At 76.0% G+C, this 57,671-nt stretch carries 50 protein-coding genes (1 of these 50 running past the window's edge); 35 read left to right on the forward strand and 15 right to left on the reverse strand.

What is annotated here, in order from left to right:
• On the reverse strand, positions 1 to 1,200 hold a 1,200-nt coding region (locus tag MN205_RS00070), incomplete at its 3' end, for a methyl-accepting chemotaxis protein (protein WP_242123077.1).
• Positions 1,201 to 1,292: 92 nt separating this feature from the next.
• Between MN205_RS00070 and arfB the strand changes: the two genes are divergently transcribed.
• On the forward strand, positions 1,293 to 1,715 hold the full coding sequence (gene arfB / locus MN205_RS00075; protein ID WP_242733274.1) for an alternative ribosome rescue aminoacyl-tRNA hydrolase ArfB: 423 nt from the start codon (positions 1,293 to 1,295) through the stop codon (positions 1,713 to 1,715).
• Positions 1,716 to 1,797: 82 nt separating this feature from the next.
• Positions 1,798 to 2,544: a sulfite exporter TauE/SafE family protein gene (locus MN205_RS00080; protein ID WP_242123080.1), complete on the forward strand. Its 747-nt coding sequence runs from the start codon at positions 1,798 to 1,800 to the stop codon at positions 2,542 to 2,544.
• 34 nt (positions 2,545 to 2,578) lie between these two features.
• On the opposite strand, the gene MN205_RS00085 is transcribed toward MN205_RS00080, so the two are convergent.
• A complete protein-coding gene (locus MN205_RS00085) occupies positions 2,579 to 3,670 on the reverse strand; it encodes an alkene reductase (RefSeq protein ID WP_242123082.1) in 1,092 nt (363 codons plus the stop codon).
• Between the two features lie 134 nt (positions 3,671 to 3,804).
• On the opposite strand from MN205_RS00085, the gene MN205_RS00090 reads away from it, so the two are divergent.
• From MN205_RS00090 to MN205_RS00100, 3 genes are read left to right on the forward strand one after another with little or no spacing between them, the layout of a single operon-like run.
• Positions 3,805 to 4,167, forward strand: coding sequence for a hypothetical protein (locus MN205_RS00090; protein ID WP_242123084.1), 363 nt, complete (start codon positions 3,805 to 3,807; stop codon positions 4,165 to 4,167).
• Positions 4,164 to 4,601 carry a hypothetical protein gene (locus tag MN205_RS00095; RefSeq protein ID WP_242123085.1) on the forward strand — a complete coding sequence of 146 codons (438 nt, stop codon included), beginning with the start codon at positions 4,164 to 4,166 and terminating at the stop codon, positions 4,599 to 4,601. The genes MN205_RS00090 and MN205_RS00095 overlap by 4 nt, the downstream gene beginning before the upstream one ends.
• Positions 4,598 to 5,788 (forward strand): MFS transporter, encoded by a 1,191-nt coding sequence (locus tag MN205_RS00100; RefSeq protein ID WP_242123087.1) that lies wholly within the window; start codon positions 4,598 to 4,600, stop codon positions 5,786 to 5,788. The genes MN205_RS00095 and MN205_RS00100 overlap by 4 nt, the downstream gene beginning before the upstream one ends.
• Positions 5,789 to 5,827: 39 nt before the next feature.
• Here MN205_RS00100 and MN205_RS00105 read toward each other — a convergent pair whose 3' ends face one another.
• Entirely contained in the window at positions 5,828 to 6,205 is a 378-nt protein-coding gene (locus MN205_RS00105) for an ATP-binding protein (protein ID WP_242123089.1), read from the reverse strand.
• 171 nt (positions 6,206 to 6,376) lie between these two features.
• Positions 6,377 to 6,994 (reverse strand): TMEM165/GDT1 family protein, encoded by a 618-nt coding sequence (locus tag MN205_RS00110; protein WP_242123091.1) that lies wholly within the window; start codon positions 6,992 to 6,994, stop codon positions 6,377 to 6,379.
• A gap of 464 nt (positions 6,995 to 7,458) precedes the next feature.
• On the opposite strand from MN205_RS00110, the gene MN205_RS00115 reads away from it, so the two are divergent.
• The 3 genes from MN205_RS00115 (at position 7,459) to MN205_RS00125 (ending at position 10,901) form a co-directional block, all read left to right on the forward strand.
• On the forward strand, positions 7,459 to 8,247 hold the full coding sequence (locus tag MN205_RS00115) for a TSUP family transporter (RefSeq protein ID WP_242123093.1): 789 nt from the start codon (positions 7,459 to 7,461) through the stop codon (positions 8,245 to 8,247).
• A 97-nt stretch (positions 8,248 to 8,344) separates the two neighbouring features.
• The gene (locus MN205_RS00120) at positions 8,345 to 10,513 is read left to right on the forward strand and encodes a SpoIIE family protein phosphatase (RefSeq protein WP_242123095.1); all 2,169 of its coding nucleotides are present in this window, start codon (positions 8,345 to 8,347) and stop codon (positions 10,511 to 10,513) included.
• Between the two features lie 193 nt (positions 10,514 to 10,706).
• Positions 10,707 to 10,901, forward strand: coding sequence for a hypothetical protein (locus MN205_RS00125; protein WP_242123229.1), 195 nt, complete (start codon positions 10,707 to 10,709; stop codon positions 10,899 to 10,901).
• 9 nt (positions 10,902 to 10,910) lie between these two features.
• Here MN205_RS00125 and MN205_RS00130 read toward each other — a convergent pair whose 3' ends face one another.
• Complete coding sequence (locus MN205_RS00130; RefSeq protein ID WP_242123097.1) at positions 10,911 to 11,564, reverse strand: YitT family protein; 654 nt, start codon at positions 11,562 to 11,564, stop codon at positions 10,911 to 10,913.
• 286 nt (positions 11,565 to 11,850) lie between these two features.
• On the opposite strand from MN205_RS00130, the gene gndA reads away from it, so the two are divergent.
• From gndA to MN205_RS00155, 5 genes are all read left to right on the forward strand, one after another.
• Positions 11,851 to 13,257, forward strand: coding sequence for an NADP-dependent phosphogluconate dehydrogenase (gene gndA, locus MN205_RS00135; RefSeq protein ID WP_242733303.1), 1,407 nt, complete (start codon positions 11,851 to 11,853; stop codon positions 13,255 to 13,257).
• 38 nt (positions 13,258 to 13,295) lie between these two features.
• Complete coding sequence (locus MN205_RS00140; protein WP_242123102.1) at positions 13,296 to 14,720, forward strand: glucose-6-phosphate dehydrogenase; 1,425 nt, start codon at positions 13,296 to 13,298, stop codon at positions 14,718 to 14,720.
• A 207-nt stretch (positions 14,721 to 14,927) separates the two neighbouring features.
• Complete coding sequence (locus MN205_RS00145; protein WP_242123104.1) at positions 14,928 to 15,185, forward strand: hypothetical protein; 258 nt, start codon at positions 14,928 to 14,930, stop codon at positions 15,183 to 15,185.
• A gap of 68 nt (positions 15,186 to 15,253) precedes the next feature.
• Entirely contained in the window at positions 15,254 to 16,321 is a 1,068-nt protein-coding gene (locus MN205_RS00150) for a Gfo/Idh/MocA family protein (protein ID WP_242123106.1), read from the forward strand.
• Positions 16,318 to 17,073, forward strand: a complete 756-nt coding sequence (locus tag MN205_RS00155; RefSeq protein WP_242123108.1) for a ThuA domain-containing protein — start codon at positions 16,318 to 16,320, stop codon at positions 17,071 to 17,073. Before MN205_RS00150 ends, MN205_RS00155 begins: the two co-directional genes overlap by 4 nt.
• A 19-nt stretch (positions 17,074 to 17,092) precedes the next feature.
• On the opposite strand, the gene MN205_RS00160 is transcribed toward MN205_RS00155, so the two are convergent.
• The gene (locus tag MN205_RS00160; protein WP_242123110.1) at positions 17,093 to 18,070 is read right to left on the reverse strand and encodes an epimerase; all 978 of its coding nucleotides are present in this window, start codon (positions 18,068 to 18,070) and stop codon (positions 17,093 to 17,095) included.
• Positions 18,071 to 18,284: 214 nt separating this feature from the next.
• On the opposite strand from MN205_RS00160, the gene MN205_RS00165 reads away from it, so the two are divergent.
• Complete coding sequence (locus MN205_RS00165) at positions 18,285 to 21,104, forward strand: SpoIIE family protein phosphatase (protein ID WP_242123112.1); 2,820 nt, start codon at positions 18,285 to 18,287, stop codon at positions 21,102 to 21,104.
• On the opposite strand, the gene MN205_RS00170 is transcribed toward MN205_RS00165, so the two are convergent.
• Genes MN205_RS00170 through MN205_RS00180 form a run of 3 tightly spaced genes read right to left on the reverse strand, consistent with a single transcriptional unit; the run spans position 21,055 to position 22,103 of the window.
• Positions 21,055 to 21,270, reverse strand: a complete 216-nt coding sequence (locus tag MN205_RS00170; RefSeq protein ID WP_242123114.1) for a hypothetical protein — start codon at positions 21,268 to 21,270, stop codon at positions 21,055 to 21,057. The two genes, MN205_RS00165 and MN205_RS00170, sit on opposite strands and share 50 nt — an antisense overlap.
• Positions 21,260 to 21,550: a thioredoxin family protein gene (locus tag MN205_RS00175; protein WP_242123116.1), complete on the reverse strand. Its 291-nt coding sequence runs from the start codon at positions 21,548 to 21,550 to the stop codon at positions 21,260 to 21,262. The genes MN205_RS00170 and MN205_RS00175 overlap by 11 nt, the downstream gene beginning before the upstream one ends.
• A gap of 43 nt (positions 21,551 to 21,593) precedes the next feature.
• On the reverse strand, positions 21,594 to 22,103 hold the full coding sequence (locus MN205_RS00180; protein WP_242123119.1) for an SSI family serine proteinase inhibitor: 510 nt from the start codon (positions 22,101 to 22,103) through the stop codon (positions 21,594 to 21,596).
• Between the two features lie 268 nt (positions 22,104 to 22,371).
• Between MN205_RS00180 and MN205_RS00185 the strand changes: the two genes are divergently transcribed.
• From MN205_RS00185 to MN205_RS00200, 4 genes are all read left to right on the forward strand, one after another.
• The gene (locus MN205_RS00185) at positions 22,372 to 24,780 is read left to right on the forward strand and encodes an ABC transporter ATP-binding protein (RefSeq protein WP_242123120.1); all 2,409 of its coding nucleotides are present in this window, start codon (positions 22,372 to 22,374) and stop codon (positions 24,778 to 24,780) included.
• Positions 24,780 to 25,553, forward strand: a complete 774-nt coding sequence (locus tag MN205_RS00190) for an energy-coupling factor transporter transmembrane protein EcfT (RefSeq protein ID WP_242123123.1) — start codon at positions 24,780 to 24,782, stop codon at positions 25,551 to 25,553. The genes MN205_RS00185 and MN205_RS00190 overlap by 1 nt, the downstream gene beginning before the upstream one ends.
• Positions 25,554 to 25,713: 160 nt before the next feature.
• Positions 25,714 to 27,810, forward strand: a complete 2,097-nt coding sequence (locus MN205_RS00195) for an AAA family ATPase (RefSeq protein WP_242123125.1) — start codon at positions 25,714 to 25,716, stop codon at positions 27,808 to 27,810.
• Positions 27,807 to 28,130, forward strand: coding sequence for a rhodanese-like domain-containing protein (locus tag MN205_RS00200; protein ID WP_242123126.1), 324 nt, complete (start codon positions 27,807 to 27,809; stop codon positions 28,128 to 28,130). The genes MN205_RS00195 and MN205_RS00200 overlap by 4 nt, the downstream gene beginning before the upstream one ends.
• Before the next feature lie 204 nt (positions 28,131 to 28,334).
• Here the strand turns inward: MN205_RS00200 and MN205_RS00205 are convergent, their stop codons facing one another.
• Positions 28,335 to 29,282, reverse strand: coding sequence for a glucosyl-3-phosphoglycerate synthase (locus MN205_RS00205; protein WP_242123129.1), 948 nt, complete (start codon positions 29,280 to 29,282; stop codon positions 28,335 to 28,337).
• 237 nt (positions 29,283 to 29,519) lie between these two features.
• Between MN205_RS00205 and MN205_RS00210 the strand changes: the two genes are divergently transcribed.
• From MN205_RS00210 to MN205_RS00230, 5 genes are all read left to right on the forward strand, one after another.
• Positions 29,520 to 29,969 (forward strand): ATP-binding protein, encoded by a 450-nt coding sequence (locus MN205_RS00210; protein WP_242123131.1) that lies wholly within the window; start codon positions 29,520 to 29,522, stop codon positions 29,967 to 29,969.
• A gap of 105 nt (positions 29,970 to 30,074) precedes the next feature.
• A complete protein-coding gene (locus tag MN205_RS00215) occupies positions 30,075 to 32,321 on the forward strand; it encodes a SpoIIE family protein phosphatase (RefSeq protein WP_242123132.1) in 2,247 nt (748 codons plus the stop codon).
• A gap of 10 nt (positions 32,322 to 32,331) precedes the next feature.
• The gene (locus MN205_RS00220) at positions 32,332 to 33,126 is read left to right on the forward strand and encodes a glycosyltransferase (protein WP_242123135.1); all 795 of its coding nucleotides are present in this window, start codon (positions 32,332 to 32,334) and stop codon (positions 33,124 to 33,126) included.
• The gene (locus MN205_RS00225) at positions 33,119 to 34,633 is read left to right on the forward strand and encodes a hypothetical protein (protein WP_242123136.1); all 1,515 of its coding nucleotides are present in this window, start codon (positions 33,119 to 33,121) and stop codon (positions 34,631 to 34,633) included. The genes MN205_RS00220 and MN205_RS00225 overlap by 8 nt, the downstream gene beginning before the upstream one ends.
• Positions 34,634 to 34,664: 31 nt before the next feature.
• On the forward strand, positions 34,665 to 37,280 hold the full coding sequence (locus tag MN205_RS00230; RefSeq protein ID WP_242123138.1) for an RNA helicase: 2,616 nt from the start codon (positions 34,665 to 34,667) through the stop codon (positions 37,278 to 37,280).
• Between the two features lie 55 nt (positions 37,281 to 37,335).
• Here MN205_RS00230 and MN205_RS21325 read toward each other — a convergent pair whose 3' ends face one another.
• The 3 genes from MN205_RS21325 to MN205_RS00245 form a co-directional block, all read right to left on the reverse strand.
• The gene (locus MN205_RS21325; RefSeq protein WP_242123140.1) at positions 37,336 to 38,709 is read right to left on the reverse strand and encodes an MFS transporter; all 1,374 of its coding nucleotides are present in this window, start codon (positions 38,707 to 38,709) and stop codon (positions 37,336 to 37,338) included.
• A gap of 35 nt (positions 38,710 to 38,744) precedes the next feature.
• Positions 38,745 to 39,647 carry a BadF/BadG/BcrA/BcrD ATPase family protein gene (locus MN205_RS00240; protein WP_242123142.1) on the reverse strand — a complete coding sequence of 301 codons (903 nt, stop codon included), beginning with the start codon at positions 39,645 to 39,647 and terminating at the stop codon, positions 38,745 to 38,747.
• Positions 39,648 to 39,723: 76 nt separating this feature from the next.
• Positions 39,724 to 40,878 carry an ROK family transcriptional regulator gene (locus MN205_RS00245; RefSeq protein ID WP_242123144.1) on the reverse strand — a complete coding sequence of 385 codons (1,155 nt, stop codon included), beginning with the start codon at positions 40,876 to 40,878 and terminating at the stop codon, positions 39,724 to 39,726.
• Positions 40,879 to 41,182: 304 nt separating this feature from the next.
• On the opposite strand from MN205_RS00245, the gene MN205_RS00250 reads away from it, so the two are divergent.
• The 7 genes from MN205_RS00250 (at position 41,183) to MN205_RS00280 (ending at position 49,536) form a co-directional block, all read left to right on the forward strand.
• Entirely contained in the window at positions 41,183 to 42,454 is a 1,272-nt protein-coding gene (locus MN205_RS00250) for an extracellular solute-binding protein (RefSeq protein WP_242123145.1), read from the forward strand.
• Complete coding sequence (locus MN205_RS00255; protein WP_305037135.1) at positions 42,451 to 43,398, forward strand: carbohydrate ABC transporter permease; 948 nt, start codon at positions 42,451 to 42,453, stop codon at positions 43,396 to 43,398. The genes MN205_RS00250 and MN205_RS00255 overlap by 4 nt, the downstream gene beginning before the upstream one ends.
• Before the next feature lie 121 nt (positions 43,399 to 43,519).
• Positions 43,520 to 44,332 (forward strand): carbohydrate ABC transporter permease, encoded by an 813-nt coding sequence (locus MN205_RS00260; protein ID WP_242123149.1) that lies wholly within the window; start codon positions 43,520 to 43,522, stop codon positions 44,330 to 44,332.
• Position 44,333: 1 nt separating this feature from the next.
• Positions 44,334 to 46,073: a hypothetical protein gene (locus MN205_RS00265; RefSeq protein ID WP_242123150.1), complete on the forward strand. Its 1,740-nt coding sequence runs from the start codon at positions 44,334 to 44,336 to the stop codon at positions 46,071 to 46,073.
• Complete coding sequence (locus tag MN205_RS00270; protein ID WP_242123152.1) at positions 46,070 to 47,209, forward strand: SIS domain-containing protein; 1,140 nt, start codon at positions 46,070 to 46,072, stop codon at positions 47,207 to 47,209. The genes MN205_RS00265 and MN205_RS00270 overlap by 4 nt, the downstream gene beginning before the upstream one ends.
• Complete coding sequence (locus MN205_RS00275; RefSeq protein WP_242123155.1) at positions 47,206 to 47,979, forward strand: glucosamine-6-phosphate deaminase; 774 nt, start codon at positions 47,206 to 47,208, stop codon at positions 47,977 to 47,979. The genes MN205_RS00270 and MN205_RS00275 overlap by 4 nt, the downstream gene beginning before the upstream one ends.
• Positions 47,980 to 48,030: 51 nt before the next feature.
• Positions 48,031 to 49,536 (forward strand): alpha-N-arabinofuranosidase, encoded by a 1,506-nt coding sequence (locus MN205_RS00280; RefSeq protein WP_242123157.1) that lies wholly within the window; start codon positions 48,031 to 48,033, stop codon positions 49,534 to 49,536.
• Positions 49,537 to 49,572: 36 nt separating this feature from the next.
• On the opposite strand, the gene trmB is transcribed toward MN205_RS00280, so the two are convergent.
• Complete coding sequence (gene trmB / locus MN205_RS00285) at positions 49,573 to 50,280, reverse strand: tRNA (guanosine(46)-N7)-methyltransferase TrmB (protein ID WP_242123159.1); 708 nt, start codon at positions 50,278 to 50,280, stop codon at positions 49,573 to 49,575.
• Between the two features lie 200 nt (positions 50,281 to 50,480).
• Between trmB and MN205_RS00290 the strand changes: the two genes are divergently transcribed.
• Genes MN205_RS00290 through MN205_RS00310 form a run of 5 tightly spaced genes read left to right on the forward strand, consistent with a single transcriptional unit; the run spans position 50,481 to position 56,984 of the window.
• Positions 50,481 to 51,491 (forward strand): substrate-binding domain-containing protein, encoded by a 1,011-nt coding sequence (locus MN205_RS00290; RefSeq protein WP_255817342.1) that lies wholly within the window; start codon positions 50,481 to 50,483, stop codon positions 51,489 to 51,491.
• A gap of 60 nt (positions 51,492 to 51,551) precedes the next feature.
• A complete protein-coding gene (locus MN205_RS00295) occupies positions 51,552 to 52,913 on the forward strand; it encodes an ABC transporter substrate-binding protein (protein ID WP_242123162.1) in 1,362 nt (453 codons plus the stop codon).
• Between the two features lie 14 nt (positions 52,914 to 52,927).
• Positions 52,928 to 53,878: a carbohydrate ABC transporter permease gene (locus tag MN205_RS00300; protein WP_242123165.1), complete on the forward strand. Its 951-nt coding sequence runs from the start codon at positions 52,928 to 52,930 to the stop codon at positions 53,876 to 53,878.
• Complete coding sequence (locus MN205_RS00305) at positions 53,875 to 54,783, forward strand: carbohydrate ABC transporter permease (protein ID WP_242123167.1); 909 nt, start codon at positions 53,875 to 53,877, stop codon at positions 54,781 to 54,783. Before MN205_RS00300 ends, MN205_RS00305 begins: the two co-directional genes overlap by 4 nt.
• Positions 54,780 to 56,984 carry a beta-galactosidase gene (locus MN205_RS00310; RefSeq protein ID WP_242123169.1) on the forward strand — a complete coding sequence of 735 codons (2,205 nt, stop codon included), beginning with the start codon at positions 54,780 to 54,782 and terminating at the stop codon, positions 56,982 to 56,984. Before MN205_RS00305 ends, MN205_RS00310 begins: the two co-directional genes overlap by 4 nt.
• A gap of 37 nt (positions 56,985 to 57,021) precedes the next feature.
• On the opposite strand, the gene MN205_RS00315 is transcribed toward MN205_RS00310, so the two are convergent.
• A protein-coding gene (locus MN205_RS00315; protein ID WP_242123171.1) for an acyltransferase crosses the window boundary here: on the reverse strand, positions 57,022 to 57,671 show its 3' portion. 574 nt of this gene lie beyond the right edge of the window; only the last 650 of its 1,224 coding nucleotides appear in the window; its start codon lies beyond the right edge, outside the window — the gene reads right to left on this strand; it ends in the stop codon at positions 57,022 to 57,024.

The following is a 57,671-nucleotide window of genomic DNA, read 5'->3' on the forward strand; positions in this document are numbered from 1 at the left end:
GAAGCCCTTGCCCATCTCGCCGGCGCGGGCGGCCTCGATGGTGGCGTTCAGCGCCAGCAGGTTGGTCTGCTCGGCGATGGAGGTGATGAGCTTGACCACGTCGCCGATCTCGCGGGAGGAGGCGCTCAGGCGCTCCAGGATGGCGGAGGCCTCGCTGGCGTTGGCGACGGCGGCGGAGGCGACCTGGGAGGCCTCGGCGGTGGAGGAGGCGATCTCGCGGATCGCCGCGGACATCTCGTCGCCGGCGGCGGCCACGGTGGAGATGGAGGCGGAGATCTGCTCGGTGGCGGCGGAGACGACCTGCGACTGCGAGGCGGACTGCACCGCGCCGGAGGAGAGCTGGGTGGCCACCGCGGAGAGCTCCTCGCTGGAGCCGGCCAGGGTGCTCGAGGCGCCGGCGATGCGGCGCATCGTGGTGGTCAGGGTGTCCATGGTGGTGTCCACGGCGCCGGCCAGCTCGCCGACCTCGTCCTTGGCGGTGTGGTCCACGCGCTGGTCCAGGCGCCCGGCGGCCAGGCCCTGCACCACGTTCAGGGTGCGCGCCAGGGGGCGTGCCACGGAGCGGGAGATGGCCACCGCGATCGCGATCGCCAACGCCACCGCCGCAGCACCCGCGACCAGGAACAGCGCGACGGCGGCGCGGTAGTCCGCGGCACCCTGCTCAGCGATCTCCTGCGCCCGCTGCGCCTCCGCCTCGGCGATCGCGTTGCGCACGGAGTCCATCTCCTTGAACAACGGCGCGGTGGTCTCGGTGCGCAGCGCCCTGAAGCCGTCCCTGTCACCGGCCTCGGCGAGGACGAACAGCGGCTCGCGCAGCTGCCGGTACTCGGCGGTGAGCGCCTCGTACGCCTCCCGGTCGGCGGCGGAGGCGGCCGGCCCGCTGGCCTGGTACGCGGCCCACTTCTCGTCGAAGACCTCGTCGTGGGTGGCGATCTCGGCCCGGACGGCGGCGATCTGGTCCTGGCCGGTCACCATCACGAGGTTCGCCAGGTCCAGGCGCAGCTGCATCATCGCGCCGTGGACCTGCTCGATGGTCTTCACGGACGTCAGGCCGTCGTCCGCCATGGTGGCGAGCGTGCGCTGGGAGGAGCCCAGCTTGGAGATGCCGACGCCGACGATCGCGGCGAGCAGCAGGCAGACGACGCCGAAACCGGCGAACAGCTTGGACGCGACCTTCATGTCGCCGAGTCGAGTGAGCACACCCCTCCATCGACGCCGCCCGGGCCCGGCTTGACACCTCGCACGGTGAGCACGCCGGGAAGCCGCCGCCGTCGAGCGACGTTGGGGGGGACGTGCGCGACGTCCGGGTGAGCCCAGCGGTGACCGTCCCCGCCGCCGAGCTGACCGAGCGCTTCTCCCGCTCCTCCGGCCCCGGCGGTCAGGGCGTGAACACCACCGACTCGCGCGTCGAGCTGTCGTTCGACCTGGCCGGTTCGGCCGCCTTCCCCGACCACCTGCGTGAGCGGGCCCTGCGGCGGCTGGCGTCGCGCCTGAGCGGAGGGGTGCTGACGGTCGTGGCGAGCGAGCACCGCTCGCAGCGGCGCAACCGCGAGGCCGCCCTGGAGCGGCTGCGCGACCTGCTGGTCGACGCGACCGCCCCCGGGCCGTCCAAGCGGCGCGCCACCCGGCCCACCCGGGGCTCGCAGCGCCGCCGGCTGGACGGCAAGAAGCGCCGCGGCGAGGTCAAGCGGCTGCGCCGCAGCACCGACGACTGAGCTCGCCGACCGGTGACGCGCCCCGCCGGCGGGGCGCCTCGGCGGGTGCGGCCGCCGGGCCGGCGTCTGCTTGGATCGGTGGGTGACGCTCGCGCAGTTCCTGCTCCTGCTCGCCGCGGGGACGGGAGCGGGCCTGGTGGGTTCCACCGCGGGCCTGGCGTCGCTGGTGTCCTACCCGGCGCTGCTGCTGACGGGCCTGTCGCCGATCACGGCGAACGTGACGAACACCGTCGCGCTCTTCGGCACCACCGTGGGCGCCACGGTGGGCGCCCGACCGGAGCTGCGCGGGCAGGGCCGGCGCGCCGCGGGCCTGCTGCCGGTGATGGCGGCCGGCGGCGCCACCGGGTGCCTGCTGCTGCTGGGCCTGCCGGCGGGCTCCTTCGAGCGGGTCGTGCCGTTCCTCGTGGCGCTCGCGTCCGTCCTGCTGCTGCTGCAGCCGCGCGTGCAGCGGCTGCGGCCCGGGCGTCTCTCGTCGCGCAACCCGCTGGCGCTGCTGGCGCTGTTCGCGGTCGGCGTCTACGGCGGCTACTTCGGCGCGGCGGCCGGGGTGGTGGTGCTGGCGCTGACGGAAGTCCTGTACGCGCAGTCCCTGGCGCGCAACAACGCCCTGAAGAACGTGCTCGTGGGCGGGGCGAACGTGGTGGCCGCGGTGGGTTTCGCGCTGTTCGCGGACGTCGCCTGGGGCGCGGCGCTGGCCCTGGGGATCGGCTGCGTGCTGGGTGGCCGGATCGGCCCGGTGGTCGTCCGCCACCTCGACCCGCGCGTGCTGCGCGTCGCCATCGCCGTGGCGGGTCTCGCGCTCGCCGTGCGGTTGTGGGCGGGCGCCTGACCCGGCCGGGCGAGCCCCGGCCGGGCCGTGCGCGTCAGACGGTGGTGCGCCCGTCGAGGAACGGGTAGTCGGTGTAACCGGTGGCGCCGGGCGCGTAGAACGTCGCTGGGTTCGGCTCGTTCTCCGGGTGCCCACCGGCCCAGCGCTCCACCAGGTCCGGGTTCGCGATCAGCATGCGGCCCACCGCGACCGCGTCCGCGACCCCGTCCGCCACCAGGTCCACGGCGTCCTGGCGGGTGGTCACCACGCCGAAACCGCTGTTCGCCATGAGCGGGCCCTCGAACCGCTTGCGCAGCCCCTGCACGAGGTCGCCGGCGGGCTCGGGGTGCAGCACGCTCAGGTACGCCAGGCCCAGCGGGCGCAGGCCCTCCACGAGCGCCTGGTAGGTGGCCTCCACGTCGGCCGGGTCCTGCTCCCACGCGTCCTGGATGTTGTGGGCGGGGGAGATGCGCACGCCCACGCGGCCGGCGCCGACCGCCTCCGCGACCGCGGTGACGGCCTCGATCGTCAGGCGGGCGCGGTTCTCCGGGGAACCGCCGTACTCGTCGTCGCGGTGGTTCGAGCCCGGCGCGAGGAACTCGTGCAGCAGGTAGCCGTTGGCGCTGTGGACCTCCACGCCGTCCAGCCCCGCCTCCAGCACCGCGCGCTCCGACGCCGCCACGAGGTCGTCGACGACGCCGCGCACCTCCTCGCGGGTCAGGGCGTGCGGCACCGGGTACGGCGCCTTGGTGCCGTCGGGCAGGTGCGCCTCGCCCTGGATCGCGATCGCGCTGGGCCCCACGATCCGGTCGGTGCCGGTGATGGCGGTGTGCGAGACGCGCCCGCCGTGCATGACCTGCATGGCGAGGCGACCGCCCCGGGCGTGCACCGCCTCAGCGACGCGGCGCCACCCCTCGACGTGCGCGGGCGTCACGATGCCGGGCTGGCCGGCGTACGCGCGCGACTCCGGGCTCGGGTAGGTGCCCTCGGTGACGATGAGGCCGGTGCTCGCTCGCTGCGCGTAGTGCTCGGCGATCAGCTCGTTCGGCGTGCCGTCGGCCTCCGCGCGCATGCGGGTCAGCGGTGCCATGACGACGCGGTTGGCCAGCTGCAGGTCGCCCAGGGCGACCGGCGAGAACAGGTCCACGGGGTCGGTGTCCTTCCGTCGGGGTCCGGCGGGGGCCCGCCGGTCGTTCCACCGGCTGACAACCCCGTCGCCACGGGCACTCTTCCCGGCCTCACCCGGTCGGCCGCCCGGCCCGGCTCGTAGAGTCGGCGTCCGTGTCCGGAACCCTCGTCGCCGTCGTCTGCGGCCTCGCCGCGGTCATGGGCGGCTGGGCGGTCGTCACCGCCGCCCGCGACCGCCGCGTCGGCCGCGCCCACCTCGCCGGGCTGGCCGTCGTGGAGCTCGCCGTCCTCGCGCTGGTCGTCGGCGGCGTCGCGGCGCTCGTCACCGGCACCCGCCCGGTGGAGCTCGCCACGTCGATCGCCTACCTCGTCGTGGCGCCCCTCGTGCTGCCGGCGGCGACGCTCTGGACGCTCGCCGACCGCTCCCGCCCCAGCGTCCTCGTGCTGCTCGTCGCGTGCCTGGCGGTCGTCGTCATCGCCTACCGGGCGCTCCTGCTGTTCCAGGTGACGCGGTGAGCGCCACCGCCCCGGGCGCCCCGGGCGCCCCGCCGCGGGGCACCGCCACCGGCCTCGGCCGCGTGCTCGTGGCCCTGTACGCCGTCTTCGCCGTCGCCGCGGTCTCCCGCGCGAGCGTGCAGATCGCCACCCGCTTCGCCGAGGCGCCCCTGGCGTACGCGCTGTCGGCGTTCGCCGGCGTCGTGTACGTCGTCGCCACCCTCGGCCTGGCCCGCACCGGCCGGCGCTGGCGGCGCACCGCGTGGGCCGCCTGCACCGTCGAGCTGCTCGGCGTGCTCGCCGTCGGCACCCTCAGCCTCGCCGACGCCGCCGCGTTCCCCGACGACACCGTCTGGTCCGCCTACGGGCGCGGCTACCTGTTCATCCCCCTCGTGCTGCCCGTGCTGGGGCTGGTCTACCTGCGCGCGGAGTCCCGGCGCCCGGCCCGTCCGTGAACGCCCCCTCCCGGCGCGCGAGCGCGGTCCTGCTCGCCGCGGTCCTGCTGACCGCCTGCTCCATGCGTTCCCCGCTGACCGGCGTCGGGTCGGTGCTGCCGGCCGTGTCGGCCGACACGGCCCTGGGCACGACCGCCGCCGGGTCGCTGACGTCGCTGCCGCTGATCGCGTTCGCCGTCGCCTCGGGCGCCGTGCCGCGCGCGGCGGGCCGCCTCGGCGTGCAGCCCACCGTCGTCGCGGCCCTCCTGCTCCTCGTCGCCGGTGCGGCGCTGCGCTGGGTGCCCGGTGCGGCGCCGCTGCTCGCCGGCACCGCCCTGATCGGCGTCGCCATCGCCGTCACCAACGTGCTGCTGCCGGTGGTGGTGCGCACCTGCTTCGGCGCGCACCTCGCCCTGGTCACCAGCGGCTACCTCGTGGTGATGCAGCTGGCCGGCGGGGTCGCGTCCGGCACGGTCGTGCCGTTGAGCGGGCAGCTGCCCGGCGGGTGGCGCACCGCCCTGGCGGTGTGGGCGCTGCCCGCCCTGGCCGCGGCCGCGCTGTGGGTGCCGCTGCTGCGCGCCCGCCCGGTGGGTGCGGCGACCGGGCGCCGGGCGCCGGCGCCGTGGCGCTCCCCGCTGGCGTGGGCGGTGACGGCCAACATGGGCGCGCAGTCGCTGGTCTTCTTCTGCCTGCTGACGTGGCTGCCGACGCTGCTGCGCGAGCGCGTCGGGCTCGGCGCGGTGGCCGCGGGCTGGCAGCTGACGCTGCTGCAGGCGGCAGGGGTCACCGCGAGCCTGGTCGTGCCCGTGCTGGCCCGGGGCCCGCGCGGCACCCGGCGCACGATGGTGGGCGCCGCGGTCGCGGAGCTGAGCGGCGTGGTCCTGCTGCTGACGGCCACCGGCGGGGCCGCGGCCGTCCTGGCGACGGCGGGCGTCGTCCTGGCCGGGCTGGGCGGGGGAGCGGCGCTGGTGCTGGCGCTGGCGGCCACGGCCTCGCGCGCCGCGGACGCCTCCGGTGCGGTGGCGCTGTCCGGCATGGCGCAGTCGGTGGGCTACCTGCTGGCGGCGGCCGGACCGGTGCTGGTGGGGGCGCTGCAGGTGGCGACGGGCTCGTGGACGGTGCCGCTGCTGCTCGTGGCGGCCGCAGCCGCCGGGCAGGCCGTGGTGGCGCGGCGGGCGGGGGCCGACGAGGTGGTCCGCACGGCCTGAGCACCGCGCGCGGCGGGCGCCGGGGACGCGGCTGCGCGCTCACGCTCCGGCGAGCTCGAACCACACCTTCTTGCCCAGCGGGCCCTCGTCCAGCTCGGTGCCCCAGCGGCTGGACAGCAGTTCCACCATCGCCATGCCGCGCCCGCTCTCGGCGTCGGCGCGCTGCGCGCCGATGAGCGGCATCCCGCCGCCCTCGTCGGAGACCTCCAGGCGCAGCGACGACCCGGCGCGCGACAGCGCCACCCGCACCATGCCGGAGCCGTGCACCACGGCGTTGGTGACGACCTCGCTGGAGAGCAGCAGCAGCGCGTCGACGCTGTCCTCGGAGACCTCCGACGCCTTCACCCAGGGCGAGCACCACTCGGTGATGAGCCAGCGGGCCACGCCGACGGAGCGCGGTGACGGGGGGAGGACCACGTGGAACACCGGTCCCTCGACCTCCCGCTGCGCCTCGGGCGCCGCGGGGGCCCGCGACGCGTCTCGTCAGCGACGTGCCCCGTGTGAGAACAGTCATCGCCGCGTGACTGACAGTCAATCACCCGATCGGCCGGTTGTCCCCGCGCGCGCCGGGCCCGGGACGCGGCGGCGTCAGACCGGCAGGTCCACGCCCGCCACCTCCAGCAGCGTCAGCACCGCCAGGGCGGTGCACACCACGCCCCCCACCCGGCTGACCGTCGCCACGCTCAGCCGGCGCATCAGCGTCGCCCCCGCCGCCGCGGCCAGCGCGGAGACCACCAGCAGCGCCGCCCACGCCCCCGCGAACACCGAGACCGGGTCCTCGTAGCGGGCGGCCAGGCCCGCGGTGAACAGCTGCGACAGGTCCCCCCACTCCGCGAGGAACACCACCCCGAAGCACGTCAGCACCGCCCGCAGCCCGTGCGCCCCGCCGCGCACCTTGCGCTCGTACTCGTGCAGCGCCTCCTCCTCCGCGGCCCGCGCCCTCGCCGCGCCGCGGAACAGCGTCACCGCGCCCACCGCGAACAGCGCCGCCGCCACCGCCGCGACCGGCCGGTCCGGCAGCTGCGCCAGCAGCCGCCCGGCCACCACCGCGATGGCGGTCTGCACCGCGAACGCCAGCGCCACCCCCAGCCAGGCCGTGAGCGGGCGGAACCGGGTGGCGAGCACCAGGGTCGCCACGAAGGTCTTGTCGGGCAGCTCCAGCAGCAGCACGGGCAGGAAGCTCGCCAGGACGACGGCGGGGTCCACGGTGGTGTCGGTTCCTCTCCGGCGCCGCGCGCCGCGGCGGGAGCCCCGGCACGCACGCGCCACGGGCACCCCGGCGCGCGCCGGCGGTGCGTGGGCGTGAACGGTGCCGAAGGTCTCGCCCACCCGCTTCGCGGGCCCACCGGCCGGGCCCCGCGGGGCCAGCGTGTCGACCGGTGGTGAGCGGGCTACTCCCCCTCGTCGCCGCCATTCCAGCACACCCGGCACGATCACGGGAAATCCCGCAGCCGGCGCGGGGGTCCGCCCGGCAGGAGAGTCGCATGCGTTGCGCCGCAAGCGGTTCCCGGGAGAAATCGGTCCGGCGCCCTGGCCGGCCGGGGCGTGGGGGGCCGTCTGCGCGGCCGCCGGGGAACCCCGGCCCCGGTTGCGGCGGGGCGAAACCCGCGGCCCCGTTGGCCCTGCCAGGCTGTCCCGGTGCTCCGACCCGCCGGCCCGCAGGACCGCCCGTGACCGCCGAGACCCTCGCCGCGCTGGGGCCGGCGACCCTGGCGCTGCTCGTCCTGGCCGCCTTCGGCGCCGGCTGGATCGACGCCGTCGTCGGCGGCGGCGGGCTCGTGCAGCTGCCCGCGCTGCTGCTCGTGCCCGGCATGGAGCCGGTGCAGGCCCTGGCCACCAACAAGCTCGCCGGAGCGATGGGCACGGCCACCAGCTCGGCCACCTACTACCGCCGGGTGCACCCCCCGCTGCGCACGGCCGTCCCCACGGCCGTCGTCGCCGCGCTCGGCGCCGCCGGCGGGGCCCTGTGCGCGGCCGCCGTCCCGGACGGGGTCCTCACCCCCGTGATCCTCGTCGCCCTCGTCCTCGTGGCGGCGTACACGCTGCTCAAGCCGGACCTGGGCGACGTCACCGCGCTGCGCTTCCACGGTCACCGGCACACCGTCGTCGCCGCGCTCACCGGAGCCGTCATCGGCTTCTACGACGGCATCGCCGGCCCCGGCACGGGCGCCTTCCTCGTCTTCGCCCTCGTCGGCCTGCTCGGCTACGCGTTCCTCCAGGCCAGCGCCACCGCGAAGATCGTCAACCTGGCCACGAACGTCGGCGCGCTCGTCGTGTTCGCCGCCCACGGTGCGGTGCTGTGGCGGCTGGGGCTGCTCATGGGCGCCGCCAACCTCCTCGGCGGCTACCTGGGCGCGCGCACCGCCGTCTCCGCCGGCAGCCGGTTCGTGCGCGGGGTGTTCCTCGTCGTGGTGGGGGTGCTCGTGGTGCGCCTCGGCTGGCAGGTCCTCGCCGGCTGAGCCGGGCAGGTCGCAGCGGGCCGGACGTGCGCCGCGGCTCGCCTACCCTGGACGGCGGCCGGGACGACCCCGCCCGACCAGGAGCGGAGGTGGCGTGGTGAGCGGTGTGCCGCCGCGGGACGGTGACGCGACGCAGCTCACCGTCGAACAGGAGGTGGACCGGCTGCGCTGGCAGCTGGCGATCTCCGCCGGCGGCGTCGGGGGCTTCGACTGGGACCTCGTCACCGGTCACCTCGCGTGGGACGACCGCCTGATCGAGCTGTTCGGCTACGAGCGCGCCGGCTTCCGCGAGAGCATCGAGGCGTTCAACGACCGGGTGCACCCCGACGACCTGCCCCGCGTCACCCAGGCCCTGACCGAGTGCGCCGAGACGTGCGGGGAGTTCGAGTCCGAGTACCGCGTCGTGCTGCCCGGCGGCGCCACGCGCTGGGTGCGCGCCCGAGGGCGGGCGCTGGCCGGCGGGTCCGACGGCCGCGCGGTGCGCATCCTCGGTGCCGCCTACGACACCACCGACACCCGCGACGCCGACGCCCGCACCTCCCGCGTGCTGGAGACCATGCCGTCGGCCTTCTTCTCGCTCGACCGGGACTGGCGCTTCACGTACGTCAACGCCGAGGCCGAGCGGCTCCTGGACAGCTCGCGCGCCGAGCTGCTCGGGGGCGACGTGTGGGAGCTGTTCCCGGCCGCCGTCGGGACCGTGTTCGACACCGAGTACCACCGCGCGGTGGAGACCGGCGAGCCGGTGGCGTTCGAGGCCTACTACCCGCCGCCGCTGGACCGCTGGTACGAGGTGCGCGCCTGGCCCGTGCCCGACGGTCTGTCGGTGTACTTCCTGGACGTCACCGCCCGCCGGCGCTCGCAGGCGGAGGCGGAGGTGGCGCACGCGGAGGCCGAGCAGGCCCGCCGGCGCGCCGAGGAGGCCGCCGACCGCCTGCGCCTGCTCGTGCGGGTGGGTGAGGACCTCTCCGCCACCCTGGACACCGAGGAGGCCGTCGGCCGCCTGGCGCAGCACCTCGTGCCGGCGCTGGCCGATTGGTGCCTGGTCACCCTCGTGGACGAGCAGGGCGCCCTGCGCGACATCGGCTCCTGGCACGCGCTCGAGGAGCTGCGCCCCGTGGTGGCCGAGTACCGGCGCGCCCGCCTGAGCGCGCTGGGCGAGCGCGCCCCCCTGCGCCGCGCGCTGCGCACCGGCCGGCCCGTCACCGTCGAGCGGGGCGCCACCGCCGAGCTGCTCGACGTGCTCAGCCCGGGCGCGGCGCGCGACCTGCTGCGGCAGCTCGGCCCGGAGTCGCTGGTGATGCTGCCGCTGCGGGCGCGCGGCCGCACCGTCGGCCTGGTCAGCCTCTTCCGCGGCCCGGAGCGCGCCCCGGTGCCGCCGCAGGACCTGCTGACCGCCCTGCAGGTGGCCGACCGGGCCGCCGTGGCGCTGGACAACGCGCGCCTCTACACGCAGCAGCACCGCATGGCCGAGGGCCTGCAGCGCAGCCTGCTGACCGCCCCCGTGGAGCCCGACCACGTGCAGGTGGCCGTGCGGTACCAGCCCGCCGCGGCCGCCGCCCAGGTCGGCGGCGACTGGTACGACGCCTTCCTCACCCCCGACGGCTCCACGGTCCTCGTCATCGGCGACGTCATGGGGCACGACGTGGACGCCGCCGCGGCGATGAGCCAGGTGCGCAGCCTGCTGCGCGGCATCGCGTACTCCAGCGGCACGGGCCCGGCCGCGGTCCTCGCCAGCCTGGACGCCACCATGCAGGGCCTGGCCGTGGAGACCACCGCCACCGCGCTCGTGGCGCGCCTGGAGCAGGTCGTCGACGAGCGGGCCCGGGACGTGACGCGGCTGCGCTGGTCCAGCGCCGGGCACCTGCCGCCGCTGCTGCTGGCCCCCGACGGCACGGTCAGCGCCCTGGCCGCCCACCCGCCGCAGCTGCTGCTGGGCGTGGACCCGCTCACCCGCCGCTCCGACGCGGCGATCACCGTGGACCGCGGCTCGACGCTGCTGCTCTACACGGACGGCCTCGTCGAGCGCCGCGGCAGCTCGCTGGAGAGCGGCACCACGCGGCTGCAGGACGTGGTCGCGGAGCTGGCGCACCTGGGTCTGGAGGACCTGTGCGACGAGGTGCTGGCCCGTCTCGTGCCCGCGGACCACGACGACGACGTGGCGCTCGTCGCGGTGCGCCTGCACCCGCTGGACCGGCCGCGGCCGGCGGAGGCGGGGCCGAACCGGGTGCCGCCGCACCCGCCCACCCCGGTCACGCCCACCACCTGAACCGTCGCGCGCGGTGGCGTGATCGTCGCGCCGCGTGGCGAACGGGGGGTTCAGGACGCTCTCGCTGGCAGCCGCGTTGCCGGTCCGCTAGAACATGGACCTCCCCGGGCCCCGACGGTCCCGGGGGACGCGACGACGCGGTGCCCGGCTCGAGACGCGGGGGGCGCCGCGGGAGGACCACGGGAGGCGGGCTGTGCCACGACGACCGGAGCCCGCGCCGGAGCCCCCCGGCCGAGCCCTGCGCCGGGCCATCCTGCTCAGCGAGCGCGTCGCCGCGGCGAACCGCCGCAAGGCCAGGGGCGTGGCGATCCGCCGGCTGCCGCTGGACGGCACCGTGGTCCCCCGCCGGGCGCCGCGCCCGCAGGCCGGAGCGCCCGGAGAGGGCTGACCGCCGCGCTCAGGTCCCGGCCGCGGGCGACTGGCGCAGCACCCGGAACGCGACCTGCGTGACCGGGCCGAGCGCGAACGCCATCACGACCGTGCCCACGCCGACGGGCCCGCCGAGCACCCAGCCCACCGCGACCACCGCCACCTCGATCGCCACGCGGGAGGCGCCGACCGGCCAGCCCCGCAGGTGGCAGGCCACCATGAGGCTGTCGCGCGGGCCGCTGCCCAGCCCCGCGCCGATGTAGAGGGCGCCGCCGAAGCCCAGCGACAGCACGGAGGCGGCGAGCACCGCCGCCCGCACCGGGACCGGCGCGGTGTGCAGGCCGTCCAGCCACGGCGAGGCCAGCAGGGCGTCCAGCGCCACCGCGATCACCACGACGTTGAACAGGGTGCCCACCCTCGGCCGCACCCCCAGGAAAAGCGACAGGACGACCACCAGCACGCCGACGCCGGCGACGACGGTGCCGTAGGACAGGCCGGTGCGGTCGGCGACGCCGGCGTGCAGGACGTCCCAGGACGCGACGCCGAGCTGGACCTGCAGGGAGCCCCACACGCCCGCCGCGCACAGCGACAGACCGGTGAGGAACTGCAGCACCCGCAGCGGCGGGGGCAGGCGCCGGCGGGGTCCGGGCGGGATGGGGTTCTCGGCGCGGCGGGCGCTCACGGGCTGTTCGTCCTCAGGGGCTGCGGCGGGCGGCGCCGGTGCTTCAGGGGGTTCGGGGGTGCGGCACCAGCCTCGCAGGTGGGCGGTGCGGCCGCCCGCTCGGGGAGAGCGCGCCCTCACGGCCGCGCCGCCGGGCGGTGAGGAAGAGTTTTCGCCGCCGTCACGCCACCCGGCGCCGGGGGGTGATGGGGCGGCCCCCGGCCGTGGAAGACTCCCGCGGGTGACCGAGACCACGCAGCAGGCGGCCGAGCAGAAGGCCCAGATCGGTGTGACGGGCCTGGCGACGATGGGGCGCAACCTCGCCCGCAACATCGCCCGGCACGGGTACGTGACCGCGGTGCACAACCGCACCGACGCCAGGACGAAGGCGCTGGTGGAGGAGTTCGGGCACGAGGGCACCTTCGTGCCCGGGTACTCGGCGCAGGAGTTCGTCGACTCCCTGGAGTCCCCCCGCACCGTGATCGTCATGGTGAAGGCCGGCGGCCCCACCGACGCCGTCATCGACGAGCTGGCGCCGCTGCTGAGCGAGGGCGACATCATCGTCGACGCCGGCAACGCCCACTTCGCCGACACCCGCCGCCGCGAGGCCGCGCTGCGCGAGAAGGGCATCCACTTCGCCGGCGTGGGCGTCTCCGGCGGTGAGGAGGGCGCGCTGCTGGGCCCGTCGATCATGCCGGGCGGCTCGGAGCACTCCTACGCCAAGCTCGGCCCGATCCTCGCCGACATCGCCGTCTCCGTGGACGGCACCCCCTGCTCCACCCACGTCGGCCCCGACGGCGCCGGCCACTTCGTGAAGATGGTCCACAACGGCATCGAGTACGCCGACATGCAGCTCATCGCCGAGGCGTACGACCTGCTGCGCCACGGCCTGGGCCGCACCCCCGCCCAGCTCGCCGAGGTGTTCACCTCCTGGAACTCCGGCGACCTGGAGTCCTTCCTGATCGAGATCACCGCCCAGGTGCTCGCCAAGGACGACCCCACGCAGGACGGCGTCGCGCTGGTCGACGTCATCCTGGACGAGGCCGAGCAGAAGGGCACCGGCCGCTGGACGGTGCAGACCGCCCTGGACCTGGGCACCCCCGTCTCCGGCATCGCCGAGGCCGTCTTCGCCCGCGCCCTGTCCGGGCACGCCGAGCAGCGCGCGGCCGCGCAGGGCGTGCTGCCCGGCCCCGCGGAGCAGGCCCCGTTCGTCGCCGCCGGCGACGCGGACGCGTTCGTCGACGACGTGCGCGCGGCGCTGTACGCGTCGAAGGTCGTCGCCTACGCCCAGGGCTTCGACATGATCAAGGCGGGCTCCGAGGAGTACGGCTGGGGCATCGACCCGGGCGCGATGGCGACGATCTGGCGCGGCGGCTGCATCATCCGCGCGAAGTTCCTCGACCGGATCCGCGAGGCGTACGAGAAGCAGCCGGACCTGCCCTCCCTGCTGCTGGACCCGTACTTCGCCGAGGCCGTGGCCAACGGCCAGGAGGCGTGGCGCCGCGTCGTGCAGCACTCGGTGGCGCACGGCATCCCCGCGCCCGGGTTCTCCTCGGCGCTGGCGCACTACGACGGCCTGCGCCGGCCGCGCTCGTCGGCGGCGCTGGTGCAGGGCCTGCGCGACCTGTTCGGCGCGCACACCTACAAGCGCACCGACCGCCCCGGCTCCTTCCACGTGGAGTGGGCCGGCGACGGCGCCGAGCACCCCGCCTGACCCCCACACCCGCTGAACGCACGGAGGACGAGGACACGATGAGCGACGCGCCCGGCGAGCAGGCGCCCCCTGCGACGGTGTTCGTCCTGTACGGCGCCACCGGCGACCTGGCCAAGCGCCTGGTCATGCCGGGGTTCGCGGCGCTGGCGAAGGCCGGCCTGCTGCCGCAGCGGTGGACGCTGGTCGGCAGCGGCCGGCGCCCGGTGAGCGACGAGGACTACCGCCGGCACGTGGTCGAGGGGCTGCGCGAGTTCGGCAAGGACCTCGACGACGACGTGCTGGACACCGTGGCGGCGGGGTTGCGCTTCGCCGGCGGCGGGTTCAGCGAGTCCGACCCCGGCGAGCTGCTGGACGTGCTGGAGCAGGTCCGCGGCGAGCTCGGCGAGGACGCGCAGCTGGTGCACTACCTGGCGCTGCCGCCGTCGACGTTCGACGACTACACCCGCGCGATCGCCGCCCACGGCCTCGCCGAGGGTTCGCGCGTGGTGTACGAGAAGCCGTACGGCACCTCCCCGGAGTCCTTCGAGCAGCTCGACGAGCTGGTGCAGTCGGTCTTCGAGGAGGAGCAGGTCTTCCGCATCGACCACTTCCTCGGCAAGGAGGCGACCCAGCAGCTGCACGTGCTGCGGTTCGCCAACCGGCTGTTCGAGCAGGTGTGGAGCGCCGAGCACGTCGCGCAGGTGCAGATCGACGTCCCCGAGACCCTGGGCGTGGACGAGCGGGCGCAGTTCTACGACGCGACCGGCGCCACCCTGGACATGCTCGTCACCCACCTGCTGCAGGTGGCGGCGGAGGTCGCGGCCGAGCCCCCGGCGGGCCCGGGACCGGACGCGCTGCAGGAGGCGCGCGAGGCGGTGCTGGCGTGCTTCCGGCCGATCGACCCGGCCGAGGTGGTGCTGGGGCAGTCCAGCGGCTACCGGCACCTGGAGCACGTCGACGACGACTCCGGCACCGACACGTTCGTCGCGGCGCGCGCGTGGATCGACAACGACCGCTGGCGCGGGGTGCCGTTCGTGCTGCGCACCGGCAAGAAGCTCGCCGAGTCCCACCAGCACGTCACCCTCGTGCTGCGGCCGCCGACCGCGCTGCAGCACGGCGCGGGGGAGCGCACGGACGAGCCGGAGACGATCACGTTCACCCTGTCCGGCAACGGCACGGTGTGGGCGGGCGTCACCGCGCGCCGCCCCGGCGTCTCCGACGACCTGGTGCCGGGCCGGCTGCACCTGGACCTGGCCGAGCTGCCCGACGCGGAGCCGCTGCCGCCGTACGCGGCGCTGCTGCGCGACGTCCTCATCGGCGACCGCGCGCTGTTCACCACCTCCGCGGGCCTGCGCGACGCGTGGCGGGTGGTGACGCCGCTGCTGCAGCAGCGCGGGGAGCTGCACCCGTACGAGCCGGGCACCTGGGGCCCGGAGGCCGCCGACGAGCTCGCCGCCCCCTACGGCTGGCTCACCCAGCACTGACGGCGCCGCCCCCTCCCCGTGACGAGGAAGCGGCGACCTCCTCGTCACGGGAGGGGGAGGGGCGGCTGCACCGGGTGGGGGACGTGGTCCACCCGGGGGATGACGGGGGACTTCACACCCCGGACCGATCCGCCGCACACCCTTCCCGGCGCACCCTGGAGGTACCGGGTCGGGCGGTCCGCCCCGGGGAGCCGAGGAGGGGTCGCCGTGGACGTGCTGACGGGGGTGCTGGTCGTCGTGGGGGCGCTGGTGGGGATCGGCGTCCTGGTGGCCGCCGCGCTGGCCGGCCGCGCCGCCGAGGAGGGCCGCCGGGACGGGCGGCTGCTCGTCGCACCCCGCGGCGCCGCCTTCGGCGAGGCGAGCCGCCTCGCCGTCGAGGCCGACCGTGCCGAGCGCGCCTCGCGCGCGCCGGTCGTGCACCTGGACGAGCACCGCGCCCGCCGCGCAGGCACCCGCGCCGCCTGACGCGCCCGCGGCCCGCCCGGTCGTTCAGCAGCGGCGCCGGAGGACCCGCCTCGTGTAGCGTCGAGCGCGTGGTCGACGGCGACAGCGCGAACACCCAGCGCACCAGGCTCATCCACGTCGGTCTCGGGGGGTGGGGCGGCGACTGGGAGCGCAACGCGATCCCCCCGGTCCCGGAGGTCGAGCGCGTCGCGGTCGTCGACGCCCACGAACCCACGCTGCGCCGGGCGCAGGAGGCGCTGGACCTGCCGGACGCGGCGTGCTTCACCTCCCTGCGCGCGGCCGTGGACGCCGTCCGGGCGGACGGCGTGCTGGTGACCGCGCCCGTGCAGTTCCACGTGCCCGTCGCGTTGGAGGCGCTGGACGCGGGCCTGCACGTGCTCGTCGAGAAACCCTTCGCGCCGAGCGTCGCGGAGGCCCGCACGGCGGTCGCGCGCGCCGAGGAGCGGGGCCTCGTGCTCCAGGTCAGCCAGAACTACCGCGCCTACCCCGCGCCCCGGGCGGTTCGGGAACTCGTCGCCGGCGGGGCGATCGGCGACCTCTCCGTCGTCCACGTCGACTTCCGCCGCTGGGCCAACGACGCGCCGGTGGAGACGAACCGGCACTACGCGTTCCCGCACCCCCTGCTCCACGACATGGCCATCCACCACTTCGACCTGCTGCGGATGGTCACCGGCCGCGAGGCAGTGCGCGTCTACGCGAAGGTGACCGACCCGCCGTGGAGCCGGTTCGAGCAGGAGGCGTCGGCGGTGCTGACCATCGAGATGGCCGGTGGGCTGGTCGCCAGCTACCGCGGCAGCTGGGTCAGCCGCGGGCCGCAGACCGCCTGGGACGGCGAGTGGGCGCTGGAGGGCGAGCGCGGGCGCATCACCTTCACCGGGCGTGGGGGCGAGGGCCCCGGCGACGACGCCGTCACCCTCAGCCGGGGCGGTGGCGAACCCGAGGAGGTCGAGCTGCCGGCGCTGGAGCTGTGGGGGCGCTCGGCGGGGCTGCGGCAGTTCCACCGGGCCGTGCAGGGCGGTCCCGCCCCGGAGGTGACCGGCCGCTCGAACCTCGGCAGCCTCGCCATCGCGGAGGCGGCGGCGCGCTCGGTGGAGTCGGGCCGGGTCGAGGACGTCGAGCAGGTGGGGGAGCTGTGAGCGGTGCGGAGCGGTCGTTGCGCGTGCTCGTGTGGAACGAGGGCGTCCACGAGGCGAACCGGAACCCGCCGGACATCGGCGAGTACTACCCCGACGGGATCCACGGCGCCATCGCCGCCGGGTTGCGGCGGCTGCTGCCGGACGCCGAGGTCACCACCGCGACGCTCGCCGACCCCGAGCACGGCCTGACGGAGCAGGTGCTCGAACGCACCGACGTGGTGCTGTGGTGGGGGCACGCCGCCCACGAGCAGGTGGACGACGCCGTCGTCGACCGGGTGCGCCGCCACGTCCTCGGCGGGATGGGCCTGCTGGTGCTGCACTCCGGGCACTACTCGAAGATCTTCACGCGCCTGATGGGGACGACGTGCTCGCTGGCGTGGCGCAACGAGGGCGAGCGGGAACTCGTGTGGAACGTGAAACCCTCGCACCCGATCGCCCGCGGGATCCCCAGCCCGATCGTCATCGAGCGGCAGGAGATGTACGGGGAGCTGTTCGACATCCCCGACCCCGACGACCTGCTGTTCATCAGCTCCTTCGCCGGGGGTGAGGTGTTCCGCTCGGGCGTGACGTTCACGCGCGGCCGCGGCCGGATCTTCTACTTCAGCCCCGGCGACCAGGAGTACCCCGTCTACCACCACCCGCAGGTCCAGCAGGTCCTCGCCAACGGGGTCCGCTGGGCGGCGCCCGACGAACCGGTCCGGGACGTGCCGGACGTCGGCAACCCGTCCCGGGAGTGGTTCGCCGCGGGGTGACGGCCCGGCGGCGGGGTCCTCAGCCCCGGCGGCGCGTTCCCCGCGCCCGCCGGGCCAGGTCCACCGCCGCCGCGTCCCACGAAGGGTGCTCGAACCTGAAACCCGCCTCCAGCAGGCGGCCGGGCACGACCCGCCGGCTCTTCAGCAGCAGTTCGGTGTCGGTGCGCAGGGCGAGCGCGCCGGCCTCGGCCATCAGGCGGGTCGCGGGCAGGCCGAGGCGGCGGCCCCACGCACCGCGCAGCGAGCGCATCAGGTCCCGCTGCGGGACGGGCCCCGGGGCGGCGACGATGAACGGCCCGTCGAGGTCCTCGCGCTCCAGGAGGAGCAGCACGGCGCGCACGAAGTCCTCGCCGTGGATCCACGACACGAACTGCCCGCCGCCCGCGACGGGACCGCCGAGCCCCAGCCGGGCCATCCACGACAGGTGGTCGAAGATCCCACCGCGGTCCGGTGTCATGACCATCGCGGTGCGCAGCGCGACGCGTCGCGTCGAGGGCACGTCGGCGTCCGCCTGCGCCTGCTCCCACCGCCGGGCGATGCGGACGCTGTACTCCCAGTACAGGGGGACGTCGGGCTCCTCCCCGCCGAGGACACCGCTCGCCTCGTCGTGGGGCAGGCCGTCGGTGCGGCTGCGGGCGTCGGCGTAGATCGTGGCGGTGCTCATCTGCACCCACACCGCGGGCGGCCGCGCGGCGCGCGCGATCGCCTCCCCGACGACGCGCGTGGACTCGACGCGCGAGTCCATCATCTGGCGCAGGTTCGCGTCGGTGTAGCGGCAGCTGACCGTCCGGCCGGCGAGGTTCACGACCGCGTCGGCGCCGTCGAGCTCCGCCGCCCACGCGCCGAGGGTGCGACCGTCCCACACGACGTGGCGGACGCCGTCCTCCAGGCGCTCCGGCCGGCGGCTCAGCACCGTCACCTCGTCGCCGCGTCCCACCAGCGCCCGCCGCAGCACGCCGCCGACCTGGCCCGTCCCGCCCGGGATCACGATCCGCACGCGCCGAGCGTAGGGCGCGCCGTGGCCCGCCGGGCCCGTTCCCGCGCCCGTCCACCCCTCCACCGCGGCCCCGCGCGCTCGAGCGCCCACCCGGTCGAGATCACGGCGGGGGTGGGGGGAGGCCCACGCCGCCGCGGGGATCGGTGATGATGGGGTCCGACCGGTACACCTGGCGTGACGCCAGAACGACCACCTGGCGTCGGGAGGCTGGAGCGTGCCCCAGGACTCGTCCCGCAGGGACCAGCCCGCCGACCGGCCCGCGGTGGCGGCGGAGGGCTCCGTGGAGGCCGCGGCGCGGGCGCTGACGGCGGACGGGGCCCGGGTGGCCGCGGCGCGCAGGCTGCGGCCGGGGGTGGGAACGCTCGCGGGGCTGGACCGGCTGGCGGAGCTGGCCGCGCGGCTGCTGGGTGTCGGCTCCGGGCGCATCTCCCTGCTGACCGACGTGCAGCAGGTGGCGGGGGCCGCCGGGCCCCAGCCGGCCGGCGGTGAGCGGGGCGAGGAGCCGCTGGCGCAGCGGCTGTGCACCCGCACCGCCGCCTCCGGCGCGCCGCTGGCGATCGCCGACACCACCGCCGACGAGCGGGTGGCGGGCCCGCACGCCGTGACCCCGGGGGTGGTCGGCTCCTACCTGGGGGTTCCGCTGACCGTGGACGGCGGCCACGTGGTGGGCGTGGTGTGCGTCTTCGAGCCCGCACCCCGGTCGTGGAGCGAGCGGGACGCGGCGCTGCTGCAGCAGGTGGCCGCCGCCGCGGTGGCCGAGCTGGAGCTGACCGCCCTCAGCGGCGAGTACGCCTCCAGCCGGGCGCTGCTGGAGCTGACGATCGGCGCCGCCGAGCTCGGCACGTTCGACCTGGACCTCGCCACCGGGGTCCTGACGGTGAACGACCGGATGCTGGAGCTGGTGGAGCTGACCGCGGAGACGTTCAGCGGCGCCCCGGAGGACGTCTACGCCCGCCTGCACCCCGCCGACCGCGAGAGCACGATCGCGGCGGTGCAGGAGGCCGTCGGCAGCGGTGGCGAGTACCGCGTCGAGCACCGCGTCGTCCTGCCCGGCGGCGGGTACCGCTGGGTCGCGGCGCGCGGAGCCACGCAGCCCGGACCCGACGGCGCCCCGGCGCGGCTGCTGGGCGTGGCCTTCGACGTGACGAGCGCGCGGGAGGCCGGCGCCCGCGTCGAGCACGTCCTCGACTCCATGGCCGTGGCCTACCTGGCCGTGGACACCGACTGGCGCGTCACCTACCTCAACGCCGAGGCGGCGCGCATCACGGGCACCTCCCGCGAGCGGCTGGTCGGGCGCGACGTCTGGGAGGCCTTCCCCGCCGCCGCCGGCACCGTCTTCGAGGAGCACTACCGCCGCGCCGCGGCCACGGGGGAGACGGTCGTCTTCGACGCCTTCTACCCGGCTCCGCTCCAGGTGTGGGTGGAGGTGCGCGTCGTGCCCGAGGGCGGCAGGCCGAACCGGGGGCTGGCCCTGTACTTCCTGGACGTCACCGCCCGCAAGCACGCCCAGCACGCCGCCGAGGCGGCCCGGCGGTCGGCCGAGGCCGCCGCGGCCCGCCAGGAGCTGCTGGCGGCGATCTCCCGGGAGCTGTCCGGGGCGCTGGAGGCGGAGCGGGCCGTGACCAGCCTCGCCCAGCTGGTCGTGCCCGCGCTGGGCGACTGGTGCGTGGTCAGCCTGGTCGACGACGACGCCCCGGCCAGCACCCCGGCCGGGGTGCTGGCCAGCACCGCCGCCGGGCGCCCCCACCAGCTGCGCCGGGGTCTGCGCGACGTGGGCTGCTGGCACCGCGACGAGGCCCTGCTGCCGCTGGTGGAGGAGTACGCCGAGCACCGCCTCGGCGAGCTGACGGACACGGCCTTCCTGTGGCGGGCGCTGCGCCACGCCCGGCCGGTGCCGATCCCGGACGCCACCCGCGCCGTCACCGCGGTGCTCGAGCCCGGCGGGCGGGTGCGGGAGGCGCTGGCGCGGCTGGCGCCGAGCTGGGCGGCGATCTTCCCGCTGCGCGGGCGCGGGCGGACCGTGGGCCTGCTGACCCTGTTCACCGGTCCCGACCGCGCGCCGCTGAGCCCGCAGGAGATGTCCACGGCCGCCGAGGTCGCCGACCGCGCTGGCCTGGCCCTGGACTCCGCCCGGCTGTACCGCCAGCAGCGCGAGCTGGCCGAGGGCCTGCAGCGGTCCCTGCTGTCCGAGCCGCCCGAACCCGACCACGGCCAGATCGTGGTGCGCTACCTGCCCGCCGCGGAGGCCGCGCAGGTCGGCGGCGACTGGTACGACGCGTTCCTGCAGCCGAGCGGTGCCACGGTGCTCGTCATCGGAGACGTCGTCGGCCACGACACGCAGGCGGCCGCGGCGATGAGCCAGGTGCGCACCGTCGTGCGGACCCTGGGGGCCCTCGCCGACGACTCCCCGGCGCAGGTCCTGGCGGGGACGGACCGGGTGATGGCCAACCTGGAGATCACCACCACCGCCACCGCGGTCGTCGCCCGCCTGGAGCAGAGCGTCGACGAGCGGCGGCGCGGGGTGACCCGGTTGCGCTGGTCCAGCGCCGGGCACCCGCCGGCGATGGTCGTCCACCCCGACGGCTCGGTGCTGCCGCTGGCGGGCGTGCACGCCGACCTGCTGCTGGGCGTGCTGCCCGACGCGGAGCGCCGCGACAGCGAGGTCCTGCTGGACCGCGGTTCCACCGTGGTGCTCTACACCGACGGGCTCGTCGAGCGCCGCGACCAGCCCCTGCACGAGGGGCTGGAGAAGCTGCACCGGGTCCTCGAGGAGCTCGCCGCCGACGACCTGGACCTGGACTCCCTGGTGGACCGGATGCTGCGGCGGATGCTGCCGCCCGCCGCCGAGGACGACGTGGCCGTGGTCGCCGTCCGCCTGCACCCGCAGGACCGGCCGCGCCCGGCCGAGGCCGGCCCGAACCGGGTGCCGCCGCACGTGCCCGACGAGCCGGACGTGCCGCCGCTCCGGCCCGCCGCGGACGAGCTCAGCCCTTCGGCAGCTCCCGCAGCCACCGCTCCGCCTCGGCGAGCGTGAGGACGGGGCCGTTCTCGCCGAAGGCGATGCGCGCGTCCGCCGCCCCGGGGCGGCCGCTGGTCAGCAGGTAGCCGGGGTGCCGGGCCGTCGGCGCCTCCAGCGTCCAGCCCTTCGCCTTCGCGGTGCGGCGCAGCGCCTCGAAGCGCGTCTGCTCGTCAGCCGGCACGGGTGCCCTCCTCCGGGTGGTCGGCGGCGCGGGCCAGTGCCGCCAGCGCCTGCGCGAGCGTGGGCGAGCCCGCCGAGCGGAACACCTCCGACCCGTCGTCGGCGTGCACCAGGACCGTCGGGGTGCTCGCGACACCGGCGGCCAGGGCGCGCTCCGGGGCCGCTGCGACGTCGACCTCGGTGAGCCGGGCCCGCGGCACCAGCCGCACGGCCTCGGTCAGCACGGTCCGTGCGCTGCGGCAGGGACCGCAGAACGCCGAGCTGAACAGTTCCACGACCACGCCGGGTGCAACGCCACCACGACCGCGGCGCTTCCGCGGCGGGTCAGGACGGTGCGCCGAGGGGTTCCGGGCCGGCCGTGCCGGCGCCGGGGCTCAGCAGCGCGGCGAGCGCGTTCCAGCGCGCGATCTGGCAGCCGTCGGTTCGGCTGAACTCCGCGTCCACGTCCTGCCCCGCCCACGTGCCCGTGACGGTGGCGCGCTGCGGGCCGCCGTACACCTCCGTGCACGCCGTGTCCGGCGGCACCGGGGCGAACGGTTCCGACGCCGCCGCGAGCGCCGCGCACGCGGCCGCCGGGTCCGGGTGGTTCCCGCTCGCGGTGCCGTCCGCCGCGCAGGTCAGGGTCCAGGTGCTCGTGCTCCCCGCGCCGTCGTCGACCGTCACCGTCAGGGACGTCGGCTCTGCCGGGGCGGGTGCCGTCGCCCCACCGGACGTGCTGGACGTGCTGGGCGTGCTGCTCACCGTGGGTCCTCCCGCCTGCTGCTCACCGCACGCGGCGCCGCCCGCGAGCAGCAGGGCCGCCAGGGCCACCGCGCCCGGCGCGCGTCGTCGCACCGTGCCGACCATCGTCGCCTCCCGCTCCGCCGACCGCCCCTCGGCCGCCGCCCGTGGTGGGACGCGGGAGCACCCGCCGCGGTTCCCGCCGGGGGTGCCCCGCGGCCCGGTCCCCGGGCGTCCCCGCGGGTTCCGCGGAGCGCCACCCGACCGCCACCGGAACCGCGGCCCGCGTTCACCCGCCGTGGGCACCCGGTGGGTGCAACACGTCCGGAAAGCCCCGAGGTGCGTGTGCGCGCGCCGAGAGCCCGACGGTGGTGGTTCGCCCGTGGACGAGAGCGACTCGGCGAGGACGACGATCGTGGCGGTCCTGTGCGCCACGATCTTCTTCCTGGCCCTGACGATCCTCGAAGCCGTGCCGGAGATCCCGGTCGACATCGACGCCAAGCCCTTCTTCATCCCCGTGGCCCTCGCGGTGCTCGTGCCGCGCGGCAAGCCCGTGTTCGCGGTGGCGGTCGGCGCCATGGGCGGGGAGTTCATGCGCGACATGCTCGAGGGGTACGAGATCGACGACGCCCTCGGCGCCGTCGGCTACCTCGCGGCGTTCACCCTCGCCGGGTACGTCGCCGGCGACCGGCCCCTCAGCAGGGTCCGGCTGGTCGTGGCGACGCTGCTGGCGGCCGTCGTGCACGCCGTCGTGGAGGCGTCCTCGCTGCTGCTGTTCGACTCCGAGCTGGTGAGCATCGCCGTGTGGTCCGCGGTGGGGAACACGATCGGCGACGGCGTCCTGCTGGGGGTGCTGCCCGTGCTCGGCCTGGTGCCGGTGCTGTACGGGCGCATCGAGCGGTACCTGGGTTTCGAGCCCCGCGGCACCGACCGCTACGGCGACCGCGTCGCACCGGTGCCGCGCGCTCACCCCGCCGCCGAACGGGTCACCGCCGTGCGCGCGGCGGGCGGGCCGGCCGCCGACGGCCCGTGGGCGGTCACCGCCACCGGGCTGACCTTCCACTACCCGACCAGCGACGTGCCCGCCCTCGACGCGGTGGACCTGCGCCTCGCCGAGGGGGAGGTCGTCGGCCTGGCGGGCCCGCCGGGAGCCGGCAAGACGACCCTGGCGATGGCGCTGGCGGGCCTGCTGCCGGACGTGACCGGTGGGCGCGTCAGCGGTGAGGTGCGCGCCGAGGGGGGCGTGGGCATCGTCTTCGACGACCCCGGCGGGCAGCTGACGCAGCTGCGGGCGATCTCGGAGGTCGCCGAGCCGCTGCGCACCCGCGGCGCCCGCCCGCAGGAGGCCGAGCGCGAGGCGCGCCGGCTGCTCGAGGCCGTCGGCCTGGGGGGTGAGGACCTGACGCGCCGGTGGGTGTGGGAGCTGGCCGAGGGGCAGCAGGTCCTGCTGGCCCTCGCCGCGACCCTCGCGACCCGTCCGCGGATCCTCGTCCTGGACGCGGTGGTGGGGCACCTCGACGGCGAGCACCGCGAGCGCCTGATGCGGGTGCTGCGCGAGGAGGCCGCCGGTGCCACCGTCGTCCTCGTCGAGCAGGACGTCGCGCTGCTGGCGGAGGCCACGCGACGGCTGGTCGTGCTCTCGGCCGGCCGGGTCGTCGCCGACGGCACGCTCAGCGACCCCCTGGTCGACGACCGGGTGCGCGAGCTGGCGGACCTGGCCGCCCCCGTGGAGCTGACGGCCGCGCGCGAGCTGGGCCTGGCGGGTTCCCCGCTGACGTCGCAGGACTTCGCCGACCTGGTCCGCGGCCACCGGCCGGCGCGCGACGGCGACGGCAGTGGCAGCGGCGACGGGAACGGGAACGGGAACGGGCGCCGCGGTGCGGACGGCAGCGGCCGCGGCGAGCCGCCGTGGGCCCACGACGCGCCCCGGGTGCGGGTGCGCGGCCTGGACTTCTCCTACCCCGACCGCTCCCCGGCCCTGCGCGGCGTCGACCTGGAGGTGCGCCCGGGGGAGGTGCACGCCGTGGTCGGCCGCACGGGCGCGGGCAAGAGCACCCTCGTGCGGGTCCTGGGCGGCCTGCTGGAACCCGTCGCCGGGTCGGTGGCCGTCGACGACCAGGACGTCACCTCCGTGCACCCGGCGGACCTGGCCCTGCGGGTGGCCACCGTGCCGCAGGGCGCCGACCAGGCCCTGTCGCGGCGGCGCGTGCGCGACGAGATCGCGTTCTCCCTGCGCGAGCGCGGGCGCACCGAGGCCGTCGCCGAACGGGTCGAGGCCGCCCGCCGGCTGGTGGGTCTGCCCGAGGACGTCCTCGACGCCGACCCCGTCCTGCTGCCGCGGGCCCACCGGCGGCTGGTCGCGCTGGCCGCCGCGCTCGTGGTCGAGCCGTCCGTCGTGGTGCTGGACGCCCCCTTCACCGGGCTCGGTCCGGGGACCGCGGCACGGGTGCGCGCGGCGGTCGCCGAGCTGCGCGCGCGCGGCGCGGCCGTCCTGATCACCGAGCACGACGTGGAGGCGCTCGCCGAGGTCGTGGACACGGTGACGCTGCTGCACCACGGCGCCGTCGTCGTGCAGGGCCCGCTGCGCGAGGTGCTGCGCAGCGACCGCCGCGAGCTGCTGACCTCGCGGCGGCTGGACCTGCCGCGCGCCGGGGTGCTCGGCGAGGCCGTCGGGGTGCGGGCCTGCACCGTGGCCGACCTCGTCGACGCCCTGTCCGCCCCCTCCACCTCCTCGACCGTCCCGGCCGCCACCGCCGTGCCGGCCTCGACCGCACCCTCCCGGGAGGCCTGATGTCCGCTCGCGTCCCCGTCCTCTACACCGGCCGCGACACCGTCGTGAACCGCCGCGACCCGCGCGTGAAGCTGCTGGTGCTGGCGCTGCTGTTCGTCTTCGTCTTCGTGGCCCCCAGCACGCAGTGGATGCTGGTGCCCGTCGTCGCCGGGCTGGTGACCGCGCTGCTGGCGCGCACCCCCTGGCGCTGGCTGCTGGTGCTGTGGGGCATCCACGTGCCCACGTTCACCGCACTGATCGTCATCGGCGGCTGGGACTCCCTGACCGCCGGCGACCTCGGCGGCCTGGTGACCGCGGCCGGTGCGGAGGCGCGGCTGGTGCTGGCGTGGACGGGCACGATCCTCCTCAGCGTCAGCGTGTTCTCCGCGCTCGACCCCGACGACACCGCCCGGGGCCTGCGCGGTCTCGGCCTGCCGGCGGTCGTCTCGTTCGCGGTGGGCCTGTGCTACCGGCTGCTGTACACGACGCTGACCGAGGCGGTGCAGCTCACGGAGCACATGCGCCTGCGCGGGGTCCGGCTCCAGGCGCGCCGGCCGTTGCGGTTCGTGCGCGACGCGCTGCAGGTGTCCCTGCCGCTGCTGTTCGGCGTGGTGCGGCGCGGGCCGCTGCTGATGGCGACGATGCGGCTGCGGGGTTTCGCCGGCGACCCGCAGCTGGGGCGGCCGGGCGTCGCGGACGTCGCCGTGGTGGTGGTGGCGCTGGCCCTGGTGACCGGGGCGGCGCTCGCCCGCTGGGGTCCGCTGCCGGCCACCCCGATCGCGCTGGGGGGCTGACGCGAGCACCCCCGCGCGGGTACCGTGAGGAGTTTCGCCGGTCCGGGCTCCTCGGCTCGTCCCCTGAGAATCCTCCCGCGAACGGCTCCGTGATCGCAACGTTGTTGCCGTGCAACGGTTCTGGCAGGATCTCCGGGCTCCCCGGAACCCTGGAGGAACCGTGCCCGCCCCCGCCCGGGAAACCCCCGGAACCCCCGACGTGCTCGCCGCCGAGCAGCGCCACCTCGACCGCGCCCGCGCCGAGCTGACCCGCATGCGCGAGCACGCCCTGTCCCTCACCGCCGACGGCGGCGACCCGCTCGCCGACGCCGCCCTCGCGCTCGCCCTGCACCGGCGCGCCGCGAGCCTCGTGGACGACCCGTCCACCGCCCTGTTCTTCGGCCGCACCGACCACGACTCCGGCGAGGTGCTGCACATCGGCCGCCGCCACGTCACCGACACCGCCGGCGACCCCGTCGTCGTGGACTGGCGCGCCGACGTCTCCCGCGGGTTCTACCGGGCCAGCCGCGCCGAGCGCGGCGACGTCCGGTTGCGCCGCCGCTTCGGCGTCGAGCACGGCCGCCTCACCGCCCACGAGGACGAGCACCTCACCGACCCGGTGCCCGGCGAGGACGAGCGCGCCTCCGCGATCCTCGCCCGCGAGATCGAGCGCCCCCGCTCAGGCCCCATGCGCGACATCGTCGCCACCATCCAGCCCGAGCAGGACGCCCTCGTGCGCGCCGACGCGTCCACCACCGTGTGCGTGCAGGGCGCCCCCGGCACCGGCAAGACCGCCGTCGGCCTGCACCGCGCGGCGTGGCTGCTGTACGCGCACCGCGAGCGCCTCACCCGCCAGGGCGTCCTCGTCGTCGGCCCCAACGCCGCGTTCCTGCAGCACATCGGCGCGGTCCTGCCCGCCCTGGGGGAGGTGCGGGTCGAGCAGCGCACCGTCGCCGGCCTCGTCACCGCCCCCGGCGGCGGCCGGAAGGACGTGGCCGTGCGCGCCGCCGAACCCGCCGCGGTGGCCGCCCTCAAGGGCGACGCCCGCATGGCCGAGGTCGTCCGCCGCGCCGTCTGGTCCGCCGTGGGCGACCCGACGCAGGTCCTCGACGGCGGCGCGTTCGTCCTGCCGCGCGGCTCGCGCCGCTGGCGGGTCCCCGGGTACCGGGTGCGCGAGCTGCTCGACGACCTCGCCGGCCGCGGCATCCGCTACGAGGCCGCCCGCGCCCTGCTGCCGCAGCGCCTCGCCCACGCCGTCCTGCAGCTCTTCGAGGCCGCCGGCGACTCCCCCGACGACGCCGTGCAGGACGCCGTGGCCCGCAGCACCGACGTCAAGCGCGCCGTGAACCGGCTGCTGCCCGCGCAGGACGCGACGAAGGTCCTGCACCGGCTGCTGTCCGACGCGGAGTTCCTCACCGCCTGCTCCGGCGGCGTCCTCGACGGCACCGAACGGGCCCTGCTGCTGTGGGCGAAGCCCCCGCGCAGCGCCGGCACCGCCAGGTGGACCGACGCCGACGCCGTCCTGGTCGACGAGATCGCCGACCAGCTCACCCGCACCCCCTCGCGCGCCCACGTCGTCCTCGACGAGGCGCAGGACCTCTCACCCATGCAGCTGCGCGCCGTCGGGCGGCGCTGCTCCACCGGCGCCGCCACCGTCCTCGGCGACATCGCCCAGGGCACCACCCCCTGGTCGGCGCGCTCGTGGCCCGAGGTGCTCGAGCACCTGGGCAAGCCCGGCGGCCACGTCGAGGTCCTCGACCGCGGGTTCCGCGTCCCCTCCGCCGTCATCGACTACGCCGCCCGGCTGCTGCCGGCCATCGCCCCCGAGCTGACCGTGCCGCGCTCGGTGCGCCCCGACCCCGGCCGCCTCGACGTCCTCGCCGTCGACGGCGACGCGCTCGCCGCGGCCGTCGCCGTCGTCGCGGACCTGCTGCGCGAGGAGGGCTCGATCGGCCTCGTCGTCGCCGACGCCACCACCGGCGCCGCGGCGGCCGCCCTCGCCGCCGCCGGCGTGCCCGCCACCCGCCTCGACGAGGCCGCCACCGGCGACGAGCTGCCCGAGCGGGTCTCCCTCGTGCCCGCCACCCTCGTCAAGGGCCTCGAGTTCGACCGGGTCGTCGTGCTCGAACCCGCCGACGTCGTCGCCGGCGAACCCGACGAGCGCACCGGCCTGCGCCGGCTGTACGTGGCGCTCACCCGCGCCGTCTCCGCGCTCGCCGTCGTGCACGCCCTGCCCCTGCCCGCGCAGCTGCGCCGCGCCGTAGGCTCGCCGGCATGAGCGAGGTCCCCTCCGTCACCGCCGCCGACGTCCCCGCCGACGCCACGATCCTCGACGTCCGCGAGGACGACGAGTGGGTCGCCGGGCACGCCGACGGCGCCCTGCACATCCCCATGGGCGAGGTGCCGCAGCGCCTCGGCGAGCTGCCCGAGGGCGAGCTGCACGTCGTGTGCCGCGCCGGCGGCCGCTCCCTCCGGGTGGCGCAGTGGCTCTCCCAGAACGGCTACGAGGTGGTCAACGTCGACGGCGGCATGGGCGCGTGGGCGGACGCCGGCCGCCCCATGGTCTCCGAGTCGGGGGGCGAGCCCTTCGTGCGCTGATCCTCGCGGGGGCGGGGTTCTCCCGGTCGGGTTCTCGGCCGGGTGGCGGGGTGCCCCGACGTCCGGAGCTCGCGCCCACGTCGTGACGTGACGCGCGCTGGGACGGCGGCGCGAGCGGAGAGCCGGCCGCAGCACCACCGACGGCCCACCAGGGCGACCACCGCGCAGTCGACCGGACCACCGGGGCGCACGGCCGGGAGACGCTCAGGACACCTTCGCCGCGCGACCGGCGTACCCCTCCACGGTGAGCATCGGGGGCCGTTCGCTGACGTCCAGCACGTGCGTGACGGGGGCGTAGTGCCCGTACCCGTCCCGGGCGAACTGGGTGATCGCCGGGCGGTCGCCGGTGGCGCCCAGGGCGCGCTCGTGCACGACGTGGGAGATCTGCGCGGCCATCCGCCCCAGCGCGGCGGTGTCCTGGTGGCTGTGCCTGCGGCGGCCCAGGTCGACCTGGGCGATGGCCCCGAGGCCGCGCAGGCGCAGCGCGTCGATGAGCATCGCGATCTCCACGCCGTACCCGCCGCCGAACGGCACCGCCTCCAGCAGCCGGCGCCGGCCCGCGTACTCCCCGGCCAGCGGCTGCACCACCCCGGTCAGCTCGGGGAAGTACCGGGCCAGCAGCGGGCGGGCGACCAGCTCGGTGACGCGGCCGCCGGAGGAGTCGCCGGACCCCTGCAGGGGCCGGTCGTAGCAGCCCTTGACGAGCTCGACGGACGGGTCGGCCAGCAGCGGCCCCAGCAGGCCGGTGACGAGCTGCGGCTGCGGGTCCACCAGGTCGGCGTCGACGAACACGACGACGTCGCCGGAGGTCACGGCGAGCGACTTCCACAGCACCTCGCCCTTGCCGGGGCGCGAGCCGACCTCCGGCAGCACGTCGTCGCGGTGGTGCACGACGGCGCCGGCAGCTTCGGCGGCCTCGGCGGTGCCGTCGGTGGAGCCGGAGTCCATGACGACGACCTCGTCGACCAGGCCGGTCTCCTCCGCCAGGCGGCGCACCATGCGCACGACCCCGCCCACGGTGGGCTCCTCGTCCAGCGCCGGCAGCACCACGCTGACGCGGGTGCGGCCCTTGTCGGCGCGCAGCCGGGACACGGGCCAGTCCCGCGCCCGGGACGTCGACCGGTCGAACCACGCCTGCACGGGCAGCTTCACGCGTCACCTCCTGGTCGGGGCGTGCTCGATCACCGTCGCACGCCGCGGGGCGGCCGTGACAGGTGCGCGGGCCGGAGTTCACACGCGCGCAACACGGCACGGTCCCGGCGGGTCGCTGCTGGGCCGGGAGGGTGATCGGGAGCACCCTGGAGGGGGAACCGCGGCGGCGCAGGTTTGGTCGCCGGGCGGCTCGGGTACCTACGGTGCCGTCAGGTGGCGGCTGGGTCAGGAGGACGGATGCCGACGGGTGTTGGCCCGGTGCCGGCGACGCACTGGTCGTCGTTCGAGCACGACGCGGCGTCTGTCCCCAGGGCCAGGCGCGCCGTCCGCTGCGTGCTGGACGGGGCGGGTCTCGACGCGGAGGCCACGGCGGAGATCGAGATCGTCGTCTCGGAGATCGTGGGCAACTCGGTGCGCCACGCGCGCCCGCTGGGCGACGGCGGCATCCACGTGCGGTGCCTGATCACGTGCGACGACGGTGCGCACGTGGAGATCGCCGTGACCGACGGCGGCGCACCCGGGCGGGTGGTGAGCGCCCGCTCGGTGGACGACGGGTCGACCTCCGGGCGGGGCCTGCGCATCGTGGAGGGCCTGGCCGACGAGTGGGGGGTCGTGGAGAACCTCGACGACTTCAGCCGCACGGTGTGGGCGTCGTTCGGCGGGCCCACCCGTCTGCACCCGCACTGAGCACCCCACCCGGCCGGTCACGGAACGGCAGACGCTGATCGCTCAGCGCGATAAACTGGGCGGCGGAGCTGGAGACGACCGGCGCTGCTGACCGGGGGAGGGCGAGTGGACCGCTCTCCGGTCACCGCTGTCGACGCCCCCCCGCACCGCCCCCACCTCGACGTCGCGGACCTGCGGCTGCTGGAGCGCACGACCACCCGCCTCGCCGCCGCGCTCACCGTGCGCGACGCGGTCGACGCCGTCCTGGCCACCGTGCGGGAGGCGCTGGACGCCTCCACCTGCGGCGTCTTCCTCCTCGACGACGACGGCACCGCCCTCGTGCCCGCCGGTGGCGACCTCGCCGGCCCCCGCCCGGCGGGGCGAGCCCCCCACCTGCCGCTGACCGCCTCCGCCCCCAGCGCGCAGGCCGCCCGCACCCGCGCCCCGGTGCTGCTGCGCTCACCCGGCGAGCTCGCCGCCCGCTTCGACGACCCCCTCAACGAGCGCCTCGTCGCCGCCGGGGAACGGTCCTGGGCGGTGCTGCCGATGCTCACCGAGGCGGGGCTGATCGGCGTCCTGCGGGTGGGCCTGCCCCGGGAGGGCTCCCTGGACGAGGTGCAGCAGCTGCTGGCCGCCACCCTCGCCGGGCAGTGCGCCTGCGCCGTGGAGCGGGCGCGCCTGTTCGACGCCGCCCGCGACGCCGCCCGCGACGCCCGGCGCGCCGAGCAGCGCTACCGCACCCTCGCCGAGGCCGGGCGCCTCGACGTGTTCACCGCCGCCCCCGGGCGCGGCCTCACCAGCGACCTGCCCGGCTGGCGGGCCCTCACCGGCCGCGACGGCGACCTCCTCGGCGGCGGCTGGACCGCGGACGTGCACCCGGCGGACCTGCCGGGCCTGCTCACCGAGGCCGCCACCGCCGTGCGCGCGGGCCGCGCCGCCACCGCCCGCCTGCGCGTGCGCACCCCCGCCGGCTGGCGCTGGCTGGCCGTCACCGCGCAGCCGGTGCCCGTGGACCCGGACGACCCGACCGGCCCCGTCCTGGAGTGGGTCGGCGCCGTCGAGGACGTCGACGAACGGGTCCGCGCCCGCCGGCGCACCCGCGCCCTGCAGGGCCTGACCGCGGCCCTGTCCACGGCCACCACCCGCGCCGGCGTCGTCGACGCCGCCCTGCGCGCCTGCCTGCAGCTGCCCGGCACCACCCGCGCCAGCCTGACGCTGCTCGAGGAGGAGCGCGGCCCGCGCGGCGCCGTGGCCGTGCACCGCCTGCGGCGCGACGGCCGGCGCGAGCACCTGGTGCGCGGCGACCGCACCGCCGCCGAGCTGCTGCGCGACGTCGAGGCGTGCGCCGCCGCCGGCGGCTGGTACGTCGCCGGCACCGCCGGCGCCGCGGCCCTGCCCGCCTGGACGCGCCCGGTCTACCTGGAGGCGCTCGCCGAAGGGGACGCGGCCTGGGCCGTGCTGCCCCTGGTCACCCCGCGCCGCCACCTCGGCGGCCTCGTCATCGGGTCCAGCGAGGACTGCGGCACCTGTGCCGCCTGCGCCGGCGGCGCCGCTGTCCTCGACGACGAGGAGCGCTGCTTCCTGCTGGCCCTGGCCGGGCAGGTCGCCGGCGCCCTGGACCGGGTGGAGCTGCTGGAGCGCGAGCGCGGCACCGCCCGCGTGCTGCAGGAGGCCCTCAAGCCCGGCCCCCTGGTGCGCGTGCCGTGGCTGCTCGCCCACCGGTCCACCTCGACCAGCGCCGGCGTGGACGTCGGCGGGGACTGGGCCGAGCTCGTCGCCGTCGGGGGCGACCGCGTCGCCGTGGTCCTCGGCGACGTCATGGGCAGGGGGGCGCGGGCCGCGACCGTCATGGGTGAGGTGCGCGCGCAGGTGCGGGCCCTGGCCCTCGTGGACCCGCACCCGGCCGCCGTGCTGCGCGGGCTGGACGCGTGCGCGGCCGCCACCGGTGCGGACGACCTCGTGACCCTGGCCTACGTGCTGCTCTCGCGCGACGGCACCGCGCTCGCCGCCTCCGCCGGGCACCCCCCGCCGCTGCTGCTCGCCGGCGGCACCGCCCGCTACCTGGACGTGCCGGCCGGGCCACCCGTGGGGGCGTTGCTGGACGGCGCCGGGGCGCGGGCCCGCGACGGCGTGCTGGAGCTGCGGCTGGGACCGGGGGAGGAGCTGGTGCTGTTCTCCGACGGCCTGGTGGAGACGCGCGACCGCCCCCTGGACGAGGGGATGGCCGCGGCCCGGCAGCAGGTCGCCGGCTGCGGCGGCGCGCCCCTCGCCGAGCTCGTCGACGACCTGGTGCGCGCCCTGACGAGCGGAGAGCCCGGCGACGACGACCTGACCGTCCTCGCGGTGCGCCGCACCGGCGCCGGCGTGCTCTAGCCTCGCCAGCGTGCCGCCGTCGCAGCCGTCCCCGACGCCGCCCGCGCAGCCGGGCCCCGCGCCGTCGCCCACCGTGGCCGTCGTGGTCCCCGCCAAGGACGAGGCCGAGCGGATCGCCGCCACCGTGACCGCGCTGCGCGCGCTGCCCGTGACCGACCTCGTCGTCGTCGTCGACGACGGCTCCTCCGACGGCACCGCCCGGCTGGCGCGCGAGGCCGGGGCCGTCGTCGTCGCCCACGAGCGCAACCGCGGCAAGGCCGCGGCGATGACCACCGGTGCCCGTGCCGTCGCCGCCCACGAGGCCGCGAACCCGCGGCCCGGCACCGGCCCGCGGCCGCTGCTGTTCGTCGACGCGGACCTGGCGGAGACCGCGGCGGCCACCGCGCCGCTGACGGTGCCGGTCCTGGCCGGTGAGGCGGACATGACGATCGCGGTCCTGCCGCAGCAGGCCACCGCCGGCGGCGGGCGCGGCCTCGTCGTGGGGCTGGCGCGCCGCGGCACGCTGGCGGCCGCCGGCTGGTCGCCGCAGCAGCCGCTGTCGGGGATGCGCTGCCTGACCCGTGCGGCGTTCGAGGCGGCCCAGCCGCTGGCGCGCGGGTGGGGCGTGGAGACGGCCCTGACGATCGACCTGCTGCGCGCGGGCCTGCGGGTGGTGGAGGTGCCGTGCGAGCTGCACCACCGGGTCACCGGCACCGACCTGCGCGCGCAGCTGCACCGCGCGGCGCAGTACCGGGACGTGGCGCGGGCCCTGCTGCGCCGGGGCGCGGCCGGTGCGCTGCTGCCCGCCCGCCGCTCCGGTGCCTGAGGCGCCCCGGCGCCCGTCCGCCGCCGCGGTGGCCGGGGTGTCGTGCCTGCCCGCCGCGGCGGGCGGTGCCACGGCGCTCGCCCTGCTGTGCTGGCTGGCCGTGGCCGTGGCCGGGCCCTCGGCGGCGGTGCCCGGGCTGGGGCCCGGCGTGCTGCCGGTGGACCTGGGGCTGCGGCCGTCGTCCGCGCTGGTCAGCGCCCTGCTGGCGGTCTCGGTGCTCGCCGGTGGCGTCGCGGTGCTCACAGGCCTGACCGCCGTGGCGCGGGGGTGGCGGCCGCGGCGCCTGCTGCTGCTGGCGGCCACCGGCGCCGTCGCGACGGCCCTGGTGCCGCCGGTGGGTTCGGCCGACCACCTCAGCTACGCCGCGTACGGGCGCATCGCGGCGCTGGGCGCCGACCCGTACGCCGAGCCGCCGGACGCCTTCGCGGGCGGCGCGGACCCGGTCGCCTCGGCGGTGCGCGACCCGTGGCGCTCCACGACGTCGGTGTACGGGCCGGTGGGCACGGCCGTGCACGCCCTGACGTCCCTGGTGGGCGGGGAGTCGGTGCGCGCCACCGTGTGGTGCTGGCAGCTGGTGCTGCTGGTGGCGTGGGCGGCGGTGGCCGCCGGCCTGCACGTCGCGCTGCGCGGGCAGCCGGCGCTGCGGGCGCGCGCGCACGTGCTGTGGACGGCGAACCCGCTGCTGCTGACCGTCGGCCTGGGCGGTGCGCACGCGGACGTGCTGGCGGGTGCGGGGGCGGTGGGCGTGCTGCTGCTGGCGCCGCGGTACCCGTTCGCGGCGGGCGCGGCGCTGGCCGTGGCGGTCGGCACGAAGCTGCCGTACGGGGCGGTGGGCGCCGGGGTGCTGGTGGCGTGGTGGGCCGCGCGCCGCACCGGCGGCCCGGGCACGGGCTGGCTGCTGCGGGGGCTGACCGGTGCGCTGGTGCTGCTGGTGCCCGCCCACCTGTGGGCGGGCGCGCACGCCTACGACCAGGCCCGCACCGCCAGCCGGTACGTGTCGCTGGCGACCGTGTGGCGGCCGCTGGTGGACGCCGGCGTGCCGCGCTCGGTGCTGCTGCCGGGCACGCTGGCGCTCATGGCGGTGGTGGCGGTGCTGTGGTGGCCGCTGCTGGTGGGGCGGGCCCGGTCGCTGCCGTTCAGCCCCGGTCGCTGGCGCCGGTGCGCGGCGGGCGTGACCGCCGTGCTGGCGCTGGGCTACCTGCTGGCCGCGCCGTACGAGCTGCCCTGGTACGACCTGCTGCTGTGGGGGCCGCTGGCGCTGGCGGCCGCCGCGCCCGCCGGGGTGGCCGGCGGGTGGCTGGAGCGCGTGGTGGCGGTGCGGCTGACGCTGCTGGCGCTGGCGTACGTGCCGGGGCTGGTGGACGGCATGTCCCCGGCCGTGGAGGCGGTGACGCTGGGGTACCGGCGCGAGGTGGGCCCGTGGGTGGCGTGGTCGGCGCTGCTGACGGCGCTGGCGCTGGGAGTGGCGCTGCGGCGGTGGGCCGCGGCCGGTGCGCGCGCGGCGTGAGCCGGCCCCGGGTGCGACGATGGGCCACGCCATGGCCACCACCCCCGCCCCGTCCCCGCTCGCCGGCGAGTCCGAGGAGCTGCTGGAGACCTCCGCGCGCTCCCGCCTGACCGACCGGCTGCCCGCCCCCGGCAGCGCCGCCGCCGACGACCCCGACGCCGTGTTCGAGGCGTTCGCCGGGTGGGTGTCCGACGGCGGCATCGAGCTGTACCCGGCGCAGCAGGAGGCCCTCATCGAGGTGGTCTCCGGCTCCAACGTCGTCCTGGCCACCCCCACCGGCTCCGGCAAGTCGCTGGTGGCCGCGGGCGCGCACGCCGCCGCCCTGACCGCCGGGATCCGCTCCTTCTACACGGCGCCGCTGAAGGCGCTGGTGAGCGAGAAGTTCTTCGCGCTGGTGGAGACGTTCGGCGCGGAGAACGTCGGGATGATGACCGGCGACGCCTCCGTCAACGCGGGCGCGCCGATCGTGTGCTGCACCGCGGAGGTGCTGGCGAACGTGGCGCTGCGCTCGGGCGCGTTCGCCGACATCGGCCAGGTCGTCATGGACGAGTTCCACTTCTACGCCGACCCGGACCGCGGCTGGGCGTGGCAGGTGCCGCTGATCGAGCTGCCGCAGGCGCAGTTCCTGCTGATGTCCGCCACCCTCGGCGACGTCGGCTGGCTGCGCGAGGACCTCACCCGCCGCACCGGCCGGGCCACCGCCGTCGTCACGTCCGTGGAGCGGCCCGTGCCGCTGCACTACTCGTGGGCGACGACGCCGCTGCAGGAGACGGTGGAGGAGCTGCTGGCCACCGACCGCGCACCGGTGTACGTGGTGCACGCCACCCAGGCCGCCGCGGTGGAGCAGGCGCAGGCCCTCACCAGCGCGAAGGTCGCCACCCGCGAGCAGCGCGACGCGATCGCCGAGGCGATCGGCGGCTTCCGCTTCGCCTCCGGCTTCGGCAAGGTCCTCTCCCGCCTGCTGCGCATGGGCGTGGGCGTGCACCACGCCGGCATGCTGCCGAAGTACCGCCGCCTGGTGGAGACGCTCGCCCAGGCGGGGCTGCTGAAGGTCATCTGCGGCACCGACACCCTCGGCGTCGGCATCAACGTGCCCATCCGCACGGTGCTGTTCGCGGGGCTGACGAAGTTCGACGGCCGCCGCACCCGCCACCACCGGGCGCGCGAGTTCCACCAGATCGCCGGCCGGGCCGGGCGCGCCGGGTTCGACACCGCCGGCACCGTCGTGGTGCAGGCGCCGGAGCACGAGGTGGAGAACGCCCGCCGCGTCGCGAAGGCCGGCGACGACCCGAAGAAGCTGAAGAAGGTGCAGCGGGTCAAGGCGCCCGAGGGTTTCGTGTCCTGGTCGCAGGCGACGATGGACAAGCTGGTCGCGGCCGAGCCGGAGCAGCTCACCTCCCACTTCAAGGTCACCACCTCCATGCTGCTGAACGTCCTGCAGCGCCCCGGGAACCCGGTGGAGGCGATGCGCCACCTGCTGCTGGACAACCACGAGCCGCGCAAGCGGCAGCTGCAGCACGTGCGCCGCGCGGTGGAGCTGTTCCGCGCGCTGCTGGACGCCGGCGTCGTGGAGAAGCTGCCCGAGCCGCTGGCCGACGGCCGGCAGGTGCGCCTGGTCGGTGACCTGCAGCTGGACTTCGCGCTGAACCAGCCGCTGTCGCCGTTCGCGCTCGCCGTGGTCGACGACCTGCTGGAGAAGGACTCGCCCACCTACGCCCTCGACGTGGTCACCGCCATCGAGTCCACCCTGGACGACCCGATGAAGGTGCTGCTGGCGCAGCAGTCCAAGGCCAAGGGCGAGGCCGTGGCCCGCATGAAGGCCGACGGGCTGGAGTACGAGGAGCGGATGGCGCAGCTGGAGGACGTCACCTGGCCGAAGCCGCTGGAGGAGACGCTGCGCGCGGCGTACGAGACGTACCGGGCCGGCAACCCGTGGGTGGCCGACCACGAGCTGCGCCCGAAGTCGGTGGTGCGCGACATGTTCGAGCGGGCCATGACGTTCGGGGACTTCGTCGCGTTCTACCAGCTGGCCCGCTCCGAGGGCCTGGTGCTGCGCTACCTCAGCGACGCCTACAAGGCGCTGCGGCAGACGGTGCCGGAGGACGCCCGCACCGAGGAGGTCACCGACGTCGTCGAGTGGCTCGGCGAGGTGGTGCGCCAGACCGACTCCAGCCTGCTGGCGGAGTGGGAGAAGCTGCGCGCCGGCGACGACGTGGACGTCGCGGCCGCCACGGCGCCCACCGAGGACGAGGCGCCACCGGTCACCGCGAACGCGCGCGCGTTCCGGGTGCTGGTGCGCAACGCCGTGTTCCGGTTCGTGGAGCTGGCGGCGCTGGACCGCCCCGAGGCGCTGGCGCGGCTCGACGGTTCCCCCGACGAGGACACCTGGGCCGACCAGCTCGACGCCTACTACGCCGAGCACGACTCCATCGGCGCCGGCCCGGACGCGCGCGGACCGCACCTGCTGCAGGTCGACGACGGTTCCGGCCCGCACGCGAAGGGCTCCCCGCGCCGCTGGTACGTGCGCCAGGTGCTGGACGACCCCGCCGGGGACCGCGACTGGGCGGTCGTGGCGGAGGTGGACCTGGACGCCTCCGACGAGGCGGGCGCGGCGGTGCTGCAGGTGGCGGGGCTGCTGCGGATGTGAACCGCCGGTCCCGGGCGTGCCGGGTCGTCCCCGTCGCACGGCGAGCGGTCTGCGCTCACCCGGCGCTCTCGCGGCCGCGTCCGGTACCGGGCCCGCTGTCGCCCCCGTCCGCCGGGACGACACGGGAGGACGTGCGCCCCCGGCGCGCCACCTGCCGCGGCACCGTCCCCGTCGGCACCGTCCCCGTCGGCACCGTCCCCGTCGGCACCGTCCCCGTCGGGACCGTCGCGCCCGGGCCCGCACGGCGCGCGGTGGTCCCGGGTCGCGCGGCCGCACGCGCTGCCAGCACGCCGCCCAGCAGGACGACGGCGATCGAGCCCACCGCCCACCGCAGCCCGACCACGCCGGCGGCCGCGCCGATGAGGGGGGGCCCGACCACGTTGGCCAGCGACGACAGCGACGTCACCGCGGCGATGCGCTGCGGTGCGTCGGGGGAGCCCGCGACGAGCGAGATCGCCACGGGCACCGACAGGGCCGCTCCCAGGCCCCAGGCCGCTGCACCGACCCAGCACACCCACAGGGCGGGGGCCGTGCCGAACGCGGCCACCCCCGCGGCCGAGACCAGGCCCGAGCCGACCAGCGCGGCCCGCGGGCCGACGCGGTCGACCACCCGGCCACCGGCCAGGCGGCCCAGCGTCTGCGCGCACAGGAAGAGGGAGACGGCCGTGGCCGCCGTGCCCTCGGTCACGGGGAAGGAGCCGACCAGGGTGGGGGTGACCCAGTTGTTGGCAGCGCCCTCGGACAGCGCGGTGGCGAAGACGACGACCCCGAGCAGCAGGACCTGCGGCTCGAGCCACACCCCGGTGCGCGGCGCCGCCCTCCCGGTGCCCCGGGCGGGTGGCGGCCCCGCGTCGGGGTCGCGGCGCAGCAGCACGGACACCGCACCCCGCACGAGGACCGCCAGGACCGCGAGGGCGGCGAACTGGGCGCCGGGCTGGACCCCGGCACCGGCGGCCGCGCCGCCGGCGGCCGCGCCCACCGCCGCGGACAGGGAGTAGACCGCGTGGAACTGCGGCAGGACGGTGCGCCCGACCCGCCGTTCGGCCCGGGCGCCCAGCAGGCTCTGCGGCACGTTCGTCGCGGCGAACGCGGCGCCGTGGACCACGTTGGCCGCCACCAGGGCGGTGCCGCTGCCGACGTGCACGGACACGGCGAGCGCCGTGTAGGCGACGGCGAAACCCGCCGTCGCGAGGAGGTAGACCCTGCCCGGGCCCGTGCGGGCCACCCAGCGACCGACCAGGGGGACGGTCGCCACCGTCCCCACGGCACCGGCCGTGAGGAACACCCCCAGGCCGTCCGCGCCCAGGCCGGTGGCGTCGCCGACGGCCGGCAGCCGGACGCTCCACGCCGACAGGCAGAAGCCGTTCACGGCGTAGGCGACCAGCACCAGGCCGCGCAGGAACCAGGGTGAGCGGGCGGGCACGCTCACACCCGCACGTCGGTCCACGTCGTGCGCGAGCCGGGTCAGGAGACCGGGGCGCCGGCCAGGGCCAGGGCGCCCTCGACCGGTGCGGTGGTCAGCACGCGCAGGGACAGTTCCGGGCAGCGCGCGCGCAGCTCCTCACGGACCTGCTGCTGCAGCACGGGCTGGGCGGTGAGGACGCCGCCCGCACCGACGACGACGGAACCCGTGGCGCCCCGGTGCCGCAGCGCGGCCACGTTGCCGGCGAGCACCTGCGCCGCGCGCTCGACGACGGCGCGGGCCACGGTGGATCCCGCGTCCAGCGCCTCGAACACCAGCGGGGCGTGCCGCCCCCAGGCGTAGGCGGCTTCGGCGGACACCGACAGCGCCAGGGTCGGCAGGTCGGGGGCGCCGTAGGCGGCGGTGAGCAGGGCGACAGCGGGGTCGGTGGCGGCCGCGTCCGGTCCCCGCGTGTCGGCGAGCCTGAGGGCGGCCCGCACCGTCTCGCGCACCAGCGCGGGCGCGCTGCCGTCGTCGGCGAGGACGGCGCCGTACCCGTCGGCCGTCACGACCGTCCCGGTGGAGTCGCGACCCCGGACGACCGCGCCCGTCCCGACGATGAGCTGCAGGCACGGCCGCACACCGGCGGCCGGGCCGAGGAGCTCGGCGTCGTTGACGACGTCGACGGTGCCGGGCAGCAGCCGGGAGAGCCCGGCGGTGGCCGCGCGGCGCTGCTCCTCGGTGTCCACCCCGTGCACGCCGAGGACGACGTGCGTGCCGCCGGCCGGGGGCGCCGCGGGGCTCGCGTGCGCACCGGCGACCGCGAGGACCGTCGAGGCCAGGCGGGCGAGGTTGTCCGGGTCGGAGAAGAGGGAGCCGCGGCGCCAGTCGGCGGAGGGGGCCACGACGTCGCGCCGCGCGGTGCCCGGGGCGAGGACGGCGACGTGGGTCTTCGTGCCGCCCACGTCGACGCCGATCAGGGTCCGGCCGCCCGGTGAACCCCGGCGGGGGCTCGGCGGGGCCGCGGTCAGGGTGCGGTCGTCAAGCAAGGTAGACGGAGCCTTTCGTGCGACGGGCCAGCAGTCCCCCCACGCCCAGCAGCGGCGCGTCGTCACCGAGGTGACCGGCGGCGATGCGCGGCGGGAAGGGGATGCGGCCGGTGAGACGACGGTCGATGGCGCGAGCCACGTCCTCGATGTGCTCGGGGGCGAGCCCCGACAGGACGACCACCTCGGGGTCGAAGACGGTGGCCAGGGCCGAGACCGACAGGGCCAGGTAGTCCAGGAGCTCCTCGGCCAGCTCCCCGGCGTGCGTGTCGCCGCCGGCGACCGCGTCGAGGAGCCCGGCGGCGCCGGCGGCGCGCCGGTCCCCCCGGTGCCGGGCCGCGGCGTCGCCGATGCGCGACTCGAGGTCGCCCTGCTGGGCGAAGACGCGCCCGAAGGCGTCGCGGCCGGTGAGCAGGTACCCGATCTCGCCGGCGCCCGCCCGGGCGCCGCGCACCAGCTGCCCCCCGCACACCAGCCCGGCGCCGACGCCGACGCCGAGCACCACGGCGACCAGGCTGTCCGTGCCGGCCCCCGCGCCCTGCGACCACTCGCCCAGCGCGATGGCGTTCGCGTTGTTCTCCACCAGGGCCGGCAGCCCGAAGCGGTGCTCGAGGAGGGGGCCCACCGCGAGGCGCTGCCAGCCCAGCTCGTCCGACTGCAGCACCCGCCCCTCCCCGTCCACGATGCCGGGGACGGAGAGGGCCGTGCCGAGGACGACGAGCTGCTGGGTCGCCGCGTGCTCGACCAGGTCGCCCACGAGCTGCAGGACCGCCTCGAGGCCCGCGTCGGCGCCGGCGTGCCGCGGCCCCGCCCGGCGGGCGACGACCGAGCCGTCCACGCTGACGAGCAGGCCGCGGGTGCCCGTGCTCGTCACCTCGGCCGCCACCACCACGCGCCGGTCGTCGGCGGAGCGGAACAGCGTCGACGGACGCCCGCCGCGGGACTTCTCGACGCCGGCCCGCTCGATGAGGCCCTCGGCGAGCAGGGCGCTGCACAGGCGGTCGACCGTCGCCGGGCTGAGGCCCGTGCGCACGCGCAGGCCGCTGCGGGAGAGGGGGCCGTGCTGTCGGAGCGTGTCCACGACGGCCGTGCGGTTGATGTCGGTGACGACGCGGGTCGTCGCGGTCCGGGTCGCCGACCTGCTCGCCACGCCATTCACCGCCTCGTCGGCCCGGACTTCTCCATCAGTGCGAGATGGAACCACGGATCAATCCCGCTTTCAAGGGCGGTGATCTCGAGGCTGGATCACGCTGCCCCTCGTTAAATCCTTGTGACGTAAGTCGATCCGCCCGGCCGGGCTCTTGACCGCTTTTCGATCGCACTGATAGCAAAGCTCTCGCAAGAGTCCGCAAAGACGCGACCGATGTCGGCCCTCGAACGGCTGCTCCCCTCGGCCGGCGTCCCCACAACCAGTCAGCCCGGTGCACGCCGGGCCACCGAGAGGTCAGGCCACCGTGAACCTTCGCCGCAGCCCCCGCCGTCGCGACGTCCTCGCCGCCGGCGCTGCCACCCTCGCCCTGCCCACCGCCCTGAGCGCCTGCGGTGGCGGGAGCGCCAGCGGGTCCGGCGGTGAGATCCAGTTCCTGCTGTCCGGTGACGCCAACCAGGGCGGCGGGTACCAGGCCATGGCCGACCGCTACGCGGAGGAGACGGGTGTCAGCGTGCGCATCGTCGACGTCCCCTACGAGGACCTCGTCACCCGGCTGCGCAGCGCCGCCCAGGCCGACGACCTGCCGGCCCTCGCGCGCGCCAGCGCCGTCGACCCGCTCTGGAAGGACGCGCTGCTCGACCTCAGCGACATCGCGACCTCCTACGACGTGCTGCCGTCGCTGGTGGTGCGCAACGAGGACGACGAGGTGCGGGCCCTGCCCAGCGACCTCACGGCCGTCGGGTTGTTCCTCAACGAGTCGCTGTTCGACCAGGCCGGCGTCACCTACCCGGGCGCCGGCGACCAGCCCTGGACCTGGGACGAGTTCGTCGCGGCCCTGCGCCAGGTCAAGGCGGCGACGGGCGCCCGCTACGGCATGGTCATGGACGCCTCCTCGCACCGGCTGCGGTCGTTCCTCTACCAGTTCGGCTCCCAGGGCGTGCAGCAGCAGCCGGACGGGTCCTGGGCCCTGGACGAGGCCGGTGCGGACGCGCTGGAGTACTTCAAGAGCCTCAACGACGACGACGTGATGCCGAAGTCGGTGTGGGTCTCCGGCGACGACCCGTCCGCGCTGTTCAAGAGCGGGCAGGTCGCCGCCTACTACTCCGGGGTCTGGCAGGTCACCGACTTCGCCGCCAACATCACCGACTTCGAGTGGACGACGGCGCTGATGCCGGCGCAGCCCACCCGGGCGACCAACATCGGCACCAACTGGATCGTCGCCTTCGACGGCTCCGGTGTCGAGCAGGAGGCCCTGGACTTCCTGGACTGGCTGTACACGCCGGAGAACTACGCCGAGCTGTCGAGGATCTCGGGCTTCCTGCCCGCGGAGGAGGGCGTGGACGTCGAGTACACCTCCAACGAGGAGGCGTTCGCGATGTTCAACGCCGAGATCGCGGCCTCCGACCCGATCGCCGGGGACCAGGCCACGAGCGCGCTCGAGATGAGCTACCGGGACATCATCATCGACTCCGACCCGCTCAAGGAGGAGACGCTGAAGTACGTGGCCGGTGAGCAGGACCTGCAGACGACGGTCACGAACATCGGGGAGCTGACGACCGCGGGTTACGGCGCATGACCGCGGTGACCGACCGGGGCGCCGGGTCGCAGTCGGCCAGGCGTCGCCGAGGGTCCCCGCGGCGTCCCCGGACGTCGGGGCGCTACACCCTGCCCGCCCTGGTGCTCACGGTGACCGCGGCCGTCCTGTTCCTGCTGTTCTTCGTGTGGCCCGGCGCGCTGGGGCTGATCTACTCGTTCACCGACTACCGGGGCATCGGCAGCCTCCGCTTCGCCGGGCTGGAGAACTACTCGCAACTGCTGGGCGACGACGAGTTCTGGGGTGCGCTCCTGCGCACGGTGACCTACGTCGTCATCTCCGTCCCGGTCGTCTACGTGGTCTCCCTGGGCATCGCGGCGCTCCTCACCAGCCCGGGTGCGAAGGGGAAGACGGCGGCCAAGCTCGTCTTCTTCCTGCCGTGGCTCATCTCGCCGATCGTCGCCGGCGTCACCTGGCGCTGGCTGTTCGGGGAGAACTTCGGCTTCGTCAACTACGCGCTGGGCCTGGTGGGCATCGGAGAGGTGCCCTGGACCTCCAACGCCGACCTGTCGCTGGCCGTGGTCGTCATCGCGTCCGCCTGGGGCGGTACGGCCTTCAACATGCTGCTCTTCATCGCGGCCATCCGGAACGTTCCGGTCTCCTACCACGAGGCCGCGGCGCTCGACGGGGCGAACGCCTGGCAGCGATTCCGCCACATCACCCTGCCGGGGATCGCCCCGACGTCCTTCATGGTCGTGCTGCTGAGCACGATCTCCATGATGAAGGAGTTCGCGATGGTCCAGGCCCTCAACGGCGGCGGGCCGGGCACGTCCAACCGGTTCATCGTCCAGTACATCTACGAGACCGGCTTCAACCGTGCCCAGGTCGGGTACGCCAGCGCCGTCTCCATCGTGCTGATGATCATCTTGCTGGTCATCGCCTTCGTGCAGACCCGTGTGGAACGGAAGGCCAACAGTGACTTCTGACACGAGCGCCCCGACCGGGTCCGCCGCGGCAGCGGCGGGCGCCGCCGCCCCGGGGCCGACCGTGCCGCCGCCCGCCGTCCCGGCCCCCCCGCGTCCCAGGTACGGGCGCAGGGCGCTCCGGGTGGCTCAGTCCCTGTCCAGCACGGTCGTGCTGTGGGTGCTGGCCGCGTTGTTCATCTTCCCCGTCCTGTGGCTCGTCCTGAGCTCCCTCAAGCCCGGTGGGGAGCTGTTCCGCTACCCCCTGACGATCCTCCCGGACACCTGGACCTTCGACGGGTACGCCCGCGCCTGGGAGCGCGTCGACTTCGCCCTGTACTTCCGCAACACCGCGGTCGTCGCGACCGTGACGACCGTCCTGACGGTCCTGGTCAGCGCCGCCACCGGGTACGCGCTGGCCAAGTACAGGGCGAGGTGGCTGAGCGTGCTGTTCATGTGCATCCTCGCCACGACGATGCTGCCGACCGAGGTCATCCTCAGCCCGACCTTCGTCGTGATCCGCGACCTCGGCCTCTACGACCAGCTGGCGGGCATCATCATCCCGTCGATCCTCACCGCCACCGGTGTCTTCATGTTCCGCCAGTTCTTCCGCACGGTGCCCGACGAGCTCATCGAGGCGGCCCGGATCGACGGGGCGCGGGAACTGTCCATCTTCTTCCGCATCATGCTGCCGCTGGCCAAGCCCATCGCCATCACCCTGGCGATCTTCAGCTTCCAGTGGCGCTGGAACGACTACATCTGGCCGCTGCTGGTGCTCGGCGACCCGGACAAGTTCACGCTGCAGGTGGCGCTGCGCTCGCTCATCGGCGCGGAGAACATCGACTGGACGGTCCTGCTGCCGGCGTCGGTCATCTCCATCCTGCCGCTCCTCGCGCTGTTCCTGGTGACCCAGCGCTACATCCTCAGCTCCGACCTGAACTCCGGCCTCAAGGACTGACGTGGACCTCGCCCTGCCCGCCGACCCCGCCCGGCACGTCGACCGCCCCCGGCCGGTCGACGGCGTCGACCACGAGCACCTCGCCCGCCTGGTGCGCGGGAGCCGTGCCCAGGCGGACGCGCTGCTGGCCGCGCCGGCGGCGACCGTCCCCGCGGCCCTGCCGCACCGGGAGACGATGCGGCGGGTCAGGACCCTGGTCCTGGCCGACGCCACCTCGGGCGAGGGGGGACCCGCCGCCTCGGCGGCGCAGGCCCTCGCCGGCGCCCTGCTGGACCACCTGGACGCCCTGCAGGGGCCGACGGGGCTGTTCGACGGGACGAACCTGGTGTCCCCGCCGGACAGCGCCTTCACGCTCAACGACGTCTGCCTGGTGCTGGAGGTCGTCGACCGCACCGGCACCGGTGACCGGTGGGGCTGGGCGCGCCAGCGGCTCCTCACGATCGCCGAGCGCGCCGCCGACGGGCTGCGCACCGGGGGCGTCCACACCCCGAACCACCGGTGGGAGCTCGCCAGCGCCCTGGCCGGGCTCCACCACGTCCTGGGGGACGAGCGCCTCGCGGCGCGCGTGGACGAGTGGCTCGCCGAGGGCGTGGACGTCGACGCCGACGGGTTCTACTCCGAACGCAGCGCGATCTACGCCTCGGTCGTCACGAACCCCTCCCTGCTCACGATCGCGCGCCTGCTGGACCGGCCGCACCTCCTCGAACCGGTCCGCGCCCACCTGCGCACCCTGCCCGCCCTCGTCGACGACGACGGCGAGGTCGTCACCGTCCACTCCCGGCGGCAGGACCAGCGGGAGGTGTTCCACGTCGAGTCGTACCTCAGCCAGCTGCGCCGCTTCGCCGTGACGGACGGCGACGGGCGGCTGGCGCGCCTGGCCCTGCTCGCCGCGGCGGGCGAGCTGCCCGACCCGGCGCGCCACCTCGCCGAGGCGGTCGTGGACCCCGTGGTCGCCCAGCGGCTGCCGCCGGCGGTGGACGCCCCCGACGGCACCACCGCGTGGCCGACGGTCGGGCTGGTGCGGCACCGCGCCGGTGCCGTCGTCAGCACCGTCTTCGCCGGCGCGGACACCCGCGACGTCGGCAGGGTCGCCTCCGGCCTGTCGAACTCCGCGACCGTGCTGCAGGTCCGCGCCGGTGGGGCGCGGTTGCGCGCCCTGCGGATCTCGCCCTCGTTCTTCGACACCGGCGCGCTGCGCCCCCGCGTCGAGCGCACCGGCCCCGGCCACCTCGTGCTGCGCGAGGACCGCGCCAGCGGCTACTACCAGCCGCTGCCCGCCGAGCACCGCCGCCCCGGCGGCGACTACCCCTTGACCGACGAGGGGCGCTTCTTCGCCCGGATGGGCTTCGGCGCACGGCCCTTCGACCCCGTCGAGCTGAGCGTGCGGCTGGACGTGGACCTGGACGACGACGGTGCCCGGGTCCAGCTGGTGGCGGACGGGCCGCGCACCCGGGTGGCGGTGGAACTGGTGCTGGGCGACGGGCAGCTCACCGGCACCGAGGCGCACCCCGACGAGCCCGGCACCCGCTGGCTGCGCGGGTCCACGGCGACGCTGCACCACGGCGACGAGGCGCTGGAGCTGCACGTGGAGGGGCACGACGACCACGTGCCCCCGCGCTTCGAGGACGGCGAGTTCTTCACCTACGTCCACGGCGAGGACCGGGTGCCGGGGCAGCGCGTCCTGCTGTCCGCCTGGAGCGACAGCGTGGTGCGGATCCGCGTGCGGGCCCTGGCGCCGTGACCGCGACGGTGGCGCGGTTCGTCCACGACCAGCCCGCGGTCGCGCGGGACGTGCTGGCCCGGGTGGCACCGGCCGCCGCGGCGGCCCTGAGCGGTGCCACCCCCGTGGACCGGGTGCTGCTCGTCGGCTCCGGCACCTCCCACCACGCCTCCCGCGTCGCGCTCGCCGACTTCGCGGCCGGGCGGTGCGCGCACGCTCTCGTCCCTTCCGACGCCGCGACCGAGCTGGAGCGGTGGGTCCTCGACGGTGCCCGGCCCGGCCTGCTCGTCGTCGGCGTCTCGCAGTCCGGCCGCAGCACGGCCACGCTCGACGTCCTGCGGCGGGCACGGGCCGCGGGAGCGCGCACGCTCCTCGTCACGGGTGGGCCCGCCGAGCGGGACGAGGCCGCCGACGCCGTGCTGGACGTGGGCTGCGGACCCGAACCCGTGGGCGCGAAGACGAAGGGGTTCACCGCCACCGTGCTCGCGCTCGTCGTGCTCGGGCGGCTCCTCGCGCGCACCGGCACCGGCCGCGGGGGCACCGTGCCCCTCCCCGGCACCCGCGCGTTCGACGACCTGGACCGCGTGCCCGGCGCCGTCGAGGACGTGCTGCGCCGCTCCGGCCCCCTGGAGGGCCTGCTCGCCGGATCCGCGCCCACGGCGGTGCACGTCGTCAGCTGGGGCCCGTGGCGCGCCGTGGCCGACGAGGGGGCGCTGAAGCTGCTCGAGACGTCGCTGCTGCCCGTCGAGTCGTGGGACGTCGAGGAGTTCCTGCACGGACCCCACCGCCGGCTCGGCCCGGGCAGCCTGCTGGTGGTCGTCGGCGACCGGACCCGCTGGGGCACCCGCGCCGACGCGCTCGCCGGGTTCGTGCGGTCGCTGGGCGGGAAGGTGCTCGACGTCCGCAGCGGCGGCCAGGACCGCGCCGGGCCCGGTCACGTCACCCTCGCGCTGCCGGCGGCGCCCACCCCCGCCGTCGCCGACGTCCTGCCCGCGGTCGTCCCCCTGCAGCTGCTCGCCCTGGCGCTGACGGCCGCGTGCGGGCGCAGCGCCGAGGACGACCCCTTCCCCGACTTCCACCGCCTGCTCGGCAGCAAGACCCCGAGCACCGCCACCGGTCCCGGTGGCGCGCCCCACCGCCCAGGAGGAGCACCGTGAGGATCCGCGTCCTGCAGACCACCGCGCAGATCGGTGAGGCCGCCGCCGACCTCGTCGTCGAGGCGCTGCGCTCGCGGCGCGACCCCCTGCTCGGTGTCGCCACCGGCTCGTCCCCCGAACCGGTCTACGCCGCGCTCGCCGCTCGCGCCGCCGCGGGGCTCGACCTCGGCGACGTCGACGTCGTCGCCCTGGACGAGTACGTCGGCCTGCCGCCGGGGCACCCGGAGAGCTACCGCGCCGTGGTGCGGCGCAGCGTCGTCGAGCCGCTGGGCATCGACCCGTCGCGGGTGCGGGTGCCGCACGTGGACGCGTCCGGTTCGGGGGCCGGTTTCGAGGCCTCCCTCGCCGAGCGCGGCGGTGCGGACGTCCAGCTGCTCGGCATCGGGCACAACGGCCACCTCGCCTTCAACGAACCGGGCTCCCCCCTCGACTCGCGCACCCGCGAGGTCACCCTGACGGGACGCACGCGGCACGCCAACGCCCGGTTCTTCGGCGGGGACCCCGCCGCCGTGCCGGCGCGCGCGGTCACGCAGGGCCTGGCCACCGTCCTCTCCGCGCACCGGCTGGTGCTCGTCGCCACCGGTGCCGCCAAGGCGGCCGCCGTGGCCGCGGCGCTGCAGGGCCCGGTGAGCACCGCCTGCCCCGCGTCGGTGCTGCAGTCGCACCAGGACGTCACCGTGCTGCTCGACCCGGCGGCGGCCGCTGACCTGGAGCACGTCGGCGACTCCCCGAGGGAGCCGGGCGACCTGCTGACCGCCGGGACCGGCTGAGCCCCCTCCCACCTCGCCCCCGGCACGGACGACACGCACTGGAGACCGCACGTGGCAAGCGCGCACCTCACCCTCGACCCGGCGTTCACGATCGGCACCGTGCGGCGGCGGCTGTTCGGCGGCTTCGTCGAGCACCTCGGACGCCACGTCTACGACGGCATCCACGAGCCGACCCACCCGACGGCCGGTCCCGACGGGTTCCGGCGGGACGTCGTCGACCTGGTCCGGGAACTGGGGGTGAGCGCGATCCGCTACCCCGGCGGCAACTTCGTCTCCGGCTACGTCTGGGAGGACGGCGTCGGCCCCGTGGACGAACGCCCCCGCCGGCTCGACCTGGCCTGGCACTCGACGGAGACCAACCGGGTCGGGCTGCACGAGTTCCAGCAGTGGCTGGACCACGTCGGCAGCGAGCTCGTGCTCGCCGTGAACCTCGGCACCCGTGGGCCGAAGGAGGCGCTCGAGCTCCTCGAGTACGCCAACGTCCCCGCCGGCACCACCCGCGCGCAGCAGCGTGCGCAGAACGGCCGGCAGGAACCGTTCGGGGTCCGCATGTGGTGCCTGGGCAACGAGATGGACGGGCCCTGGCAGCTCGGCCACCGCGACGCCGAGGACTACGGGAAGCTCGCCTCGATGACGGCCAAGGCGATGCGCCAGCTCGACCCGGACCTCGAACTCGTCGCCTGCGGCTCCTCCGGCCGGTACATGCCGACCTTCGGCGAGTGGGAACGCACCGTCCTGCACCACACCTACGACGACGTGGACTACATCTCCTGCCACGCCTACTACGAGGAGCTCGACGGCGACCTGGCGAGCTTCCTCGCCTCCGGCGTGCACATGGACGGGTTCATCGAGTCCGTCGTCGCAGCCGCCGACCACGTGCGCTCCGTCAAGCGGTCCGACAAGCGCATCGACATCTCCTTCGACGAGTGGAACGTCTGGTACTCCAGCCGGTGGCAGGAGAAGTCCCGCACCTTCACCGTCGACGACTGGCCCGTCGCACCCCGCTTGCTGGAGGACGCGTACTCCGTCGCGGACGCCGTCACCGTCGGCGGGCTGCTCGTGTCGCTGCTCAACCACGCCGACCGGGTGACCTCCGCGAGCCTCGCCCAGCTGGTCAACGTCATCGCCCCGATCATGACCGAACCCGGTGGGCCGGCCTGGCGGCAGACCACGTTCTTCCCGTTCTCGCTCACCTCGCGGCTGGCGCGCGGAAGCGCCCTGCGGGTCGTGCTGGACGCCGACACGACGAGCACCGCCGTCCACGGCGACGTCCCCGTGGTCGCTGCGGCCGCGACGACGGACGGCTCCTCGACCGCGGTCTTCCTGCAGAACCGGCACACGACGGAGCCCACGACGGTGACCGTGGACCTGAGCCGCTTCCCCGCCACCGGGGACGTGGTGGCGCAGGGCCTCTGGGACGAGGACGTGCGCGCCGTGAACGACCTCGCGAACCCCGAGCGGGTGCGCCTGCGCAGCAACGACACGGTCGAGGTGGCCGACGGGGTGCTGACGATCGAGCTGCCGCCGGTGTCGTGGACGGCCGTCACCCTGGGCTGAGGGCCGAACGGCGCCGAGCGCCGCGCCCGGTGCGGCTCAGCGCGCCGGCGGGCCGGGGCGGCGGGCGAGCAGGTCCGTCACCGCGTGGCCGCGTTCCAGGCCGCGCGCCTCGAACGGGGTGATCGGGCGCCAGGGCGGCCGTTCGCCCAGGTACCCCTCCAGCACCAGCCCGGGTTCGGCGTCCAGCACGGCGCGCATCCGCTGCGCGTACGGCTCCCAGTCCGTCGCGCAGTGCAGCAGCCCGCCGGGGGCGAGCCGGTCGGCCACCAGCGCCGCGAAACCGGCGTCGACCAGGCGGCGCTTGTGGTGGCGCGGCTTGGGCCACGGGTCGGGGAAGTACACCCGCACGCCGGCCAGGCTGCCGGGGGGGACCCGCTCCTGCAGCAGCAGGTGACCGTCGCCCTCCAGCACCCGGACGTTGCCCAGCCCGCGCTCGTGCAGACCCAGCAGCAGCGCGGCGACCCCGGGGGTGTGGACGTCGGCGGCCAGCACGCCGGTGCCGGGGTCGGCCGCGGCCATCGCCAGGGTGGTGCGCCCCATGCCGAACCCGATCTCCAGGACGACCGGGGTGCCGTGCCCGAACAGCGCCGGCAGGTCCAGCGGGCCGTCGCCGCCGGGCACGGCGTACCGGTCCCGGTGGGCCTGGAGGGCCTGCTGCCGGGTGGCGCCCATCCGGCCGCGCCGCAGCTTGTACGAGCGCAGCGTCTCGTCCACCGCACCGGCGGAGCTGGGTCGTGGGGTCACCGCGCCATCATCCGTCACGGGCCGGCCCGGCCGGCACCCGCATCACGATGCCGTCACGTGCTCCAGCGCGCTCTTGACTGCGCTGTCACCGGGGTCGAGGCTCTGGGCCCACGGGATGACAGCGCAGTCACCGGAGGTTCGCGGGCATGGTTCGGCAGGGCGTCGCAGCACCACCGCGGCAGGTCCCCCGCGCCGTCGTGATGGCGGACGTGGCGAGGGCCGCGGGGGTGAGCCCCAAGACGGTCTCGCGCGTCCTGAACGGCTCGTCGCAGGTGCGGCCCGAGGTGCGCGAGCGGGTCCACGCCGCCGTCGCGCGGCTGGGGTACCGCCGCAACGGCGCCGCCCGCGCCCTGGCCGCCGGCCGCACCGACGTCATCGGCATCGTGGCTCCGGAGACGGACCTGCACGGCGTCGCCCAGCACGTCCTGGATGTGGAGCGGGCCGCCCGCGAGCGCGGGCTGGGCACGGTCGTCGTCACGACCGGCGACGGCGAGGGCGACGACGCCGTGCGCCGCGCCGTCGACCGGGCCGTGTCCCTGGGGGCGGAGGGCGTCGTGGTCGCCGAGCCGCTCCTGCGCGACCCCGCGGTCCTCGACGCCTTCGCCGACGTCCCCCTCGTGGTGCCGGGGGAGCTCGCCTCGCCCCACCCGCTGCACCGCTCGGTCGCCGCCGCCGAGGAGGAGGGCGCCCGGCTGGCGACCGAGCACCTCCTCGGCCTCGGGCACGGGACCGTCGACCACGTCGCGGGCCCCGCGTCCTGGCGGCCGGCGGTGCTGCGCGAGCGGGGCTGGCGCGCCGCGCTGCGCGCCGCGGGCGCTCTCGCACCGGAGCCGGTCCGCGGCGACTGGTCGGCGCGCTCGGGGTACGACGCCACCCGGGAGCTGCTGGTGCGCGGGCCGTTCACCGCCCTGTTCGCCGCCAACGACTCCATGGCCATCGGCGCGGGCCGCGCCCTGCAGGAAGCGGGGCTGCGGGTGCCGGGGGACGTCTCGGTCGTCGGTTTCGACGACCTGCCGGAGGCGGGGTTCCTCTGGGCACCGCTGTCGAGCGTCCGCCAGGACATCGCCGGTGTCGCGCGACGCGCCGTGGAGCTCCTCGCCGGCGCGATGGCGGGGGAGCCCGCACCGGTCGGTGCCCCGCCGGTCCGCGCCGAGCTGGTGGTGCGGGCGAGCTCCGGCCCCCCGCCGCGAGGGGGTGGTGCCGGGCGCTGACCGCGCCCCCACCCCCACCGGCTCGAGCGCCCACCGAACACCACGGACGAAGGAGTACCTGTGTTCCGCACGCGACGCACCACCACCTCCCTGGCTGCGGCCCTCGCCTCGGCCCTCCTCCTCGCCGGCTGCAGCGGCGGGGACGACGGCTCCGGCGACGGTGGCGGCTCCACCGAGCCGGTCACCCCGGAGCAGTTCGAGGAGGCGATGAGCACCCCCACGGAGCTCACCTTCTGGACCTGGGTGCCCGACATCCAGAACCAGGTGGACCTGTTCGAGCAGGAGTACCCCGAGATCGACGTCGAGGTCGTCAACGCCGGTCAGGGCCTGGACCAGTACACGGCGCTGCGCACGGCCCTGCGCGCGGGTGAGGGCGCCCCCGACGTCGTGCAGATCGAGTACCAGTACATCCCGTCGTTCCTGCTGGACGACAACCTGCTGGACCTCTCGCCCCACCAGGGCGTCGCCGACCTCCAGGACCAGTACCCCGAGTGGGTGTGGGAGCAGGTCAGCCGCGGCGACGCCGTGTACGGCATCCCGCAGGACACCGGCCCCATGGGCATGCTCTACCGCGACGACCTGTTCGCCCAGGCCGGCATCGCGCCGCCGGCGACGTGGGACGAGTTCGCCCAGGCGGCGCGCACCTACCGCGAGGTGAACCCCGACCGGTACATCACCGACTTCCCGCCCAACCAGGCGGGGCAGATGATCGGGTTCATGTGGGCCAACGGTGCGGTGCCGTTCCGGTACGACGGCGAGGAGACCGTGACCATCGACCTCGGCACCGAGGAGGTCACCGAGGTCGTCCGGTACTGGCAGGACCTGGTCCAGCAGGACCTCGTCGGGGTCGACCCCGACTTCACCGACCAGTGGTACCAGGCGCTGTCCAACGGCACCTACGCCAGCTGGCTCACCGCGGCCTGGGGGCCGGTGTTCCTGCAGGGCACGGCCGAGAACACCTCCGGGCTGTGGCGCGCGGCCCAGCTGCCGCAGTGGCAGGCCGGCGGGCAGTCGACCGGCAACTGGGGCGGCTCGACCGACGCGGTGATCGCCGGGACCGACAACCCGATCGCGGCGGCGGAGCTCGCGCGCTGGATCAACGTGGAGCCGGAGCCGGCGATGAGGCTCGCCACCGAGCAGTTCCTCTTCCCGCCGTCCCAGGAGATCCTCGAGGACCCCGCCTTCCTGGACGCCGCGCCGGAGTTCTACGGCGGCCAGCAGGTCAACCGCGTGTTCGCCGAGGCGTCCGAGCAGGTGAACACCGACTTCGGCTGGTTGCCCTTCATGGACTACGTGTACTCCACCTACGAGGACACCATGGGCCCGGCGATCGCGGAGCGCGGCGACATGCTGGCCGCGCTCGCGCAGTGGGAGTCGCAGCTCGAGTCCTACGCCGAGGAGCAGGGCTTCACCGTCGAGTGAGGACCGGAGGAACCATGAGGACCCAGAGACGGACCCCTGTCCCCGCCGGCGCGGCCGCCGGAGCGCCGCGCCGGCGGGGGACCTCCCCCGCCCGGCGGCGCCAGCACCGCGCCGCCTACCTGCTCGTGGCGCCCTTCATGCTCGTCTTCGCGGCCATGCTCGTGGTGCCCCTGGGGTACGCCGCCTACCTGTCGCTGTTCCGGGAGCAGCTCATCGGCGGCACGAGCTTCGTCGGCCTGGACAACTACGTGCGTGCCCTGACCGACTCCGCGTTCCTCGAGGGCGTCGGGCGGGTGGCGCTGTTCCTCGTCGTCCAGGTGCCGATCATGCTGGGTGCCGCGCTGCTGTTCGCGCTGCTCCTGGACTCCGGGCTGCTGTACCTGGAGCGCTTCGTGCGGTTGGCGATCTTCCTGCCGTACGCCGTGCCGAGCGTCGTGGCGACCCTCATGTGGGGGTACCTGTACGGCCCGGACTTCGGTCCCTTCGCGCAGATCGCCGAGGCGCTCTCGCTGCCCACCCCGAGGTTCCTGTCGTCCGACTGGATGCTCGGCTCGATCATGAACGTGCTGACGTGGGAGTTCGTCGGCTACAACATGATCATCATGTTCGCGGCGCTGCGCGCGGTGCCGGCGGACCTGTACGAGGCGGCGCGCGTCGACGGCGCGGGAGAGGCCCGCATCGCGTGGTCGGTGAAGATCCCGGCGATCCGCGGTGCGCTGCTGCTGACGGCGATCTTCTCCGTCATCGGCAGCTTCCAGCTGTTCAACGAGCCGCAGCTGCTGAGCATCCTCGCGCCCAGCGTCATCGACTCCGCGTACACGCCCAACCTGTACGCCTACAACCTGGCGTTCACGAACCAGAACATCAACTACTCGGCGGCCGTCGCCTTCCTGCTCGCCCTGGTGATCGCCGTCGTCTCCTACGTCGTCCAGCTGTCGTCCCAGCGCCGGGAGCGGAACTCATGACCACCACCACGCCCACGGCCGCCGAGCGCCGGCCGCTGGAGCCGAAGGGGCGCCGCAGCCTGACCCGGCGCAAGAGCCCGCTCCTGACGATCCTGGCGATCCTCACGCTGCCGTACTTCCTCCTCCCGCTGTACTGGCTCGTCGTCGCCTCCACCAAGACGAACAGGCAACTGTTCTCCACGTTCGGGTTGTGGTTCGACGACATCAACCTGTGGTCCAACCTGACGGCCGTGTTCAGCGCCCAGGGCGGCATCTTCTGGACCTGGATCGGCAACACCGTCCTGTACGCCGGCGTCAGCGCCGTCGGGGCCGCGTTCCTGGCGACCGCGGCCGGGTACGCGTTCGCGAAGTACGACTTCCCCGGCGGGACCCTGATGTTCTCGATCGTGCTCGGCGCCATCATGGTGCCGACCACGGCGCTGGCGATCCCGACGTACCTGCTGTTCGCCGGGGTGGACCTCACCGACACCCGGTGGGCGGTGGTCCTGCCGAGCCTCGTCAGCCCGTTCGGGGTCTACCTGATGCGCGTCTACGCCGCCGACGCCGTGCCCACGGAGCTCATCGAGGCCGCCCGCGTGGACGGCGCCGGTGAGCTGAGGATCTTCTTCACCGTGGCGCTGCGGCTGGTCGCGCCCGGCTTCGTCACGGTCCTGCTGTTCGCGCTCGTGGCGACGTGGAACAACTACTTCCTGCCCCTGATCATGCTCAGTTCCCCGGACCTCTACCCGCTGACCGTCGGCCTGGCGCAGTGGCAGTCCGCGGCGGCGGCGGGGTCGGGCGGGCAGGTGCTGTTCTCCAGCGTGATCACCGGCTCCCTCGTCTCGATCGTGCCCCTGATCGTCGCGTTCCTCTACCTGCAGAAGTACTGGCAGTCCGGGCTGGCCACGGGAGGCGTCAAGGGATGAGCGGTCAGGATCAGCTCCCGCGGAAGGTCCTGTTCGGGGCCGCCTGGTACCCGGAGTACACCCCCGAGCCGCGGGTGGAGGAGGACCTCGACCTCATGGCCGCGGCGTCGGTGAGCGTGGTGCGCGTGGGGGAGTCGGTGTGGTCCACGTGGGAACCGGAGGACGGCCGCTTCGACCTCGACTGGCTCGCCCCCGCCCTCGACGGGGCGCACGAGCGCGGGATCTCCGTCGTCCTGGGCACCCCCACCTACGCGGTCCCCATGTGGCTGGCGCGCAAGCACCCGGAGATCGCCGCCGAGGCGCCCGACGGTCACCGGCTGCGCTGGGGCAGCCGGCAGGAGGTGGACTTCACGCACCCGGCGTTCCGCTTCCACGCCGAGCGGGTGGTCCGCGCCGTCGTGGGCCGCTACGCCACCCACCCCGCCGTCATCGGCTACCAGGTCGACAACGAGCCCGGCCTGCACCTGCTGCACAACCGGGCCGTCGTCGAGGCGTTCGTCGACGACCTGCGCCGCACGCACGGCGACGTGGCGACGCTCAACGAGGTGTGGGGGCTCACCTACTGGTCGCACCGGCTGTCCCGCTGGGCGGACCTGTGGTCCCCGCACGGCAACGCCCAGCCCCAGTACGACCAGGCGTGGCGCGCCTTCCAGTGCCGGCTGACGACGGAGTTCATCGCCTGGCAGGCCGGTCTCGTGCGGGAGGTCACCGCGGCCGCGGGCCGCGGCGACCGGTTCGTGACGACGTGCGTGTCGTACTCGCGGGCCGCCGTGGACGAGTGGGACGTCGACCGCGCGCTCGACGTCGCCGCCGGCAACCCCTACTACGCGGTGCAGGACGGGCTCGCGCTGCCCGCCGCGGACCCCGCACCGGCGCAGGGCTGGACGACCACCGGCACCTGGGCGCTGATCCACTCCGCCGACCGGATGCACGCCTCCAAGCAGGCGCCGTTCCTCGTCACCGAGACCAACGCCGGGCCGATCGGCGGGTCGTCGGCGAACTTCCCCGCCTGGGACGGCCAGTGGCGGCAGGCGGCGTGGGCGCTGGTCGCGCGCGGCGCCCGGATGGTCGAGTACTGGCACTGGCACACCCTGCACGCCGGGACCGAGACGTACTGGGGCGGCGTCCTGCCGCACGACCAGCGGCCCGGCCGGGTCCACGAGCAGGTCTCGCAGCTGGGCGCCGAGTTCGCGCGGGCCGGTGCGACGGTCGCCGGCCTGCACCCGGACGCGCACGTGGGCCTGCTGTACTCCGTGCCCTCGAAGTGGGGGCTCGCCTTCCAGCCGCCGTCGGTGCCGGGCAGCTCCTCGCCGTTCGCCCGCGACGAGGGCGCCTACGACCGCCTCGTGGGGGTGTGGGCGCGGGGGGCCTTCGACGCCGCGCTCAGCACCCGCGTGCTGCACGACCGGCAGGTGCTGCCACCGGCCGGGGTGGAGGGGGTGGCGCTGGACCCCGCCGAGGTCCCCGTGCTGCTCGTGCCCGCCCTGTACGCCGCCGGCGACGCGCTGCTGGACCGGCTGGTGGCCTACGCCGACGCGGGGGGCCACCTCGTCCTCGGCGTCCGCACCGGGTACGCCGACGAGCTGGTCCGCGCCCGCCGGGAGGTCAAGCCCGGCCGGCTCGCCGAGGCCGCCGGCGCCTCGTACCAGGAGTTCTCCAACCTGGCCGGGCCGCTGCCCCTGCGGCCCACCGGCGGGGCGGGGGAGGGCGCCGGCCCGCCCCCGTCCGTGCCCCCGCTGGTGCTGCCGCCGACGGCGACGGCGACGACGTGGGTGGACTGCCTGCGCCTGGAGGGTGCGACCGCGCTCGCCGGGTACGACCACCCCCACTTCGGGCGGTTCCCGGCGGTCACGACCGCCGCCCGCGGCCGCGGGCGCGTCACCGTCGTGGGGACGGTCCCGGACGCGGCGACGAGCGCGGCGATCGTCGACTGGGCGCTGGCCGCGGCCCCCGCGAGGAGCGGGAGCACCGGCCGCTCCACCGCGGCGGAGCGCCGCTGGGGCGGCCCGGAGACGGTGCGCGTCAGCTCCGCCACGGCCCCGGACGGCACCCGGGTGCACGTCGTGCACAACTGGTCCTGGGAACCGTGCGACGTGGTCGTGCCGACGGCGGTGCGCGACCTGCTCGGGCCGGAGCGCTCCGGGGCCGGGGAGGCGCTGCGGCTGGGGGCGTGGGACGTGCGGGTGCTGGCCGAGGGGTGAGGGCCGACGCCCCGGGGCCGGGTGCTGCCCCGGGGCGTCAGCCGGCGGCGCGCTGCGCGGCCGCGGCGTCGGCCACGGCGGGGGTGGTCACGTCGACGACGGCGGGGCGGCGGCGGAAGCCCGCCAGCCAGTCGCGCGGCAGGCTCCAGCAGGTCTCCTCGAAGGCCGCCGCGAGGGGGCGTTCGACGAAGCGGTGGACCAGGCGCGCGGCGAGCACGCACAGCGCCAGGGCCACCAGCACGACCGCCACCCGCGCCGAGGTCCCCGACGGCAGCGGCAACCGGGAGGCGACGACGGCGAGCGCCCCGATGAGGGGGACGTGCACCAGGTAGAGCGAGTACGAGGGCGTCGCCACCGCCGTGAGGGCGGGCGGGGTGCGCCAGCGCGTGCGCTGCTCCAGGGCGACCGTGCCGTACAGCAGCAGGCACACGCCCGTGGTGACGCCGAGCAGGCGGAACTCGCTGCTGGTGGTGCCGGGGACGTGCAGCAGCCGCAGGGTCAGCAGCGCGGCGAGGAGCAGCGCCCCGGCGGCCAGGGCGGCAGCGCCGGCGCGGCGACGGCCGGCCACGAGGACCTGGGCGACGGCGGCGCCCATGACGAACTCCAGGTTCAGCGGGTTGCCCAGGAACTGCAGGACGGGCCCGCCGGTGCCCTCGGGGAGGAGGAGACCGACGACGTACAGGGTGG

This window comes from Kineococcus sp. TRM81007, assembly GCF_022669155.1.
GTDB lineage: Bacteria > Actinomycetota > Actinomycetes > Actinomycetales > Kineococcaceae > Kineococcus.

What these genes read in the sequence shown, in the direction of transcription:
- gndA (WP_242733303.1), top strand. Translation starts at nt 11,851, where the DNA reads ATGGGGCGCAACCTCGCCCGCAACATCGCCCGGCACGGGTACGTGACC.
- MN205_RS00140 (WP_242123102.1), top strand. Translation starts at nt 13,296, where the DNA reads ATGAGCGACGCGCCCGGCGAGCAGGCGCCCCCTGCGACGGTGTTCGTC.
- MN205_RS00190 (WP_242123123.1), top strand. Translation starts at nt 24,780, where the DNA reads ATGTCCGCTCGCGTCCCCGTCCTCTACACCGGCCGCGACACCGTCGTG.
- MN205_RS00200 (WP_242123126.1), top strand. Translation starts at nt 27,807, where the DNA reads ATGAGCGAGGTCCCCTCCGTCACCGCCGCCGACGTCCCCGCCGACGCC.
- MN205_RS00210 (WP_242123131.1), top strand. Translation starts at nt 29,520, where the DNA reads ATGCCGACGGGTGTTGGCCCGGTGCCGGCGACGCACTGGTCGTCGTTC.
- MN205_RS00230 (WP_242123138.1), top strand. Translation starts at nt 34,665, where the DNA reads ATGGCCACCACCCCCGCCCCGTCCCCGCTCGCCGGCGAGTCCGAGGAG.
- MN205_RS00255 (WP_305037135.1), top strand. Translation starts at nt 42,451, where the DNA reads ATGACCGCGGTGACCGACCGGGGCGCCGGGTCGCAGTCGGCCAGGCGT.
- MN205_RS00290 (WP_255817342.1), top strand. Translation starts at nt 50,481, where the DNA reads ATGGCGGACGTGGCGAGGGCCGCGGGGGTGAGCCCCAAGACGGTCTCG.
- MN205_RS00300 (WP_242123165.1), top strand. Translation starts at nt 52,928, where the DNA reads ATGAGGACCCAGAGACGGACCCCTGTCCCCGCCGGCGCGGCCGCCGGA.
- MN205_RS00305 (WP_242123167.1), top strand. Translation starts at nt 53,875, where the DNA reads ATGACCACCACCACGCCCACGGCCGCCGAGCGCCGGCCGCTGGAGCCG.
- MN205_RS00310 (WP_242123169.1), top strand. Translation starts at nt 54,780, where the DNA reads ATGAGCGGTCAGGATCAGCTCCCGCGGAAGGTCCTGTTCGGGGCCGCC.